Here is a 56417-nt window from a genome sequence, read left to right on the forward strand (position 1 = left end):
CGGCGCGGTATCGGCGCGCCATTGCAGGCTTTGTGGCAGCGCGGGGCAGTGGAAGAACAGGCTGCAATAACCGCAGCGCTCCCACATTGGGTGCAGTTGCTTGTCGTGGCTGGATTGCGCTTGAGGCTGGCAGTGAGCGCCGGGTGTATCCATGGTCATGTTCATGGAGTGAGGCGAAGCCATGCGGCCGTGATCCATCGGCATGGCCTGGGACACCAACGGGCCGATGAACATCATCAGCATCGCGAAGAGGCTGATCCAGGCACCGGCGGGGCTACCAGGGCGGATGCGCATCAGCCACCGTGCTCGTGCATGCCCGCGCCCTCGGGTGGCTGGGCGAACACCTGCACCTGTACTTGCAGGTCTCCGGCGTTCTGGAAGTGCAGGGTCAGCGGGAAGCTGGCGCCGTCCACCAACTGGCTGCGATCGCCCAGGCCCAAGAGCATCACGTGGCTGCCCATGGGGGCGAAGCGCACCTGGCCGGCAGCGGGGATGATCACGCCTTCGACCTGTTGCATTTTCATCATGCCGTCGGCGCCAATGTGCTCGTGCAGCTGCGCCTCGCTGGCCACCGGGCTGTCGACACCCAGCAGGTAGTCATCGGCCATGCCGGTGTTGCGCACGGTGAAATAGGCCGCGGCCGTCGGCGCACTGGGTGGAAGCTCCTGAGACCAGGGCGCGAGCACTTCGAGGTCGCCGATGCGGTAGTCCTGGGCACCGGCCAAGCCGGCCAGCAGCGCTAGGGCAAAGCCGCACAACCGAGGCAACGAACGCCTGAAGCGGATCATGGTACGGGTTCCAGGGCAGAACAGAAGTGCGCGGTATTTAGCCAGAACCCACGGCGGAAGTAAAAAGTCCAAATGTCACAGGGGCCGGCCCATGGTTCAGTTTTCGAACGCCGCCAGCGCGCAGGCCAATGCCTCCAGGCGGTGGAACTCCCGGTCCACCGGCGGCAGTTGTGGCCGGGCCAGCATCAGCACCGGCAGCCGGCGCTCGCGGGCCACTTGTAGCTTGGGCTCGGTGGCGTCGCTGCCGCTGTTTTTGCTCACCAGCACATCGAAGTTGCCTTGGGCGAACAGTGCCCGCTCTTGTTCGAGCTGGAACGGGCCGCGGGCGCCGATGACTTCGCAGCGGGCGTTGCCGGGGTAGGGGTCCAGGCAGCGCAGGGTCCAGTGCTGGTAGGCGGGAATGTTATCCAGGTGCGCCAGTGGCTCGCGGCCCAAGGTGAAGAAGGGCCGCCGGAAGGGCTGCAGGGCAAGGCTCAAGGCGTCCCAGCCCGCCACCTCGTGCCAGTCATCGCCCGCCTGGGGTTGCCAGCCGGGGCGGCGCAGTGCCCAGCAGGGAACGCCGGCCCGGCGCGCAGCGGCAGCCGCGTTATGGCTCATGCGCGCCGCATAGGGGTGAGTGGCATCTACCAGCAAGCTGATGCTCTCGGCTTGAAGGTAAGCCGCGAGCCCCTCCGGGCCACCATAGCCGCCGACCTTCACGGCGCAGTGCAGGTCCGTGGGCACCCGGCCGATACCGGCAAGGCTATAGACGTCCGCCGGCCCGAGCTGGCGAGCCAGGCGCAGGCTTTCGGTCACGCCGCCGAGCAGCAGGATGCGCCTCATGTATCACCTCCGGCGCGGCCTATCACATCGCCCTGGCGGTCGATGGCGATCACTTCCACTTGAACCTGGGTGGGCACGATCTGCCGCGCGAACGCCAGGGCGTGGCGACAGACTTCGCTCCCCAGGGATACTTGGCGGGCGTGTGCCAACGCGACCGCCTGCTGGCTAGTGTTGGCGCCATGGATCGCCGCCTGCAGGCTGTCGTCGGCGCCTATGGCTGCCGCCCAGCGCGCCAGTTGCGGCAGGTCGATGGCCGAGTGCCGGCTGTGCAGGTCCATGTGCCCGGCGGCTAGCTTGCTGATCTTGCCAAAGCCTCCGCACAGGCTCAGGCGGGCCACGGGCACCTTGCGCAGATGCTTGAGCACGGCGCCGACGAAGTCGCCCATTTCGATCAGGGCGATGTCCGGCAGGCCGTACAGGCGGCGGATGGTGTCTTCGCTCGCGTTGCCAGTACAGGCGGCGATGTGCTGGTAGCCGTTGGTATGGGCAACGTCGATGCCTTGCTGGATGGAAGCGATATAGGCCGCGCAGGAAAAGGGCCGGACGATGCCGCTGGTGCCGAGTATGGACAGCCCGCCAAGAATGCCCAGGCGTGGGTTCATGGTCTTGAGCGCCAGCTCGGCGCCATCGCGCACGCCCACCGTCACTTCGAAGCCGCCGCCATAGCCGTGGGCAGCGGCCAGCCGCGCCAGATGCTCGCTCATCATGCGCCGGGGCACTGGGTTGATCGCAGGTTCGCCCACGCCCAGCACCAGCCCCGGCCGGGTAACCGTGCCCACCCCTTCGCCGGCCACGAAAACCACGCCGGGCCCTGCGGTGAGGCGTACCTGGGCATGCACCAGCGCGCCATGGGTCACGTCCGGGTCGTCGCCGGCGTCCTTGAGGGTCCCGGCCCCGGCGCCGCCGGTTATCAACGCATGGCAATACTCCAGCCGCAGGGTGACCTCGCGGCCCTTGGGCAGCGTAACCGCCACCGCGTCGCTGGCGCTGCCGCCGAGCAGCAGGGTCGCGGCGGCCAGGCTGGTGGCCGTGGCGCAGGTGCCGGTGGTCAAGCCGCTGCGCAGTGGCGCCGGCTGTTCGGCGGTTTCTTCACGCATCGGCGGGCTTGGGCAAATCGAGCAGAGTGATGGGCAGGGCCTGGCCCCAGGTGTGGAAGTTGCCCAGCGGGCGGGCCTGAGCCACCTGAATGCGGACCAACTCGCCGCCATGCAGCGCTTGCCAGTTGAACAGCGCCATTTCGCTTTCAAGCGTCACCGCATTGGCCACCAACCTGCCGCCGGGCTTGAGGGCCTTCCAGCAACCGGCGAGCACGCCTTCGGCGGTCACGCCGCCGCCAATGAAGATCGCATCTGGCCGGGGTAAACCTTCCAGTGCCGCCGGGGCACGCCCTGGTATCAGTTGCAGGCCCGGCACGCCCAAAGCATCGCGGTTGCGCTCGATCAGCCCTTGGCGGCCGTCGTTGGCCTCGATGGCGATGGCCTGGCAACTGGGATGGGCGCGCATCCACTCGATGCCGATCGAACCGCAGCCGGCGCCCACATCCCACAACAGCTGCCCTGGGCGCGGCGCCAGGCGGCCCAGGGTGAGGGCGCGCACGTCTCGCTTGGTCAACTGGCCGTCGTGGCTGAAGGCGGCGTCTGGCAGCCCGGGTACGCAGGCCAGTGGCCGGGCATCGGGCCCGGCGACCAGCTCCAGGGCGATCAGGTTGAGGTCAGCGGTGGTGTGGTGCTGCCACTGCCCGGCGGTTGCCCGCAGGCAGCGTTCCTGCGGCCCACCAAGGTGCTCGAATACATGCAGGGTGCTGGCGTCGAAACCGGTGGCGCATAGCCGCTGCGCTACCTCCGCTGGGGTATGGCCGTCACTGGCGAGCACCAGCAGGCGGGTGCCGTCGTGCAGGTAGCGGTTGAGCAGCGCCGGTGAACGGCCTACCAGCGACAGCACCGGGGTATCGGCCAAGGCCCAGCCCAGCCGCGCGGCGGCCAGCGATGGTGAAGACGGCGCCGAAAACACCCGCAGCTCCGAAGGGGGCAACTGCCGCGCCAGGCTGGCACCTACGCCGTGGAACATCGGATCGCCGCTGGCGAGTACGCACACCGGTGTGCCGCGGCGTTGCAGCACCGGCTCCAGGGAAAAGGGCTTCGGCCAAGGCAGCCGTTCGGCGCTCAGGCAGGCAGGCAGCAGGGCGAGCTGGCGCGGCGCGCCCATGATCAGGTTGGCCTGCAGCAGCGCATGGCGGGCCTGCTTGCCGAGGCCCGGGTAGCCGTCTTCGCCGATCCCGATAATGGTCAGCCAGGGCAACATCAAGCATCCTCAGGGGTAATCCGACGGGCAGGATTTTCATGCCTTCGGTCAAAGCAGGCATAATACCGCGCACTTCTTCCCTAGAAGTGCCTTTATGACGATCGCCGGGTGATCTTTTGAACGAGCCATTGCCGGCGCAACTGCCTGCCACACCGCTTGCCTTGCCGGCCAGAGCCTCGGCTTGCCCGGGCTTGATGCGCATCGTGGAGGCGCGCGATGGCGGGTTGTGCCGGCTCAAGCTGCCCGGCGGCGCGCTCACCGCGGCCGGGGCCCAAGCCGTGGCGGAGGCCGCGCGGCGCTTCGGCAATGGCGCGGTGGAAATCACCAACCGAGCCAACCTTCAACTACGTGGCATCGCCAAGGCGCAGCAGGCCTCGCTGATCGACCATCTGCTGGCGGCCGGGTTAGGGCCTCCCTCGGCAGCCGCCGACGATGTTCGCAACCTGATGCTCAGCCCGATGGCCGGGTTGGACCCCACCGCCGCGCTGGACACCCGACCGCTGGCCGCCAGCTTGCTGCAAACGTTGGAGCAGCAGCCACGGTTCCACGCGCTGTCGCCCAAGTTCGCTATCCAGCTGGACGGCGGCGAAGCCCTGGCCGAGCTGCATCACCACCATGACCTGTGGTTGTCGCCGCTGTGGCTCGCGGGCGAACTGCATGTGGCGCTGGGTTGCGCCAGCGCGATCGCCGAGGCGCCACCCGTGGCGGCGGTTCCGGCCAGCGAAGGCATGGCGCTGCTGTTGGCGGTGCTGGATCGCTTCCTGGCGCTGGCCGGCCCAGCCCCGGGGCGCATGCGCGAGCTGCTGGCGAGCCTGCCCGCGGCGGCGTTGCTTGACGGTCTGCCAGTTGCCTCGCAACGAGGGCCCTTCACTGCGGTACCTGCGCGCATGAGCCCGCCCGCGCTGGGGTTGCACCCTCAACGCCAGGCCGGGGAGGTCGCCGTGGGCGTCGCTCCAGCGCTGGGGCGAATGCCTGCCGATAGCCTGAGCGCACTGGCACGGTTAGCCCTGGACCTGGGCGACGGGCAGCTTCGGCTCACCCCTTGGCAGGGGGTGTTGATTCCCCATGTGGCGCGGGGCAACGCCGGCCTGTTGCAGGCTGAGGCACAGGCGCTGGGCCTGCTGCTGGGCAGCCACGAACCGCTGGCGGCATTGGTGGCTTGCACAGGCTCGGCCGGCTGCGGCCGCGCCCTGGCCGACACCAAGGCAGACGCCCTGCACCTGGCGGGCCTGCTTGGCCAGGCCATACCGGTGCACCTCAGCGGCTGCCCGCGCGCCTGCGCCCAGCCCAGGGTCGCCCCGGCCACCTTGCTGGCCGTCTCCCCGGGCCGCTATGACCTGTTTCTCCGCGACGCTTCAGCGCCGGGCTTCGGCCGGCCGCTGGGGCGCGCCCTCACTTTGCAAGAAGCGGCGGCACAGCTCGCCGCCTGCTCATGGAGCACATTGAATGATTGATTACATCCGCGATGGCCAGGCGATTTATCGCAACTCCTTCGCCACCATTCGCGCGGAAGCGGACTTGAGCCAGATCCCCGCGGACCTGGAAAAGCTTGCGGTGCGGGTGATTCACGCCTGCGGCATGGTGGACGTGGTCCAGGACCTGCAATTTTCCGCCGGCGCGGGCTTCGCCGGGCGCCGTGCCCTGGCCGCTGGCGCGCCGATCCTGTGTGACGCGCACATGGTCGCCGAAGGGGTGACCCGGGCTCGCCTGCCCGCGAACAACCCGGTGATCTGCACCCTCAAGGACGCGCAGGTGCCAGCGCTCGCCCAGGCCCAAGGCAACACCCGCTCGGCGGTTGCCCTGGAGCTGTGGCGGCCTTGGCTCGAAGGCAGCGTGGTGGTGATCGGTAATGCTCCCACCGCGCTGTTCTACCTGCTGGAAATGCTCGACGCCGGCGCCCCTCGGCCAGCGCTGATCCTTGGTTTCCCGGTTGGCTTCGTGGGAGCGGCCGAGTCCAAGGCCATGCTGGCGGCGGACAGCCGTGGCGTGCCCTTCGTGGTAGTCAACGGCCGCCGCGGCGGCAGCGCCATGGCCGCCGCCGCAGTGAACGCGCTCGCCACGGAGGTGGAATGATGGCGGCAGGGCGCCTGTTCGGCCTCGGCGTGGGGCCTGGAGACCCGGAACTGATCACCGTGAAAGCGCTGCGCCTGCTGCGCGAGGCGCCGGTGGTGGCCTATTTCGTGGCCAAGGGTAAAAAGGGCAACGCGTTCGGCATCATCGAGGGGCACTTGCAACCCGCCCAGGTATTGCTGCCGTTGGTGTATCCGGTGACCACCGAGGTGTTGCCGGCGCCGCTTTCTTACGAGCAAGTGATCGCCGACTTTTACGACCAGGCCAGCCTGGACGTTGCCGCGCATCTGGGCGCCGGCCGCGATGTAGCGGTGATCTGTGAAGGCGACCCGATGTTCTACGGTTCCTATATGTACTTGCACGACCGCCTCGCCGAGCGCTATCAGGCCGAGGTGATCCCAGGCGTGTGCTCAATGCTTGGCGGTGCGGCGGTGCTTGGCGCGCCGCTGGTGTACCGCAATCAGAGCCTGTCCGTGCTCTCTGGCGTCTTGCCGGCCGAAGAGCTCAAGCGGCGCCTGGCCGATGCCGAGGCCGCGGTGATCATGAAGCTGGGACGCAACCTGCCCAAGGTCCGCCAGGTGCTGACCGAGCTCGGCCTGAGCGGGCGGGCGCTGTACGTGGAGCGAGCGACCATGGCCAACCAGAAGATCGTCCCGCTCGCCGAGGTGGACCCGATGTCTTCCCCCTACTTTTCGCTGGTGATCGTGCCCGGCGAGCGGTGGCAAGGGTGAGCGGCGCGCATGCCACGGTGATCGTGGTGCTGGGCGCTTCTGCACTGCCGGTGGCCCGGCGCATCCAGCAGGCGCTGCCGCAAGCCCAAGTGCTAGGGCTGGAAGGCCGTGCCGATGCCGCGGATGCAACCTACCGCGCCTTCGGTGAGACCTTGCGCGGCTTGTACCGTGCCGGCACGGGCATCATTGCGCTTTGCGCGGCAGGGATCGTCATTCGCGCCTTGGCCAGCGTGCTGGATGAAAAAGGCAGCGAGCCTCCCGTGCTCGCCGTGGCGGAAGATGGCAGCGCGGTGGTGCCGCTGTTGGGCGGCCTGGGCGGGGTCAATCGCCTGGCCCGGCGCATCGCCGCGGCGCTGGAGGTCGCTGCGGCGATCACCACCAGCGGCGAGTTGCGCTTCGGCACGTGCCTGCTCGATCCGCCCGAGGGCTATGTGCTGGCCGACCTGGAGCGGGGCAAGCATTTCGTGTCCGATGTGCTGGCAGGGGGCAGCGTGCGCATTGAGGGTGATGCGCCCTGGCTGGCGTCGGCGGGCTTGCCGCAGGCCGTGGACGCTGCCTTGGCGATACGCGTCAGCCCATGGCTGGCCGACGCGCCACATGAACTGCTGATCCATCCGCGTAGCGTGGCAGTAGCGGTAGAGGCCGACGACGGCGATGTGGCCAGCCAGGTGGCGGGCGCGTTGGCGCAAGCGGGCTTGGCGCGGGGCGCCTTGGCGTGCTTGCTGGCGCCGATGGAATTGATGGGCTCCCTGGCCTTGGCCGAGGCAGCCCAGGCCTTGGGCGCAGACCTTCGCTTCACCAAGGCCGCTACCGCCAGCGAGGCAATGCTCGCGCAACTCCCGCACGCGAAGCCGCTCCAGGAGGCGGGCTTGACGATAGCGGTAAACGCATCGCCCATTGAGGCCTGCGAACTTGGCCAGCGCCGCGGCCGGCTGGCCGTGGTTGGCCTGGGGCCGGGGGACCGGGCATTCATGGTCCCGGCGGTACAGGCGGAGTTGGCTCGCGCCGAAGACATCCTCGGCTACGAAACCTACGTCAACATGGCCGGCCCCTTCCTCCCCGAGCAGGTGCTGCACTGCACCGACAACCGCGAAGAGCTCCAGCGGGCGCGGCATGCTCTGGCGCTCGCCGCCAGTGGCCGCCGCGTCGTAGTAGTGTCCTCGGGCGACCCCGGCGTGTTCGCCATGGCTTCGGCGGTGCTCGAAGCCCTTGACGGGGCCAGCGACTTGGCGTGGCATGCGCTTGAGCTGGTCATGCTGCCGGGCGTTTCCGCCTCGCTGGCCACCGCCGCTTTGGCGGGGGCGCCATTGGGGCACGATTTCTGTGTGATTTCGCTGTCGGACAACCTCAAGCCTTGGTCGGTGATCGAGCACCGGCTGGATCTCGCCGGCAAGGCGGACCTGGCCATGGCCTTCTATAACCCGATCTCCAAGTCACGGCCGTGGCAGCTGGGGCAGGCGCTGGACGTAGTGCGCCGGCATCGTGGGCCAGAAACGCCCGTGGTGCTGGGGCGAGACGTGGCCCGGCCGGGGCAACGGTTGACGGTGGTGAACCTGGGGGCGCTGACGCCGGACATGGTCGACATGCGCACGATGGTGCTGGTGGGCTCGTCCACTACCCGGGTCATCCCCCGCGGCGATGGCACGCCCTGGGTCTATACCCCGCGCTGGTATCCCATGGCGCCCTGACGCGTTGGCGTTGGGCGTTGCGCCCAGGTGTTCAGGTCACGCCGGCAGCAAATAACCGCGCACCCCGGTAAAGATGATCTGCGCCGCCAGGGCGCAAACGAACAGTCCCATCAACCGGCTGACGATTTGCAAGCCCTGGTCGCCCAGCAACGCTTCGATTCGGTTAGACATGTACAACACCGCGCCCACGGTGAAAGCCGCCAGGGCAATGCCTGCGATGGCGAGCAGCTTGTCATCCCAATGCGGCTGGCTCACCCCCATCACCAGCAGGGCGCCGATGGTGCCGGGGCCGACCGTGAGCGGAATGGTCAGCGGAACGATGGTCACGTCCTGCTGCACGTTGTCGGTCTGTACCGCGGATTTGCCCTGGGCCATGCCCAGCGCCGAGATAAACAGCACGCTGCCGGCGCCGATGCGGAAGGCATCGGCGGTGATGCCGAAGACCGAAAAAATCACCCGGCCGAACAGGTAGAGCAGCACGCTGGCCACCAACACCCCCAGCGCCACACGCCAGGCCAGACGTTTGCGCTCCTTGCGCGAGTAGCCGCGCGACAGGCCGATAAAGCAGGACAGCACGAAGAAGGGGCTATAAAGCACGAGCATCTTCAGGTAGACGCTGAACAACTGATGCAGCATGAAAAGACCTCGGAAGAGACACCTGTGAGTGCGGCGACGCCGGAAAGACTATAGGGGTGCGCGGGGTTCAACTTGGCTCCACTTCATTGCGGCTGCTGTCACGGCGGGCTACCCAATGCTCGATCAGCTCGCGGAGCTGGGACATCTCCACGGGTTTGGCCATGTGGCCGTCCATGCCGGCCAGCCGCGCGCGCTCCTTGTGCTCACTCAAGATGTGCGCGGTCAGCGCCACCACTGGCGTGCGGTCGCGGCGGGCGCCGAGCTCCCACGCGCGCAACTGCTGGGTGGCGCTGAAGCCGTCGAGTATGGGCATTTCGCAGTCCATCAGCACCAGGTCGTAGCGGCGCGCCTTCATCGCTTGCAGGGCCTCCTGGCCATTGCTGGCGGTGTCTGGCTGGAGGTTGAGCTTGCCCAACATGCCGCGGATCACCTTGGTGGAAATGCTGTTGTCTTCAGCCACGAGGATCTTGAAGTCGGCGGGTACGCTCGGCCCATCGCCCGGCGCGGCGCCAGGGCGCAGTGGCGAGCTGGCTTCGGCCTGGGCCCGGTGCGCCAATTCGTCGGCCAGTGTAGTGCGCAGGGTATAGCCGGCCACGGGTTTGGCGAGAATGCGTTTGACGCCGGCATTGCGCGCGATCACCTTGCTCGGCGCGTTGCTGATGCCAGTAAGCATGATGAGCAGAATATCGTGGTTCAGGCTGGGATCTTCCTTGATCTTGGCCGCAAGCTGCATGCCGGTCATGCCTGGCATGTTCTGGTCCAGCAGCACCACGTCGAAGTAATCACGCAAGTGCGCCTTGGTGCGCAGCAAGGCAAGTGCTTCCTTGCCCGAGGATGCCGCGCTCACATTCAGGCCCCAGGCGCTGCATTGCTGCACCAGCACCTTGCGGCAGGTGTCGTTGTCATCCACCACCAGCACCCGCGCATCCTTAAGGCTGCCGTCCAGGTCTGGAAGCGTTTGTTCGATGCGCTGGGGATCGAGCGGCAGGGTAAGCCAGAAGGTGCTGCCTTCGTGCGCGCCGCTCTTGATGCCGAACTCGCCGTTCATCAGGCCGATCAGTTGCCGCGCGATGAGCAGGCCGAGGTGGCTGCTGCCCGGCTTGTTGGTGGTGAGCAGGTCCTGGCTGCGCAGCTCGGTACGTAGCAGGGCCTCTCGTTCTTCGGCCGGCAACGCTTCGCCGCTGTCCTGGACGGCAATACGCAGGCGCGGCGGCCCGCTGCGTTGGTCCAGTGCGGCGGCCACCAGTACCTCGCCGCCGTTGGTTTTCTTCAAGGCGTTGTCCAGCATCGCCAGCAGGGCCTGGCGCAAGCGCATTGGGTCTCCGCTGATCACTCGTGGCACTTGGGGCTGGGTAAAGCTGATCAGTTCGACGTTCTGCTGTTCTGCGCGGGCGCGGTAGATGCTCAGGCATTCTTCCATCAGCGCGTTGAGGTCGAACTGCACGTCGTCGAGCTCGATCTGCCCGGATTCGATCTTGGAGATATCGAGAATCTCGTTGATCAAGGTAAGCAACTCGTTGCCTGCGCTATGGATGGTCTGCACGTAGTCACGCTGTTTGACCGACAGCGGGGTGCCGAGCAACAACTCGGTCATGCCTAGCACCCCGTTCATGGGCGTGCGGATTTCATGACTGAGCTTGGCCAGGAACTCGGCCTTGGCGTTAGTTTCAGCGGTGGTGGCCGCCAGCTCTCGGCTGGCGCTGTAGCGATCCTCACTCATGCGCCGCAGCCGGGTGGTCAGGGCCAGGTTGAGCAGGGCGCCGCCGCCCACCGCGCAGGCGAGCATGCCGAAGATCAGCCATTGCACCGGCGTCCGGGTCAGCCCCAGCAGCGCCGGCAGCACCACCAGAAAGCCCAGGCTGCACAGCGCCATGGCGATGGTGAATAGCCGCGCCGGCGCATAGCCTGTGTACCAGTGGCGCGCCGAGACCACCAGCATGCACAGGCAGGTCAGCGCGACCGCTGCGTAGGTGGTGAAGTTGAGCGGGAGGGTATCGAGCAGCAGCAACAACACGCTGCACAGGGCGATCAACGCGATGAGCGCGACGATCATCCGCTGTAGCCGGGGCGCCGGGCGAGCAGCGAAGAAACGCAGGGTATACATCAGCGCGCATACCGCGCCGACCAGCATGGTGAAGTAGGCAGCCGGAGTGCGAGCGGGGCTCCAGGGGTTCATCCAGGGGTTGCCCAGGTTCACCAGGATCATCGCGCTGGCCAGCACCATGGCCTGGCAACCGGCGAGCCAGAGGCTGCTGGCGGAGCGGTTGAGGGCGTAGCGGGCCAGGTTGTGCAGGATCAGCATCACCATGCAGCCCAGCAGCAGGCCGAACAACAGCGTTTGGCTTTGGTTCGCCGCGACCTGGATCGCCGGCTCCAGGCTGATGCCCGGGCGAATCTGATGCTCGCTGACCAACCGAAGGTAAACGTCTACCGGTGCCTGGCTGATCGGAACCGGCAACAGCAGGTCACCGCTGCGCGGCAGGGGCGAGTCGGCGGCGCTGTCGTAGCCGCTGCGGAGGTGCTGGAGCTGTTGGTCGTCGGCGAAGGCGTAGAGGTCGAAGCGGGACAGGTCTGGGGCGAACAGGCGGATGACCTGCTCGTGCGCCGAGGGCATGAGCCGATAGTGCAACCAGAGAGCGCTCTGTGGAGGGGCAGCATCGAGCTGCCGCAGGTCGACCGGGGCGAACTGGCTCTGATAACGCTCGGAGCGGACGTCGCTAAGCTGTAACCCCGCTTGGTCGTCGACCAGCACGGACCAGCCGCTGCCTGGTTCGGCGTATGCCGGGGTCAGGCAGGCCAGTAACAGCCAAACGATGAGAAGCAAGGCAGTCCTGAGCCGGTGCACTGGGAAGTCCCTGTCCTGGATAAGCATGCGTTGAGTATAACCGTGCCTGAGCCAGACAGGTTGACGGCCCGCCCGAATGCCGAAAAAACACCCCGGGGCTTTCGCGCCGGGGTGGTTTAAGGGGCTATTGGGCGATCAGCCCTCACCGCGCTCACGCGCGATGGCGCGGTAGCCGATGTCCTTGCGGTAGAAGCAACCTTTCCAGTCGATACGCGCGGCCAGCTCATAAGCCTGTTTCTGCGCGGCGCCCACGGTATCGCCCAAGGCCGTTGCACACAGCACGCGGCCACCGGCGGTGGCCACTTGGCCGTTCACCAGTGATGTGCCGGCGTGGAAAACTTTGCCAGGCAAGGCGGCTGCAGCGTCCAGGCCACTGATCAGATCGCCCTTGGCGTAAGCGTCCGGATAACCCCCGGCAGCCAACACCACGCCCAGGCTCGGGCGTGGGTCCCACTGTGCTTCGATCTTGTTCAGCGCCTTGGCCAGCGCGGCTTCCACCAGCAGCACCAGACTCGACTGCAGGCGCAGCATCACCGGTTGGGTTTCTGGGTCACCAAAGCGGCAATTGAACTCGATCACCTTGGGGTTGCCCGCGGCGTCGATCATCAAACCGGCGTACAAGAAGCCCGTGTACGTGTTGCCTTCTTCGGCCATGCCGCGCACGGTGGGCCAGATCACCTGGTCCATGACCCGCTGGTGCACCTCATCGGTCACCACGGGGGCTGGCGAGTAAGCGCCCATGCCGCCGGTGTTGGGGCCGGTGTCGGCGTCACCCACGCGCTTATGGTCCTGGCTGGTAGCCATCGGCAGCACGTTGTGGCCGTCCACCATTACGATAAAGCTGGCTTCCTCGCCGTCGAGAAACTCTTCGATCACCACCCGCGAACCGGCATCGCCAAACGCATTGCCGGCGAGCATGTCGCGCACCGCGGCTTCTGCTTCCTCGAGCGTCATCGCCACGATCACGCCCTTGCCCGCTGCCAGGCCATCGGCCTTGATCACGATAGGCGCGCCCTGCTGGCGCAGATACGCCAGGGCGGGTTCGATCTCGGTGAAGTTCTGGTAGGCGGCGGTGGGGATGTTGTGGCGGGCGAGGAAGTCCTTGGTGAAAGCCTTGGAACCCTCCAGCTGAGCGGCGCCGGCGGTGGGACCGAAGCAGTCCAGGCCGCGCTCACGGAACAGGTTGACCACACCCGCGACGAGCGGCGCTTCAGGGCCCACGATGGTCAGCTGTACGTTTTGCTCGGCAAAATCTGCCAATTGTTCAAGCGCCAGCACATCGATCTCAACGTTTTCGCACTTTGCTTCAGTGGCAGTCCCGGCATTCCCCGGTGCGACGAATACCTTCTCGACACGCGGATCCTGCGCCACTTTCCAGGCCAGGGCATGCTCACGCCCGCCGCTGCCGATAATCAAAACCTTCATGTCAGAACCTCGAATTCGAAAGCCGATGCTAGTACGGTTCGCGGGCTTTGCTCGCTCCTACAGGCGACCCTGTGGAGGGGGCGATGCCGTGGATCGATGCAAAGCTATGCAAATACCCTGTAGGAGCGAGCGTCAGCTCGCGAATCAGGCTGGCCCGTTCACAGGCTGCGCCGCTCCCCAGTCAATCAGTGCCGGAAATGACGCATACCGGTGAACACCATCGCAATGTCCGCTTCGTCGGCCGCAGCGATCACTTCGGCATCGCGCATCGAGCCGCCCGGCTGGATCACCGCGCGGATGCCGACCTTGGCGGCGTTGTCGATGCCGTCGCGGAAGGGGAAGAACGCATCGGAAGCCATCACGGCGCCGGCTACCGGCAACCCTGCATGTTCAGCCTTGATCGCGGCAATTCGCGCGGAGTTGACCCGGCTCATCTGGCCGGCGCCTACGCCAATGGTCTGGCGGTTGCGGGCGTAGACGATGGCGTTGGACTTGACGAACTTGGCGACCTTCCAGGCGAAGATCAGGTCGTGCACTTCCTGTTCGGTTGGGGCGCGGCGGGTGACGATCTTCAGGTCGTCGGCGCCGATCATGCCGATGTCGCGGCTTTGTACCAGCAAGCCACCGTTCACCCGCTTGAAGTCCCAGGCAGCGGCGCGCTCGGTCGGCCATTCGCCGCAGGCCAGCAGGCGCACATTGGCCTTGGCCGCCACGACAGCGCGGGCCTCCTGGCTCACGCTAGGGGCGATGATGACTTCAACGAACTGGCGCTCGACGATGGCCTGGGCAGTAGCGGCGTCCAACTCGCGGTTGAAGGCGATGATGCCGCCAAAGGCGGATTCGCTGTCGGTAGCGTAGGCCAGTTCGTAGGCCTGGCGAATGCCGCCCTCGGCGTCAGGGCACACCGCCACACCGCAGGGGTTGGCGTGCTTGACGATGACGCAGGCCGGCTTGACGAAGCTCTTCACGCATTCAAGCGCGGCGTCGGTGTCGGCCACGTTGTTATACGACAGCTCCTTGCCCTGCAACTGAACGGCGGTGGCGATGCCAGCCTCGGCGGGCTTCGCCTCGACGTAGAAGGCCGCGCTCTGGTGCGGGTTTTCGCCATAGCGCATGCCCTGCGCCTTGATGAACTGACTGTTGAAGGTCCGCGGGAAAGGGTCGCGGCCTTCAGTGGAAAGCGTTTCGGCCTGCTGGTCGATGCTGCCCAGGTAGTTGGCGATCATGCCGTCATAGGCTGCGGTATGCTCGAAGGCCTTGAGCATCAGGTCGAAGCGCTGGGCGTAGGTCAGGCCACCGGCTTTCAGGCCCTCGATCACCGCCGCATAGTCGCTGGCATTGACCACGATGGCGACGTCCTTGTGGTTCTTGGCAGCGGAACGGACCATGGTCGGCCCGCCGATGTCGATGTTCTCGATCGCCGTGGGCAGGTCGCAACCAGGCTTGGCCACGGTCGCTTCGAAGGGGTAGAGGTTGACCGCCACCAGGTCGATCGGGCGGATGGCGTGTTCAGCCATCACAGCGTCGTCCATGCCGCGCCGTCCCAGGATCCCGCCGTGGATCTTCGGGTGCAGGGTTTTCACCCGGCCGTCCATCATTTCCGGGAAGCCGGTGTAGTCCGCTACCTCGATAGCGGCCACGCCGTTGTCGCGCAGCAGCTTGAAGGTGCCGCCGGTGGAGAGGATCTCCACCCCGAGGGCCTCCAGCTCACGGGCGAACTCCAGGATGCCGGTCTTGTCGGACACGCTGATCAGGGCGCGGCGGATCGGCAGGCGGGTGGTCTGGTCGGTCATTTCAGGTTCCATTCAGAGCGGTTAGCAAAAAAGGCGAGCTGCATGCAGTCGCCTTTTCGGAATGTCGTGGGCTCAGAGCAGGTCGTACTGCTTGAGCTTCTTGCGCAGGGTTCCCCGGTTCAGGCCAAGCATCTCGCTGGCCTTGGTCTGGTTGCCCTTGACGTAATTCATGACGGTTTCCAGCAGGGGGGCTTCCACTTCGGACAACACCAGGTTGTAGACGTCGGTGACCGAGGCGCCTTCAAGGTGAGCGAAATAATTGTGCAGCGCCTTTTCGACGCTCCCGCGTAGCGTCTGCCCTTCTTCGGAGGGCGTATTGAGGTGCTGCTTGAGGTTGACGTTGTCGCTCACGGGCGTTGTTCCACTCACTAAAGTCTCGGTCATCATCGTCATGCGGCCACCCCTTCTCCGTCCTCTGCAACAAGGCTCTCGTAGCGTTCGCGGAAGAATTCGCGAACGTTGGCGCACTGCGCTGCCGTCTCGTCCAAACAATTGAAGCTGGCGCGGAATTCCCTGGCGCCGGGCAGCGTCGCCAGATACCAGCCAACATGCTTGCGGGCGATGCGAACACCCATCACATCGCCGTAGAACGCGTGCAGCGCGGCCAGGTGGTCCAGCAGAATTCGTTCCACTTCTTCCAACTGCGGTGCCGGCAAGTGCTCGCCGGTGCGCAGGTAATGCTCGACCTCGCGGAAAATCCAAGGCCGCCCTTGAGCGGCCCGGCCAATCAGCAGGCCGTCGGCGCCGGTATGGCGCAGCACCTCGGCCGCCTTGGTTGGCGAGGTGATATCGCCGTTGGCGAACACCGGAATGGACACCGCCTGCTTGATAGCAGCGATGGTGTCGTACTCGGCGTCGCCCTTGTACAGGTCGGCGCGGGTGCGCCCATGCACCGCCAGGGCGCTGATGCCCGACTGCTCGGCAATCCTTGCCACTGTAAGGCCATTGCGGTTGTCGCGGTCCCAGCCTGTTCGAATCTTCAGGGTAACCGGCACCTCGACTGCCGCGACCACGGCCTCGAGAATCTCCGCCACCAGGGCTTCGTCGCGCAGCAGGGCGGACCCGGCCGCTTTGTTGCACACCTTTTTCGCCGGGCAGCCCATGTTGATGTCGATGATCTGCGCGCCCGCCTCGACGTTGGCCCGGGCCGCCGCCGCTAGCATCTGCGCATCGCCACCGGCGATCTGCACGGAACGCGGCTCCGGATCACCGGCATGGACCATCCGCAAGCGCGACTTGCGGCTGTTCCACAAGGACATGTCCGCGGTGACCATCTCGGATACCACGAGCCCGGCACCCAGGCGCCGGCAAAGCTGGCGAAATGGCTGGTCGGTGACACCCGCCATTGGGGCGAGGATCAGGCCATTGCTGAGTGTGTAGGGGCCGATGCGTACCGCCGACATAGGTGTGCTACCCGTGGTGAGGCCGGATTCGTACGAAGCCTGGAGTTCGAAAAAGGGATCGCATGATACCCGCTCTCGATGACCGGATAAAGGTCAAACTGGATAAAATCTGAACAGTGACAGGCTTGTACCGAAGCGATCGGATAACCGGCTTCACTCCGGCGAATGGAAGGACAAACTGTAGTTCACCGCGCGCTTGCCGGGGTCGAGAATATCCAGCGCGATGTGGATAGGGACCTGCGGTGGCATTTCGCTTTGCCCGGCGAGATCCCCGCTCAGGTACTCCGACGGCTTGAAGCGACGGCTGGCGATCAGTTTATTGTTGAGGTCGGCGAAGCGCAGCTCGAGCAAGGGGAAGGGCTGGCTGAACGAGGCGCGGTTATAGATGATCGCGTCCACCACCAGGGCGCCAGCGAATGTCGGGTGGCTGCGCACCACCAGGTTGCTGCTGCGAATGAGCTGGATATCCACTCGCGAGGGCACGCTGCACCCCAGGCTGGGGCATAGGCTGACAAACCATGGCCGGTAGCTGTCCTGGCGTGCCAGTTCATCGAAGTGGAACACCACGTACTGCGCCAGCAACGCCAATGCGGCGAGCAAGGTGAGCCCAGCCCATAGTAGGCGCTTGCCCGACGAGGCTTGCGGCTTTTGCCATTGCAGCTGGAGAGGATCGTCCTGCAGGTCCAGCAAGTGATCTTCGCGCAGCTCGGGTTCGCTGCGGCGAGTGCGGGCCGGCGCCGGGTCGGGCTCGTCATCGTCTTCAGCATGCTCGAGCGAAGCGTCATCTTCGCGCTCGGCGCTGAGCAGTTCCGGCGGCGCGGCAGGCGCGCGCTGAACCTTCAGCGGCTGGTGCAGATCTGCCAAGGGGTCTTCCTCGGCCAACGCTTCGCCTTCGGCCGCGCCCAAACGCGGCTCCTGGCGTGCATCCGCAGGCGCCTCGGGGGCTGCCGCATCCTCTGCATGTTGGTGATTGCCGAACAATTCGTCGAGCCAGTCTTCGGCTTGGTCGCGCTGGGCGCTCAAGATCGAGGGTGGCTCGCCACTGGTACGCGCCCCCCCTGGCCGGCGCTCGAGGCGGGCCAGTTCCTGATCGAGGTCCAGATGCTCCAGATGCTCGCCATGGGCAGGCCATTCGGGCGTGCTCGGCGGTTGCACAGCGACAGCCGTCGGGGCGACGGGTGCTTCATCACCAGGCTGAGCACTCACCGCAGTGCTTCGGCCGGCGCTTTGTTCGAGCAACTGGCGGGCGGCATTGAATACCTGCTTACAGGCGCCGCAGCGCACCGCGCCCCGGGCCACGCTCAGTTGGTTGTGGCTCACCTTGAAGCTGGTGCGACAGTGGGGGCACTGGGTAACGAAGCTTTCGGTCATGCGGGGGTCCGGTGTATTTCGTACCTAAAAGGTTGCCACGTTCGGGAGTAGGGCGGGTTATGCGCGGCGGCGGCCGCTGATCCGCACCCAGCCATCGCGCTCGGCGATGGGGTCCAGCTCGAACGCGTCGGCATAGGCTGCCGCGACTTCTTCACCCTGTTCGGCGAGGATGCCGGACAGCGCCAGCAACCCGCCGGGGCGCACATTCGAAGCCAGCTCTGGGGCGAGGCTGACCAACGGGCCCGCCAGAATATTTGCCACCAGCACGTCGGCTTGCATCGGTGGCAGGTCTTGGGGCAGGTACAGCGCCAGGCGTTGCTCGGCAATGCCATTGCGCCCGGCGTTGTCGCGCGAAGCCTCCAGTGCCTGTACGTCGATATCGGTGCCGACGGCCTCATCCGCGCCCAGCAAAAGCGCGGCGATCGCCAGGATGCCCGAGCCGCAGCCGAAGTCCAGCACGCGTGTACCAGCCAAGGCTTGGCCGTCAAGCCATTCCAGGCACAGCGCGGTGGTGGGATGCGTGCCCGTGCCGAAGGCAAGGCCTGGGTCGAGCAGCAGGTTCACTGCGCCTGGCTCCGGCGCTTCATGCCAGCTAGGAACGATCCACAGCCGCCGGCCGAAGCGCATCGGCTGGAAATTGTCCATCCAGCTGCGTTCCCAGTCTTGGTCCTCGATCACCTCGGCGTGATGCTCGGGCAGTTCGCTGCCGGTTAGCAGGCGCAGGTGCGCGAACACCGCGTCAGCTGCCGTGTCGGCTTCGAACAGGGCCAGCAGATGGGTGTGGCTCCACAGCGGGGTGGTGTTGAGGTCCGGCTCAAAGATCGGCTGGTCCTCGGCATCCATGAAGGTCACCGAAACCGCGCCGATTTCCAGCAGCGCGTCTTCATAGGTTTCGGCTTGTTCTGGGCCAATGGCCAGGCGGACTTGAAGCCAGGGCATGTTCTGTTCCTTTGCGCTTGCCGCGCGAAGGCGCGGCCGATAAAGCGCGCCAGTGTACTGCACCCGGCCGGCATTGGGGTATCGCCGGTGGGCGTGTGGTTTAGCTATCTATGACCTGGCTACCCATTGCCGGCGCCACTATCGCGACCTTTCAACCGAGGAGGGTGCATGGATGCAACCTTTAAAAGCCGCGATACAAAAAGCCGAAACCGCCACCCTGGGCCTTCTGGAAGGCACGGCCGATGCGGTGGGCCGTTATTACCAGTGGGCCCGCGTGTTGCACGAGCGCGGGAGCGGGCTGCCGACTTTCGAGGAGGTTATCCGCGCCACGTTGGTGCAAGCCCTGCGTGCGCACTATCCACAGGGCAGCCTACGCGACAGCTTCCTGGAGGAATTACTGCTGCTGCAGGTGCGGCGCGTGCTCAATGCCACGCCACTGGACGCCACGCTTCTGAGAGAAGGACCTTCCGGGCTGAGAGAAAGCCCAGGCCGGCAGGTGATGGATGAGCGGGCAGAGGTGCTGCTGGAGGTTACCGAGGCGGTCGCCCCACGCATGGTCGCCCTTTACCTGGCCGCAGTGCGTCGTCACTTGCTGGCCCCTTTGGCCGACGTAACTCAGGGCGAAGCGTTATTGGCATACATGACCGAGGCCCTTGAAGCCTGGGAGCCAACCTTGCATGCGCTGCTGTCTCCGCAGGCCACCACGCCTGCCCATGAAGCGCTGGATCAGATCGACCAGGCACGGCTGGCGCTGCAGGGCTCGCTCACGCTGAGTGCGTTGTTACACCCAGAGGAAGGCTCGAGGCTGGGGAAAGTGCTCTGCAATAACCTGCCTTACTGGCTCCGGCTGGCCTCAGAGCAGGACAAGGAACAGCTGGAACGGTTGGCGGATCGGCTGCTGGAGCTTGAACGGGTGTTCGCCCAGGCAGGCGAGGGCCTAGAGAGCCTGCTGCGCTACGTGGAAGGGCGCGTGGCTGACCATGTGGAGCACCGCTATGGGCTATTCGTGGACCCTAGTCAGGTTCGGATCGAGACCGCTCACCAGATCGAAGGCACCGAGGAGGTGGAGGTGTCGACCCTGGCAGAGCTGCTGGTCGCGGGCCCTTACGCCTCGGACCCCGGCGTGCGCCGTAGCCTGGTGCAGGTGCCCGAGAACTTAGAGGCGCAAGCGGTCGATTGGCCCGGCCTGCTTGAAAGTTTCGATGCGCGTGCCGGTTATGCTCGGGCCTTGAGGGAGTTCTATCAGCGTGAGGACATCCGTGCACTGCTCTTCGACCGCCTGGATGCGGCGCTGATGCACAGCGTTTTCGCTGCCCGTTTGCAGGGGCACCTCAGCGTGGCGGGTTACGAGGTGGTGATGCGCGCGCGAACCAGCACCGACAATGCCGCGCAGGCTCCATCGGCAGTGGGGCTGGGGCTGCCTGGCATCGGTGCACTGGCTTTGTTGCTGTTTGAAGATCGGGAGCCAAGTGCGGTGAGGCCGTTCGTGCTGTATGCGCCGGGTAAGTATGACGGCCAAGAGTGGATCGAATTGCCTAGCCTGCGCGCCCTGGCCCAGGAAATCGGTGGCTGGGTAAAGGACCCGCAAGGGCGCCTCTATCTGCTCGAGCAATTGCCGCTGGCCATGCGGGAGCGTGCCGAGCGTTATCTGGAAGCCGTGTTCCTCAAGCCCGTGCAGTGGATGGCCAACGTGGACTACCGCAGCGGCCCGGCCGGTTATCCACACGCGTTGTATGGCTTGGCCGAGCACCATACGGCTAACCAGCTCGAAGCCGCCGCGCGCACTGCTGCGCCTGGGTGGTATGTCAGGCAGCCGCTGGCAATACGGCAACAGCTCAACAGCCGCAACGCTCGGCTCAATGCGCTTCAATGCTACCTGCGGCGGGTGGGAATGAACCCAGAACCTTTCGCCGAGTTTGCCAAGCGCACCGTGAGCGCGGCGATCGCCCCCTACCTGGCAAGCCGCGGGGTCACCGAGCCGGTCGACCCAGACACCATCGTGTTCGAGTTTCGGCCCAGCATTTTCTTGAACCTCCCTTTCTCGGGGCCGGCTGCAAAGCAGACGGCAACGCTGATGGACCTGGCTGTCACGGGGTATAACGACAACGCCGGGTTGGACCATCCTGATATGCGGGTGCGTTCATCCATAGGCCAAGACCTGGGCCAGGTGAGGGCGGCCGATCTGGCCAGGTATATTCGCAGCGCTTACCTGGGCGACAAGTATGCGGCCTACATCAACGATGACTATCTCAATGCCGCTGCTGGGGGGGCCGGCTGGCGCGGCAAACTGTTCGCTCAGCTCACCGCGCTCACGATACAGCGCGATGCCCTCGCCGCCAGGCTCAAGGGCCAGCTCGATGAGCGGGCGCATAGCCAACTCGACTACGCCATCGAGCGCCTGAAGCAACGCGATGAAGCAGGCCCCGTTGTACTGTTCCGGGCGGTGGTGCGCGGCCAACCTATAGCCCAGGTATATGTGGTGCGCTTGCCCGGCGTGGCTCCTCAGGACGCACTGCTTTATACGCCCCAGGCCCCCGATGGCGTGGTTTTCAGGCCATACCGGAGCGCATTCGCCAGGGGGCTGCCGGTGGCGATGCAGCTCTACTACCTCAAGCGCGCGCGTCTTGCCGCCCAGGACGGCGTTCGTGAGCGCCTCGCCGCGATTGGCTTCGGTGAGGCGTCGGCAGACTCCGCTGGTGCCGGGGCAGCGGTGGGCAGCCTGTATGGTGAATTCTCGGTGATGGTGGCGAACGTGCTGGCGGATGTGGACCGGATCACCAAAAGCCGCCGCGAAGTCATCACCGAGCAAGTGCTCAAGGGAGTAGGGTTCGCGTCTATTCCTCTAGGGGTACTGTTTCCGCCCATAGGCTTTGTGCTGGATGCCGTGTTCATTGGCGTCGAGGCTGTGCGAGGCGTACAGGCCTATCGGGATGGGGACGTGTCCGCCGCGGTGGGGTTCTTCGTCAATGCCTATGTCGCCGGGCTGTTCCTGCTTGTGCCAGTCGGTATTCACCACGCACGGACTCTGAACGCATCGCGAGAGATGATTACGCGTTATGCCGGGATTTACCGTAGCGCCGGGGCGCGGCAGCCGATCGGGCGAGGCCGCGCCTTACGTGGCGGCGCCGACTCGCTGGACGTGCGGCAAGCGCTGACCTATCAGCCATCCGAGCTACAGGAGGTCTTCGAAGAAGGCTTGACGCAGGGGCTCTATCGCCAGCAGGCCAGCGCAACCCAGCCGCAGGCCCGATATTTCATCAAACAGGGAAAGCGGTACTTCGAAGTGGCGGTAGATCGGGATGCAGGCACGGTGCGGTTGATCGACCCGCGCCATCCACAGGCACAGTACAAGATGCCCGTGCGTCGAACGTCTGAGGGAGGCTGGAGCTTCAACCGCGAGGTCGGTTTGCGCGGTGGCGAGGCGCCAATCTATGTAGGTGCGGTTGCCGACATCGCCGAAGTGTTTCCAGCGGAGCTGGCACCCAAGGCGGAACGCATTGCGCTGGCGGGAGAGGCGCTCAGCGCAGGCTACAACCCTGCCCAGGCGGGCAACTACTTGATAGGCGTGGAGACGCAAGGCTCCGTTGTCGCCACGCTGTACAACCCGTCTACCCGGCGGGGCGCCGTCATCAATGTGGATCACGACATCTCGACGCCCATCCAGCGCAGCGTGGCCGAGGCCGTCAGATCACTGGGGCCGGTCGATTCAGCACTGCCTGTACAAGGCGGCCTCATCGGCGGCGACTGGCTGCAAGTGCCGGGCGACATTCTTACCAAGGTGAACCATGCCCTCGGCATAGAAGGGGTGCTGACCAGGCCGGCCCATTGGCTTGTAGGCGGTGGCTTGGGTGGCGTTATGGGGGTATTGCTCGACCTGAAGACCGGCGGCACGCTGGTTTGGCGGTTCACCAGCCAGGGGCTGCAGGCATTTTATGATCCACTGCGGGAGTACCCAGCATTTGGCGACGCTAACCTGCGCTCGCGCGCGCAGCGCTTCTGGCAGCGAATAAAGGAGGGGCGCTGGCGGAACACAGGAAAGGGGCGCTACGCCAATAACCTGCGCCAGATAGAGGCGCAGGCCAGCCACGAAGCGCTGGCCCTTCCTTTGCACATTCTCGACAGCTGATGACAGCGCAGTGCCGCGTGCCCAAGTTGCCGTGGGCATGCGGCGCAAAGCGTCAGCGGTTTTTCTCTTCCGCCAGCTTGTGCTCGAGGTAGTGGATGTTCACCCCACCCTTGCAGAAGCCTTCGTCACGGGTGAGGTCCCGGTGCAGCGGGATGTTGGTCTTGATGCCATCCACCACGATCTCGTCGAGCGCATTACGCATGCGCGCCATGGCCTCGTCGCGGTCCTTGCCATAGGTGATCAGCTTGCCGATCAGCGAGTCGTAGTTCGGCGGAACGGCATAACCGCTATACAGGTGCGAATCCACTCGCACACCGTTGCCGCCAGGCGCGTGGAAGTGTTTCACGGTCCCGGGGCTGGGGATGAAGGTGCGTGGATCTTCGGCATTGATCCGGCATTCCAGCGAATGGCCGCGGATGACCACGTCATCCTGGGTGAACGACAACTTGTTGCCAGCGGCAATGCTGAGCATTTCCTTGACGATGTCGATACCGGTGACCATCTCCGAAACCGGGTGCTCCACCTGCACGCGGGTGTTCATTTCGATGAAGTAGAAGCGGCCGTTCTCGTAGAGGAACTCGAAAGTGCCTGCCCCGCGGTAGCCGATCTCGATGCACGCCTTGACGCAGCGATCCAGCACTTCGGCGCGGGCGGCTTCGTCAATGCCAGGCGCTGGTGCTTCTTCCAAAACCTTCTGGTGGCGGCGTTGCAATGAGCAGTCCCGGTCGCCCAGGTGAATCGCATGGCCCTGGCCATCGGAGAGCACCTGAACTTCCACGTGACGTGGGTTGGTCAGGAATTTCTCCAGGTACACCATCGGGTTGCCGAACGCCGTACCTGCTTCGGTACGGGTCAGCTTGGCCGAAGCGATCAGGTCTTCTTCCTTGTGCACCACGCGCATCCCGCGACCACCGCCGCCGCCGGCAGCCTTGATGATCACTGGGTAACCCACCTCCCGGCCGATACGCAGCGCTTCGGCTTCGTCTTCCGGCAGCGGGCCGTCAGACCCCGGTACGGTTGGCACACCGGCGCGCTTCATGGCGTCCTTGGCCGATACCTTGTCGCCCATCAGGCGGATGGTGTCGGCCTTGGGGCCAATGAAAGCGAAGCCGGATTTTTCGACCTGCTCGGCGAAGTCGGCGTTTTCCGCCAGGAAGCCATAGCCGGGGTGAATGGCAGTGGCACCGGTCACCTCGGCCGCGGCGATGATGGCCGGAATATGCAGGTAGGACTTGGCGGCCGGCGCGGGGCCGATGCACACCGATTCATCGGCAAGGCCCAGGTGCATCAGCTCACGGTCGGCGGTGGAGTACACCGCAACGGTCTTGATGCCCAGTTCCTTGCAGGCGCGCAGGATACGCAGGGCGATCTCGCCGCGGTTGGCGATCAGAACTTTTTCCAGCATCGCAGGCTCTCCGCGGTTCAAACGATGGTGAACAGCGGCTGATCGAACTCAACCGGCTGCCCGTCTTCCACCAAGATGGACTCGATGACGCCACTGGTTTCGGCTTCGATGTGATTCATCATTTTCATGGCTTCGACGATGCAAAGGGTGTCACCCTTTTTCACGGTCTGCCCGACTTCGGCGAAGTTCGGCGAGGTCGGCGATGGCTTGCGATAGAAGGTGCCGACCATCGGCGAGCGAGCGACCGTGCCATTGAGCTTGGGCGCGGCGGCTTCGGCAACTGGAGCAGCGGCTGGGGCGGCTGCGGCCGCTGGGGCTGGAGCCGGTGCAACAGGAGGGGCCGCATAGAACTGTTGAGCTGGCTGCTTGCTGTGACGGCTGATCCGTACGGATTCTTCGCCTTCTTTGATTTCCAGCTCGTCGATACCGGATTCTTCCAGCAGCTCGATCAGTTTCTTGACTTTACGAATATCCATGAACTTCAACTCCCGCATGGGTCAGGGGTTTAAGGCAAAAGGGTTCAGGGGTTCCTGAATGGCCTGGCAGCCCGGTCGGCGACATCGGCACTGTTGGCCGCAAGCCCGCCAGCACGCCTGAAGCGTGCCGGGGCGAATACGTATGTCCTTGATCGCGCATCGATAAATGGCGCGTCAGAGTGTGGGATGCTCACTCGCGGCGCCGCGTCACTTCTGAATGTGACGCCATCCATATCGCCGCAGGGTGGGACGTTGCAGGTAGCACAGGCAAAACCGCCATCGGTAGACCCTTTCGAAGGTTCTTGTAATTACGTGCGGGGCCGACTATGCCCAAATGAAATCAGCCTGTCCAGTTTGGCGAAGCTGCCGGCACGATTGACGAGAATGCCGGCATTTATTTGACCGATGATCAGCATTTGGTCATGCACCACATCAGCCTGTGATTGTTTAGCGCGGCAACTTGGCGAGAAAACCTGCCTGGTCGATCTCGCCAACCACTCGCGAAGTGACCACTTCGCTGCCGTCTGCCGCAAAGAACTGGATCACCGGAGGCCCGAAAAGCCCATAGTGGTCCAGCAGGGCCCGCTGGGCTGCCGTGCTGGCGGTGATGTCGAAGCGCAACTTGCGGTAGCCGGCGAGCTTGCCGACGACAGCAGGTTGATTGAGCACCTCGCTTTCGATGACCTTGCAGCTGATGCACCAGTCGGCGTACCAGTCCAGCACAACGGGGTTGCCAGCCGCGGCGGCGTCGGCCAATGCGCGTTGCAGCTCGGGCACCTGGCTTACGGTTTGCCACTCGTCTTGCCGTGTGGCAGCTATCGATGCATCCGGAGCTCCTGCGCGCAGTGGCTGCAGGGGGCTGTCGGCGCCGCTGAAGGCGCCCACCCAGCAGGCGAGGCCATAGCACAAGCAGAGCAGGCCGATCAGTTGCCGCAGGCGAGCGGCCACGCCGAGGGATACCGAGAGGTTCAGTGCGCCCAGGAACAACCCCGTGCCTGCGCTCAGCAAGCCAACCAGCACGAGCGTGGCGGGCCCTGGCAATACGCGGCTTAGCAGGGCGATCGCCAACCCAAGCAGCAATACTCCGATGGCATTCTTTACGCTGACCAGCCAAGCGCCGCTCTTCGGTAGCCAAGCCGCGCCGCCTGCGCCGACCAGCACCAACGGCGCGCCCATGCCCAGCCCCAACGCCAGCAACTTCAGGCCTCCACCCACGGCATCACCGCTGGCGCTGATATACAGCAGCGCGCCGGCCAGGGGTGCGGAAACGCAAGGTGATACCAGCAGGCTGGACAGCACGCCCAGGGCGGCGGCGCCGAGCAGTGAGCCGCCTTGGGTGCGCCCGGCAAGGCGGTCCAGCCAGTCGTTCAGGCGGCGCGGCAGCTTGAGCTCGAACGCGCCGAACATGGCCAGGGCGAACAAACCGAAGAACAGCGAGAAGGGCACCAGCACCCACGCCGATTGCAGCCGCGCCTGCAGGTTGAGGCTTGCACCGAACAGGCCCATCAGCGCCCCCAGCAGCGCGAAGCAGGCCGCCATCGGCAACACGTAGGCCAGCGACAGGCTTAAACCGCGCAGGCCGCCGACCTGGCCACGCAAAACCACGCCGGAGAGAATGGGCAGCATCGGCAGCACGCACGGGGTAAAGGTCAGGCCGAGGCCAGCGAGGAAGAACAGGGCCAGCTCGCGCCAGGCCCAGCCAGCCGGGTGTTGGGGGGCAACAGTGACGGCTGGCTCGGCCCCGGCGGCGGAGGGTATGGCCAGGCGTTCGGTTTCAGGCGGGTAGCACAGGCCCTTGTCCGCGCAGCCTTGATAGGTCACCACCAGGGTAAACGGCTGGCTCGCCTGGGCCGGACGAGGGATCTCGACGTCCAGGATGTTGTGGTACACCTCGACGTCACCGAAGTATTCATCGTGCTTGCGCTCGCCGGTCGGCAACAGGGGCTGCCCCAGCGTCACGCCTTGGGGCTCGCTGCTGAAATGCAATCGATCTCGATAGAGGTAATACCCTTCGGCGGCAACGAAGCGTAAACGAATGGTATCGGGAGGGCTTTCGATCAGGCTCAGGCGGAAGGCTTCGCGCACCGGCAAGAAACGCTCGCCACCCACAGAGGCGGCCCCGATCACGGCATTCGGGCGCTCACCGAGCAGGTCGGCGGCAGCGGGCAAGGTGATCAATAACAGCAGGGCAAACAGCAGGCGGCGCATGGGAGGCTCGTAGAGGTAGGTCGGCCGGCATCATAACCAAGCAAGCCCTGAAGGCCGAAACGCTTGTGTTGCTAAATCAGAAAATACCTCAGTTATCGTCCCGCGCAATGCGATTGCGGCCTTCCTGCTTAGCCCGGTACAACGCGGCATCGGCGCGGGACGCCAAGGTATGCCCGCGCAGCCCCGGGGCCATCGCTACCACTCCGGCGCTGAACGTGCAGCTCACCCCGGTAGGGCGTGCCGGGTATTCGATCGCAGCGAAGCGCTGGCGGATGTCTTCAAGCACGGCGACGGCGGCGTCCACTGTGGTACCGGGCATTACGATCGCAAATTCCTCGCCGCCGTAACGCCCGATCAGGTCGGTACCGCGCAGCCGTTGCTTGAGAAACAGCGACAGGCTTTTGATTACCCGGTCGCCCATGGAGTGGCCGTGGCAGTCGTTGATCCGTTTGAAGTGGTCGATGTCCAGCATGGCAAACGCCAGTGGGCGGCCCTCGCGTTGGGCGCGGGCGCAGCTGTCTTCAAGCTCACGCAGGATGTGCGTGTGGTTATACAGCCCGGTGAGGCTGTCGCGGACCATCCGCGCGCGCAGGCCGCGGGCACGGGCGGCACGGTTGCGCACCACGGTCACCAGTTGGCGCGAGCGGATCGGCTTGGTGAGGAAGTCGTCACCGGCCTCGCTCATGGCGTCGAGCTGCTTGTTGGTGTCGCCCTCGGCGGACAAGTAAATGATCGGCACGCTGACGTAGCGGTCGTTCTGGTGGATGGCCCGGGCCAGCTCCGTACCGGTGCAGCCGGGCATGTACATGTCGAGAATGATCAGCTCTGGCTGGAAGTCAGCCAGTTCGGCCATGGCTTGCAGCGGGTCGTTAAGGCAGCGAGTGATCATGCCCACATCGTTGAGCATCCGTTCGGTATGCATGGCCTGGGCAGGTGAATCGTCGATGATCATCACGCGGAAGGGTTGCCAAGGCCCATCGCCCAATAGCGGCTCGAGGGTTTCCAGCACATTCCAGGCTTCCAGCGGGCCACTGACGAATGCCCGCGCGCCGGCCTGAACCGCTGCCAGCCGAGTGGTGGTATCTGCTTCGGCGGGGCTGTGAAAAACCAGCGGGATCGACTCGCCTACCGATTGCCGGATACTCGCCGCCAGGGTCAGGCCCTGGCCCTCGCCCGCGAAATTGACATCGATGACGATCGCCGCTGGCGGGTATTCGCGCAGGCAGGAATGCAAGGCCGCCGGGCTATCCAGCGGCTGCGCCGTGCAGCCGAAGAACTCCAGCTGGCGGGCCAGGTGCCGGCTAGCCTCCAGGTCCCCCAGCAGCAAGCCGACGGGGCGTCGCGGCGGCGGCAGTTGCGCAGGGTTGGCGGGGTCGTCCCAGGTGCGAAGGCCGCTGGCGGCGAGGCGTTGCATGATCTCGTTGACACGCCGCAGGGATGGGCTGTCAAGCCGGCCCCCTTCCAGCGTCATCGCGCTGATAGCCGTGCGTGCTTCCAGCGCCAATGCCAGGTGCACGCTATCCTCATAACGCTCGGCGAAGCGCTGCCAACGAAGCAGGGCATCGTCGATCTGATGCTGAGTCAGGGTGGTCCATAGCTGATACTGCAAGCGCTGCCAGAGCTGCAGCACATCGCGCGCCTGATGCACGACCCGTTGCGCGAAGTGCTGGCGCATTTGCTGTTCGCTGGCCGGTTCGAAAGGGCTCATGGGCGATGATCGAAAAAATAGTGGCGCTATGCTAGCAGTGATTGGCAACGCAAACTGTGTCGTACGTCGTAAATTTGTCGCCATCGGTCTGGCGCTTTTGCGTGCCCCCGTTGCACGGCGCATTAATTTATAGTGCGTGCTCGTGAACGCCTGGCGCTAGCCACAGGTTGGATGCTCGCCGGCACCATAGCGAGCCGGCGCGGTCGAACCGATGACTCGAAAGCATGAAAGGACAACCCGATGCTCGACTGGAAGAAACGCACAGACACCCCTGAGTCGCCCACCGCGGCGCCATCTGGCCAGCGTGCCGAGCCGGCCCCGCGGGGGCGGTGGAAGAGTCTGCTGCTCAGCCGGGCATTGATCAGCGTGGTTGCCATTTACCTGATCGTCACGGTAGTGCTGGGCATTTATTGGAGCCGCGAGCCCGACCTGTTCTCGGTCCAGCAGAACGCCCAGGCGGCAATCCAGCGGGACGGCCGCCAGATGGTCGTAGGCTTCACCACGGTCGAAACCCTTAAGCAAGTGGCCAGCACTTTGATGGACAAGCCTGGCGGGTATCTGTCCAACGACCGGCTGCTGCCCGGCGTGTGGCTGGACAACATGCCTAGCTGGGAATATGGCGTGCTGGTGCAGGTACGGGACCTCAGCCGCGCCCTGCGCAAGGATTTCGCCCGCTCACAGTCGCAGTCCACCGAAGATGGCGACCTGGCACGTGCCGAACCACGCTTCAACTTCGATAATAAAAGCTGGGTGCTGCCCTCGAGCGAATCGGAGTTCCAGGAAGGCCTGAAATCGCTGACCAATTATCAGCGGCGCCTGACCGATCCAAACCCCAACGCCTTCTTCTATGCCCGCGCCGATAACCTCAACAACTGGCTGGGCGACGTGTCCACTCGCTTGGGCTCGCTGTCGCAACGGCTTTCGGCCAGCGTTGGGCGGGTCAAGCTCGACACTACGGTCAAGGTCCAGACCTTCGCCCCGGGCAGTGCGCCGCAGCTCGAAGAACAGTTTGTGGAAACCCCGTGGCTGCAGATCGACAATGTGTTCTATGAGGCCCGCGGCGAGGCTTGGGCGCTGTCGCACTTGCTACGCGCCATCGAGGTGGACTTCGCCGACGTGTTGGCCAAGAAAAACGCCACGGTAAGCGTGCGCCAGATCATCCGTGAGCTGGAGGCCTCGCAAGAGCCGCTATGGAGCCCGGTGATTCTCAATGGCAGCGGGTTCGGCATTTTCGCCAACCATTCGCTGGTGATGGCCAACTACATCTCCCGTGCCAACGCCGCGGTGCTGGACCTGCGCCAGCTGCTGTCGCAGGGGTGAATAACGGGGCGATCTCGGCGGCTGAGGCGGCGCATCGCGCGGCCTCGGACCGCGAAGCCATCGCTTGGGTCGACGAGCAGGACTGCCTGCTCGGCGCCCTGCCACGGGCGCAACTGCGTGCGCGGGGGTTGATCGGGCGCGGCACCTTCATTCTCTTGTTCGATAGCCAAGGCCGCTTGTGCGCCCAGCGCCGCACGCTGAGCAAGGCGGTATACCCGGGATACTGGGATGCAGCCGCTGGAGGCATGGTGCAGGCCGATGAAAGCTATGCCCTCTCGGCAGAGCGGGAGCTGGCAGAAGAACTTGGCGTCAGCGGAGTTGAATTGCACGAGCATGGCAGATTTCTCTTCGACAGCCCGGGCAACCGGTTGTGGTGCGCGGTGTTTTCCGCGGTATGGGACGGCCCGCTACGTTTACAGCCCGAAGAGATCGCCGAGGTATGCTTCCTGCAGCCGCATGAGCTTGCCCAACGTTGCGTTACCGAGCCCTGGTGCCCGGATTCGCTTGAGGCATTGCGGCGGTACTTTCCGCATTTCCTAGCCGCATAAACTTGCCTGGCAGAGGCCGTGGGGCCTGCTTTGCCGCAGTCATCGCAGGGGCTGGCGATCGCCCGCGAGCCCGCGGCGCCAGGCCCGTTTGTCGAGCCCGTGCATTTTCTGCAAATTGCCTGCCCGCAGCCCTTAGCATGGGGTGTTTTTGCCGTTAAACTGCGCGACCTTTTCGGTCCTGCGCAGAGGAATTGCCAATGGCCAAGAAAGCTTCCTCGTTCGCCTCGTTGGGCGGCCTCGTTTATTCCACCGACAGCGGCCGGCATTGCCCAGGCTGCGGCAAGCCGGTGGACGAATGCGTGTGTGCCAACACAGTGCTACCGCAAGGCGACGGGATTGCCCGGGTGCGCCGCGAGAGCAAGGGGCGGGGCGGCAAGACGGTCACTACAGTGGCCGGCGTACCACTGCCGCTGGAGGAGCTCAAGGCGTTGGCCGGTACCCTCAAGCGCCGCTGCGGCACCGGCGGCGCCTTGAAGGAGGGGGTTATCGAAATCCAGGGCGATCACGTTGAGCTGCTGCTGGCTGAGCTGATTCGCCTGGGCTTCAAAGCGAAGAAGTCCGGCGGCTGAGCCGCTTCTTTCTAAACTCGGCGAACTGGCTGGGGTCTATCCGGCAGGCGCCGCTACTACCTTTTCTCCATTTTTCCGGCTGGTGGCGCACCCGCTGGGTTGGACCTATCACAGGGGACCTCGATGTCCGTACGACGCACTCGCAAAGACGATGGCAGCCAATGGACCGTTGCGGACAGCCGCGGTGTTTACGGGATCAGGCATTGGGGCGCGGGCTATTTCGCGATCAATGAAGCTGGGCGCGTGGAAGTACGCCCCAACGGGCCGGACAGCCCGGCCATCGACTTGTACGAGCAGGTGCAGCAGCTGCGCAAGAGCGGCCTTTCGTTGCCGCTGCTGGTGCGCTTCCCGGACATCCTCCAGCACCGCGTGCGCCAGCTTACCGGCGCGTTCGATGCCAACATCGAGCGCCTGGAGTACCAGGCCAGCTACACCGCGCTGTACCCGATCAAGGTCAACCAGCAGGAAGCGGTGGTCGAAAACATCATCGCTACCAAGGACGTGTCCATCGGCCTGGAGGCGGGGTCCAAGCCCGAGCTGATGGCGGTGCTGGCACTCGCCCCCAAGGGCGGAACCATCGTCTGCAACGGCTACAAGGATCGCGAATTCATTCGCCTGGCGCTGATCGGCCAGAAGCTCGGCCACAACGTGTTCATCGTGATCGAGAAAGAATCCGAGGTTCAACTGGTGATCGAGGAGGCGGCGGAGGTCAAGGTCAAGCCGCAGATCGGCTTGCGCGTGCGCCTGTCTTCGTTGGCGTCGAGCAAATGGGCGGACACCGGCGGCGAGAAATCCAAGTTCGGGCTCTCGGCGGCGCAGCTGATTTCCGTGGTGGAACGCTTCCGCGAGGCGGGCCTGGAGCAGGGCATTCGCCTGCTGCATTTCCATATGGGGTCGCAGATCGCCAACTTGGCCGACTACCAGCATGGCTTCAAGGAAGCGATCCGTTACTACGGCGAACTGCGCAACCTGGGCTTGCCGGTGGACCATATCGACGTGGGCGGTGGCCTGGGCGTGGACTACGACGGCACCCATTCGCGCAACGCCAGCTCGATCAACTACGACATGGATGACTACGCCGGCGTGGTGGTGGGCATGCTCAAGGAATTCTGCAACGCGCAGAACCTGCCGCACCCGCACATTTTCTCCGAGAGCGGCCGCTCGCTGACGGCTCACCACGCCATGCTGGTGGTGCAGGTGACCGACGTGGAGCGGCACAACGATGAAACCCCCGAGCTGCCAGACCGCGAGAGCCTGCCGGAGACCGTGCAGTGGCTGGCCGACCTGCTCGGCCCCACCGACCCGGAAATGGTTACCGAGATCTACTGGCGCGCGACTCACTACATCGGCGACATCGCCAACCAGTACGCCGACGGCAAGGTGACCCTGGCCCAGAAGGCCCTCGCCGAGCAGTGCTACTTCGCGGTATGCCGCAAGCTGCACAACCTGCTCAAGGCACGTCAGCGTAGCCACCGCGCCATTCTCGACGAGCTCAACGACAAGCTGGCCGACAAGTACATCTGCAACTTCTCGGTATTCCAGAGCCTGCCCGATACCTGGGCCATCGGCCAGGTATTGCCGATCCTGCCGCTGCAGCGCCTGGACGAAGAGCCCGTGCGCCGCGCCGTGTTGCAAGACCTGACCTGCGACTCCGACGGCAAGATCAAGCAGTACGTGGACGAACAGAGCATCGAGACCAGCCTGCCGGTGCACCCGGTGGCCAAGGGCGAGGACTACATGCTGGGCGTGTTCCTGGTGGGCGCTTACCAGGAAATTCTCGGCGACATGCACAACCTGTTCGGCGACACGGACTCGGTGAACATTTACCAGACCGCCAGCGGCAGCGTGTACCACGCCGGGATCGAGACCCACGACACCATCGAGGACATGCTGCGCTATGTGCACCTGTCACCCGAAGAGCTGATGACCCACTACCGGGACAAGGTCGCCAGCGCCAAGATCAGCGTGCGCGAGCGCACCACGTTCCTGGATGCGTTGCGGCTCGGCCTGACCCGTTCGTCCTACCTCTCCTCCTGACCTACCCAACGGTCACGGTGCGCTAGCCATAGGGCGATCCCTCCCAGGGTCATCGCCCTTATGGCCATGAACAGTAAAAAGCTCAACCACAGCCCCTGGTTGCCCCACCCGCGGGTCAACCAGGCGACCGGCAGGGCCAGCAGCAGGCTGGCAAGCATGCCGTCGCGCATCTCCCGCGCCCGAGTAGCGCCGATAAACAGCCCGTCCAGCAAGTAACTCCAGACCGCAATCAACGGCAGCACCGCCAGGTACGGCAAATAGGTGGCGGCCGTGGCCTGAACGCTGGGGATGTTTGTTTGCAGGCGGATGAACAGATCGCCGAAAGTGCCGAAAAAGCCCGCGAAGGCCAGGCTCGCCAGCAATGACCAGCCGGCGGCGACCACCAGTGCCCGGCGCAAGGCTTGCCTGTTTCGGGCGCCGATGGCATGCCCGCATAGGGCCTCCACCGCATGGGCCAAGCCATCGAGCGCATGGGCAGTGAGCAACAGGCCGTTGAGCAGCAGGGCATTGGCAGCGACGGTGGCGTCACCCAGCCGCGCGCCCTGCACGGTAATCATGAAAAACACTGCCTGCAGGGCGAGGCTGCGAATAAAAATATCTCGGTTCACACTCAACAACGGCCGCCAGCTCGCCCACTCCCGCAGCTTTTGCCACGGTACCTGCCCCGCATGCGCCCGCAACGCCGGCCGGGCCAGCGCCAGGCCCAGCGCCAAGGCGACCCATTCGGCGATCACCGAGGCGCCCGCGGAACCCAGCACACCCCAGCCCAGGCCGAGCACGAACCATAGGTTCAAGGCGATGTTCAAGGCATTGGTCAACAGCAGCATGGCGAAGGGCGCACGGGCGTTCTGCGTACCCAGGAACCAGCCGACCAGGGCAAATCCGCCCAGGGTGGCGGGCAAGGCGAACAGGCGTACATGGAAGAATGCGAGGGTGCTGTCTTCAAGTTCGGCGGAGGGTTGCATCCAACTCAGGGCCAAGTGACTGAACGGTGCTGCCAGCAGCCACAGCAACACCGAAAACCCCGCTGCCAGCAGCAACCCTTGGGCCAGTACCTGCCGCAGGCCATCTCCATCGCCGCGCCCAGCCGCCTGTGCGGCGAAGCCAGTGGCGCCCATACGCAAGAAACCCAGTGCCCAGGCCAGCAGGCTGAACAGGCTGGCGCCCACTGCAACGGCGCCCAACTGGTGGGCGTGTGGCAGATGGCCGATGACCGCGCTGTCGACCAGCGCCACCAAGGGAACAGAGATGTTGGACAGAATCATCGGCGCCGCCAGCGCCCACACCCGGCGATGGGTAGGGCGGTGGCGCCAATCTTTCAGGAAAGCGGTCATTGATAAGCCTACGCTGTGCGCTCCAGGCAAAGAGGCGTCACCTTAGCCCAAGCGGCACGAGGGCGCTGCTTAATGGATGATCCAGCTCAACAACCAAAGGCCTAGCAAGGCCCAGATAATGCCCAGCACGATGGACGCGCGCATAAACGCCCGCACGGCTGAATAAAGCAGGATCAGCCCCACGACCAGGGCGATGATGCTGATCAGCGAGGTGTCCATGCCCAGGGTGCGCGACAGGCCTTCGATGAAATTGCCGCCGGCGTGGGCCAGGCCGCCGAAGATCCAGTCCAGCCCGTCCACGATGAAACGAATGACCGCGCCGAGCGCTTGGCCCAGCCATTCGAAAAAGCCTTGTACCTGCATGGTGTGATTCCAGTGGCCGGCGTGCGCCGGGGTTCGAGCGTTGGTCAGCAAGCGTCGACGGTGGTTCCCGAACGGCCGAGCGCAGCGGCGTTTAGCGCACCCAGGTCAGCGCGGCGAGGAACCCCATGAGCAGAAAAGGCGCCAGCGGCGGCGCACTGGAAGGGTCTGGTGCAAGGTTGGCCAGGCGCGCGCGCAGCTTGCGGTCCAGTTGAATCCACACTCGATGGCCCAGCGTGAGCCACAGCAGCCCCACTATCAACGCGGCGCCCAGCGTGCCCAGCCAATGCACACGGTCCGTGGCCAGCGCCAGTGTTCCCAGTAGCTTGACCTCCGCCTCGGTAAGCCGGCCGAGCCAATAGGCAGGAAGGGTAAGCAGCATGCTCAAGGCCAGGGCGAAGGCGCCTTCGCTGGCAGCCGCGCCGAGCCAGGTGTGGCCCGTGGCAAACAGGTACCACAGGGCAAAGCAGCCACCGCCGAGGGTGAGGGTATCGGCAATGTGCCGCTGCCGCAGATGCTGCTCGGCGCACAAGGCGAACCAGATCAGTAATATCAAACCATGCATCCGGAGCATTCTTCCTTTCAGCGCCACTACCACGCCGGAGAACCCTTCCGGCAACCCGCGAATCGCTTACTTCTATTTATAGGTGGCGTGTGGGGGCTATGCCAGGCGAGGCGTGGCCATAGTTATGCGCAGCCGGTCAGCCTCGCCCGTGGGAGCCATGCGAACATGGCCAGCGCCTGGCTCACTGCGTCGCCTGCTCCTGATGCCCATCGCGTACCCCGTCCTTTCCGACGAAGCACCGCCTGCGCGCCCCTGCCGGGCTATTCTCCACAGTACCGTCAGCCCTAAGCCCGGAGCGCGCCATGTCTGCTATCTCGTCCGTTACCACACCGCACGGCGGTGCCACTCTCATAGGGGCAGGCGCCCCTCCAATAGTGGGCCAAGCCACTAACGACTTGTTGGTGGGCACGGTGGACGGCGAAACAATCTCCGGCCTTGGCGGCAAGGACTTGCTGGACGGTGGAGGGGGCCGTGACGTGCTGGTGGGTGGCGCACAGAACGACGTGTTTCGGTTTACCTCCCGAGAGGACAGCTACCGTACCGCCACCGAAAGCTTCAGTGATCATATTCGTGATCTCGACCCGCTTCGCGAGTCCCTGGACCTGACCGCCCTGGGTTTCACCGGCCTGGGTGATGGCTACGACAATACGCTGACGTTACGCGTGGACGCCGCTGCCAACCGGACCTACCTCAAGAGCCTAGAGCCCGACGCTGATGGCCATCGCTTCGAGGTGGTGCTCGAAGGGGTGGCGACTGAGCGGATAAGCCTTTTTTTCACGCGCCCCATCCTTAACGACGGCAATTACAGTGACACGCTCATTGCCGGCAACGTGGCGGGTGAATTACTGGGCAATGGAGGTGATGATCGGATCTACGGCGGCCTGGGTAACGATATTCTGGATGGCGGCACCGGCCGAGACAGGCTGTTTGGTTCCCTCGGAACGGATACCTACCGCTTCACCACTGTGCAAGACAGCTACCGCGATGCAAGCGAGGCCCACAGCGACCGCATCGTGCGCTTCGATGTATCCAACGACCGCATCGACGTTTCCGCTCTCGGCTTTACCGGGCTAGGCAATGGCCACGACGGCACACTGGCGTTGTCTGTCAACGAGGCGGGAACTGTTACTTATCTGAAGAACTACGATGCCAATGGCCGAGGTGAACGCTTCGAGTTGACCCTGTCGGGCGACCTGAGCCACACCCTGACCGCGGAGGCGTTTGTATTCGCGGATGCCATTAACGCCGCTGCGGTAGTGGAGCTGTTGGGCGTACCTAACGGGCATGATGGGAGTGTGCAGGTTTAGCCTGGCTGAGTAGCCTGCCGCCCGTTTGACTTTGCCACTTTTGGGGGCTGTGTCAGATCTCCCAAAGCCGGTTTTTGTTACGAAATGAGGTGCGCTGAACCGAGAATTTCCTACGGCCAGGAAGCCGACGGGCGACTGGAAATTGAATGGCTTGAAGCAAAACATTAAATAAAACTCAGCTACCGTTATGGATCCCAATAAGCCATTAACGGACTAAATCATGGCGACCCACAACGCTTCTACTGCCTCCCATATCGTTCGCAGCAGCCCCGGCACTGTCAGTGTCGATCTCACAGGGTTGCTGGATGACAACCAAAGCATCACCCTGCAGCTGGATGGCAAGATCCTTCTCGGGGGATATAGCCAGCACCTTGAATATGGCTATCAGGGCGCTCCGGGCGAAGAGAGCTACGCCTACGACCTCGACCATTCTGTGGTACGCCTGAATGCCGACGGCAGCCTGGACACAAGCTTTGCCCAAGGTGGGGTAGATATCGTGCCCGCAGGATTGCTGCCGGACTGGATGGACGAAACCATGACCGTTCAGGCCAATGGCAAGGTGCTTGCCGCCACCGCCGTGGATGACGGCTTGAGAGTCCAACGCTTCAACAGCGACGGCACCCTGGACACCACCTTCGGTACCGGTGGCGCCATCATCGTCAACGTTACCCATGACTATCGGGGCGTCGAAGTCACCGCCAATACCGATGGCACGCTGTACATCAGCGCGCGCGGGACAAGCCAAGCCACGGTCACCAAAGTCGACAGCAACGGCGCGCTGATCGGCGGCTTTGGCGACAACGGAGCGTTGATCCTCGACGTAGTGGACAGTGCACACGCCATCGGAGACATTTCTACTCACGTACAGGCCGACGGCAGCGTGCTGTTGGGCTCGATTTACGAGGTGCAGACCCCCACCGTGCCGCCCTCGGGTAACGTGCAGGTGACGCAGGTGTACACCTTGCAGCACTTCACCCCGGACGGCGAGCTGGATACCCGTTTCGGCGACAACGGTATCCTGTACTTCGATCCAGCTCTGGGCCTGAGATCGGACTCGGCAGTGACCATGCAAGCCGACGGCAAGATCATCGTGGTAGGCCATAGCCTCAGCGACCCATTCGGTGTGGTCATTCGGCTCAATGCCGACGGTTCCTACGACAGTTCCTTCGGCACTGGTGGCAAGGTCACCTTCGATTCCGATACCGCGGCGTCGGTCGCCGTGCTGCCCGATGGCAAGATCCTGGTGGCCGGCCTGCGCGACGGTGACTTCGGCATCACCCGCTTCAACGCCGATGGCAGCGTCGATACCAGCTTCGGTAGCCCAGACGGCAAGCATCACGTGGACGGCTACAACGGCGAGGACATTCTGCGCGGAACAGGTGCTGCGGAAATCATCCATGGGCTGGCCGGCGACGACGTATTGCAAGGCAATGGCGGCCGCGACGTGTTGCTGGGTGGCGATGGCGCAGACATCTTCCGCTTCACCCACGTGAGCGACAGTTACCGCACCGCCACGCAGAACGGCAGCGACCGCATCCAGGACTTCGACGCCAGCCATGACCGGATCGACCTCATTGGCCTGGGCTTCACCGGTATCGGCGATGGCCACCACGGCACCCTTGCCGTGCAAACCAGCGCAGACGGTACCCGCACCTACCTTAAAAGTTTCGATGCCGACGCCTCCGGTCAGCGGTTTGAGCTGGTGTTTGACGGCAACCTGGCGGGGCAGCTCAACAGCACCAATGTGGTATTCACCGCGCCTACTGTCGAAGGAACCGCCGGCCGGGATGTGATCGCCGGCTCTGCGCTGTCGGAGATCATCTTCGGGGGCGCGGGCAACGATCGCATCAATGGCGGCGCCGGGGCTGATGTACTGATAGGCGGCGCTGGTGCCGATGTATTGAACGGCGGTGACCGAGCGGACATCTCCCTGCGGACCGACCACGAGAACGGGGACATTTTCCGTTACACCTCTACCGACGATAGCTACCGGACCGATAGCCAGAGCTTCGTTGACCTGATCGTTAACTTCGCCACCCACAGCGATAAGCTCGATATTTCCGCCTTGGGCTACACGGGCTTCGGCGACGGTACAGGCACCACCCTCAAGGTGGCGTACAACAGGGAACTGGACCGTACCTACCTCAAGGACCTGGACGCGGATGCCCAGGGCCATCGGTTCGAAATCGCATTAACGGGGAACTGGGTCGGTGAGTTTGCTGACAATGACGTGGTATTCGCGCCCGCAGTGGACGTCAGCCTGGTAGGGGTAGCGACCGCCGACCCGGACCATCCAGTGGTGTGAGGTTTCGGCTACCTGTTTGTTGCATCTGGCAACGCCTGCGAACCGTGCCACCCCGGTTCGCGGGCGTTGCCCGTTCCCGTAGCCTTCAACGCGGTGGGTATTGCTGCAGCAGGCGGGCGACGGCCTGGCGCAGCTTTTGCGCGCGCTGTTCGGGGTCCGCGTTGTCATCGGTGACTACCTGCTCCTGGCTGGCCCGCCACACCAGTTTGCCATCGCGGCCATCGAGCAGGTCCAGCTGCAGTGTGGCGACCCGGTAATCCACGCTGCGGGTTTCATTCCAGCCCTGGCCGATCCAGGGCCCTCCCCAGGCCGGGCCCCAAGGGCCGCCATAGCTGGTGGTGATCTGCTGCTGGCGGTTGTCCACGATCAGCCAGGCTTGCACTTTCAGGTCTGGCTTGCCGCCCTGCGCCTGGCGCAGGCCGCGTTGGTCGAGCTGTTCGGCCACCGCCTGGCGCAGCCGCTGCTCGGTCAGGTCACTGCGCACGCGGGGATCATCCGGGCGGTACTGCAAGGCGGGCTCCTGCCAGCTCCAGCTGCGATAGGCAGCAAAATCCCGAGTGGTGTCGTAGTCGCGGTTGGGGCGTTCGGTCTGGCAACCGCCTAAGGCCACGGTCAGGGTGCAGATGAGCAGTAGCGGGGCACGCATGAAAACCTCCACTGAAGTCAGCTTGGGGGATAGGTGGCGAGCGCGCGGCCCACCGCGGCCCGTAGGGCGTCGACCTGTTGGCTTTGGCTGCCTTGGGCCGCGGTGTCTGCCGCGGCAGCCCAGACCTCCTGGCCGGTCACGCCGTCGAACAGGTGCAGCCGCACCACCATGACCTGGATCTCGTAGGTCCGCACCGTTGGCGGCCCGCCGTAATAGCCATAGGGGCCGTAAGGTCGGTAACCGGGCCCGTAATAAGGGTCGTAGTTATCTTGCACCTGCTGCAGGCGGCGCTCCTGGCGCAGCTCCACCGCCACTCGCAGGTCGGCCGGGGCGTTGCGGGCAGGGCGCAAGCCACGTTGATCAAGGGCGGTGCTTACGGCTTCGGCGATCTGTTCGGGGGCAGCCCAGGTAGTGCCGCTGGGTAGCTGATTGTTGACCCAGCTCCAGCTGCGATAACGGCCGTAGTCCCGCGGTGCGGCGGGGTAGGCGCTGATATCCAGCGTTTGCGCCGCGGCTGCTGGAGCCGGCGGCAGAGGCAGTGAGCTGGCCACGTAGGGGTTGGGCCCCTGGCAGGCGGCTAAAAGGAGGCAACTGAGCAAAGCGGCAAGGCGGCAGTGCATGAGGGGTTCTCCGGGCGTCGAGGCCCTTTCAGCAGGGCCTGCATATCCAGTGCAGGTAGCGCCCCAGCCCGGCAAAGGCCGGATGGCGCCGGTATTCGAGCTCCATGGACACCAGATCGGTACTGCTGGCCTTGGCCTGGAATTCGGCCGGCATGTAGTCATGAAATACCCGCACCCCACTACGGCATTCGACCCGCCAGGCATCGGCGAGTTGCGCTTCCAGTTCGCGCGGGTCAAGGGGCATCTGTGGGGTGAGGCTCTGCTTCTCGCCAGCCAGGTTGTTCTCTCTCAGCTTGCGAAAGTGGCCCTTGAGCAGGTTGCGGTACACCAGCGCATCGCGGTTATAGAACGCCAACGACAGCCAGCCTTCCGGCGCCACCCAACGGGCCAGGGCGGGGAAGATCGCGGTGGGGTCGGCCAGCCACTCCAGCACGGCGTGGCACAGCACCAGGTCATAGGGCTCACCGGGTTGTTCGGCAAGCTCTTGCCACGACGCTTGAATAAAGGTGCCTTCCAGGCCCGCTTCAAGGAAGCGCTCGCGGGCAGCGGCCAACATCGGCGCGGCCGGCTCGGCGAGGGTAACCCGATGCCCCTGGGCCGCCAGCCAGGCGCCCATGTGGCCCAGGCCGGCACCCACGTCCAGCACCCGCAGTGGCCGCGCGGGCAGGGCCTCGAGTAGGTCCGCTTGCAGCACGGCCAGGCGGATGGCTCCCTTGGCCCCGCCGTAGATCTTCTCGGCGAAGCGTACGGCCAGCTCGTCGAAATGGCGGTCTTTCATCGGGCGAACCGCCGTTCACTGTCGGCGAGCTTGGCGCTTACCACCTGGTTCATGTCCAACCCCAACTCGCTGCATAGCAGCAACAGGTAGAGCACCACGTCACCGATTTCTTGGCCGGCATGCGCCAACTGTTCAGCAGGCAGCTCGCGGGACTGCGCTTCGTTGAGCCATTGGAAGATCTCTACCAGTTCGGCCATCTCTACACTGGCGGCCATTACAAGGTTCTTGGGGCTGTGGAAGGGTTGCCATTGGTTGGCGTCGCGAATGCGGTGCAGGCGCGTGGTCAGTTCTTGCAGGTTCATAGGCCTCTCCTGGAGGCCCATAGCTTCAGCGGGTCGCGGCCTGGAATCAAGCACGCAGCAGTGCGGCGACGGATGAAATCGCCAGCAGCAGGGCCAGGCCACGGTTCAGCCAGCGCATTTGTGCTGGGCTGTCGAGCCAGCGCGAGGTACCCACGCCCAGCAGCGCCCAGGCGCTCATGCAGGGTAGCGACACCAGGAAAAACGCCAGGCAGAGCGCGTTCAACGGTTGCCCCTGCGCGGTGAACACGCCCACGACCGCCAGAGCCATCAGCCAGGTTTTCGGATTCACCCATTGCAGCAGGGCCGCGCCGAGCAGCCCGAGCTCTCGAGCGTTGTCCTGTTGCGCCGCCCTTGGCGTGACCGGGGCAGTGAAGATTTGCCAGGCGAGCCAGAGTATCCATGCCAGCCCCAGGGCACTCATTACCGGCCTCACCCCTGGCAGCACCAGCAAAGCGCTGCCGGCACCGGTCCCTGCCAGCCAGACGACCAATGCGGCGCCGGCACAGGCACCGAGGATGATCGGCACGCAGGCGCGCCAGCCGCGTCTCGCGCTGGTGCTCAGCACGATCAGGTTGGTTGGCCCGGGGGTGATCGAGGCCACGAAGGCAAAGAGGATAAAGGCAAGCATGGGACGGCCCTGAAGAAGAATCAGCAGCCAGTGTGAGGAGGCGCTAGTGCTGCGTCTCGAAGGCTTGTGCAGCCCTTGAAGCAGGGGGGTTAGGCGCCGAGCAGGTAGCGTTGATACGCGCCAGGGCTGATCCCGTAAGCCCGGCGGAACCAGCGGCCCAGGTGGCTCTGATCGGCAAAGCCCAAGCGGATGGCCACCTCCGAAGGCTGGGCCCCGGCGGCCAACAACCGCCGCCCGCGGCTCAGGCGTAGTTGGATCAGCCAGGCATGGGGCGCCAGGCCGTAAGCCGCCTTGAATGCCCGGGTCAGGCGAAAGCGGTCGGTGCCGCAGGCACTGGCCAGCGCCTGCAGGCTGATGTCTTGCTCATGGTGGTCAACCAGGTAATCCCGTGCCCGCCTGGCCACGACAGGGGCGCGCGCATCTACAGGCAGCCGTTGCGGCCAGCGTAAATGGCCGGCTAGGCGTTCGAGCAGGCCATCGAGGGCGATATCTCGCACCATGCGTACTTCTTTTTGATGCAGGGCATTGAACGCGAACAGCAGCGCTTGGGCCAGGCCGGGGTCGTCGTGGAGCACGCTGCCGATGCCAGGCAGCACCCCTCCTGGGCGGTCACCGAACAGCCCGCCCAGGGATTGCTCCAGCCAGGCGGGTTGCAGGTGCAGCATCCGGTAGGTGAAGCCGTCGGCGCTAGGGGCGTCGCCGTCATGAATGTCCCCCGGTTCCAGCATGAAGATCCTGCCGGGGGTGCTGTCGTGGCGAACCTTACGGCTGTTGAAGCGTTGCACGCCCTGCTCGGTGATCCCGATCAAGTAAGTGTCGTGCCAGTGCGGGTCATAGGCGTGCACATGCCCGGGGAAATGGGCATGCAGGGTTTCGATGCCGGTTTCCCGGTCGTGGGCGAGGTTGATCCAGTTGTTCATGATCGGCAAAGACAGCGGCGGCGTTGGCGCAGTTACCCACAGCCCGCCGCCGTTGGCTAGAAGGTTTGTGCAGTGCCTGGCGGCGACCATTCCCCAGACAGGTAGGTAGAACCGTCACGCCCCGCCAAGCGGAACTGCCCACTGGAGCCTGCCACGCTGGCGCTCAACACGGCTTCGGCAGGCAGTGGCAGGGGCTTGTCGAACGCCACGCGGATGTCCAGCGGCGCCGCCGGGAGATGCCCCTCGAGCCCCGCCAGTGCCCTGGCTTTCGTCCACATGCCCGGGGCAATGGCCTGATCGAAGCCAAACAGCCGAGCGGCCATGGCGCCCAGATGGATAGGGTTAAGGTCACCAGCGACCCGGGCATAGCGCCGGCCCACGTCGGCAGGCACCGGCCAGTGGCTCACCTCTTCTAGCGGCAGCAGGGTGTTTGGCACCAGCTCTGGCTCCGGCACGCCGTCCAGGTGCAAGTCGCGGCATAGCAGCAGGCTTCGCTCTTCCCATAGCGGGCCCAAGGCATCGTCCATTCGGGTGACGAGGGTGAAGGTCGCGCCCTGCGCATGAGGCTGCAACTGCTCGACGTGCACGCTAGCGCATACCCGGGCGATGCCGCCCAAGGGGCGCCACGTACGGATGTCGTTGCGCAGCTGCACCAGGCCCAGCAGGGGCAATGGGAAATCAGCGTCAGTCAGCAGCGCCAGCTGTAGCCCAAAGGCCATGACGTGTGGGTACGTCGGCGGCAGCAGGGGGCTATCGGCATAACCACAGAGCGCTCGGTAGGCTTTGACCTTTTGCGGGTTGGGCGACAGCCAGGCGCGTAGCCCTTGGCTGGGCAACAGGCGCCCTAATACTTTGTTGCGGCGCAGTGCGGCGCGGCTGTACAGGGCCGCCACCGGTGGTGGGGTATCAAGCAGTTGCCAGGCGAGGGTCATATCAAGCTCCCATAAAACTTTGGCCGCACACACGCAGCACTTGCCCGTTGAGCGCTGCCGCGCCGGGTTGGGCCAGCCAGGCCACGGCTTCGGCCACATCTTGGGGTTGGCCGCCTTGGCCGAGCGCACTCATGCGCCGGCCCGCTTCGCGCAAAGCGAACGGCATGCGGTCAGTCATGTTGGTTTCAATGAACCCCGGCGCCACCGTCACGATGCTGCCGCCCTGGGCAGCCAAGGGCTCGGCCATGGCCTCGGCGAATCCGATCAGCCCGGCCTTGGCGGCTGCATAGTTCGCTTGCCCGCGGTTGCCCGCGATGCCGGTGACCGAGCTCAATAGAACGATGCGGGGCGCCGGGCCAAGGGCCTTGTGCTCGATCAGAGCCTGAGTGAGGCGGAGTGGGGCCTCCAGGTTGACCGCGATGACCGGGTCCCAGAATTCAGGCGTCATATTGGCCAGGGTTTTATCCCGGGTGATGCCGGCGTTGTGCACCACGATGTCCACGCCTTCAGGCAGCGCGGCCAACAACTCGCTCGCCGCCTCGCTTGAGGTGATGTCGAGGTTGAGCGCGCTTGCGCCCAGCCGTGCCGCCAGCGCGGCCAACTCTGCGTGGGCCTGGGGCACATCGAGCAGCACAACCTTAGCGCCATCGCGGGCCAGGGTTTCGGCGATGGCGGCGCCAATACCCCGTGCTGCGCCAGTCACCAAGGCACGTTGCCCTTCGAGTGGGCGGGGCCATTGGGTGGTGTGGACAGCAGCAGGCCGTAGGGTCAGCACTTGGCCGCTTACATAGGCGCTTTTAGGCGACAACAAAAAGCGCAGCGCACCTTCGACCTGGTCCTTGGCTCCTTCGGCCACATACAACAACTGCGCGGTGCCGCCGTCGCGCAGCTCCTTGGCCAGGGAACGGCTGAACCCTTCGAGTGCCCGCTGAGTGACCCGGGCGATGGGGTCGCTCAGCGCTTCTTCTGCCGTGCCGAGGATGACCACCCGTGCGCAGGGCTCCAGCGCACGTAGCAAAGGCTGGAAGAACGCCATCAATTGCTGCAGCTCTGCAGGGGTGCGCAACGCGCTGGCATCGTAGACCACGGCCTTGGGCCGTTGCCCTTGGTCTTGCGACCAGGCCGGCGTGGCGGGGTCCAATGGCGGCACGCTATAAACCGCTTCGGCAAAGCCTGCGGCCCAGCCTGCGACGTCAATGGCCAACGGCCCGCCGCCTACCAGCAATGCCCCTTCGACTTCGCGTTGCCGCTGGCTATGCCATCGCTCCAGCCGGGCAGGGCTCGGCAGCCCCACCGCGCCGACGATGCGCCGGCCGAGTTCGGAGTTGGCGAAGCGGACATAGGGGTCGGCCATGGTGGTTCTCCATGCTGAGGTACAGCATCGGACACGATGCCCCGTTAGCCGTTCGATCCACCAAGCGAACCGCCGCACCCGTTGGTCGCGCGCTTCAGCCCGTGGTCGCGGTACCGGCAGCCTTGGCTTGCGCCGCTGCGTTGGCCCGCTGGCTATAGGCTTCGGCCATGACCGAGCACACAACTAGCTGCATCGGGTGATAGATCATGATCGGCAGCAAAATCAGCCCCAGGGCCGGATGCTGGCCGAAAATCAGCGCCGCCATGGGCGCACCGGCGGCCAAGGACTTCTTGCTGGCACAAAATACGCCAGCAACCTGATCACCGTGATCGAAGCCCAGCCAGCGGGTCACTTGGGTCGTGAGCAGCAGCACCACAGCCAACAACAGGGCGCTGCCGGCGAACGCTGCCAGGATCACAGCGCCGCTTTGCCGCTCCCACAAGCCCGACAGCATGGAATTACAGAACGCCGAGTACACCAGCAGCAGGATGACGGACTTGTCCAGGATGTTGGTGTACCGCTTGTGTCGGGCAAAGAAGCCCCCCAGCCATGGGCGTACCGCCTGCCCCAGCAGCAGGGGCGCCAGCAGCATCAGGCTCAGGTCCAGCAGCGTCGGCCCCAGGTCGATACCGCCTTGGCCGCTGCCCACCACCAGGCTGACCAGCCAGGGCGTGATGAAAATGCCCAGCACGCTGGACAGGCTGGCGTTAAGGATGGCGCCCGGCACGTTACCCCGGGCGCTGCCGGTGAGCGCCACGGAAGAGGAAATCGTCGACGGCAACGCGCAGAGGTATAAGAAGCCCAGCATCAACATGGGCGGCAATGCCTGAGCGCCTAGGTGGTCAGCCGCCAGCCAGAGCAACGGGAACACCACGAAGGTAAAGCCTTGCACCATCGCATGCAGGCGCCAGTTGCGCAGGCCTCGGCCGATCTGCTCGCTGGAAAGGTTGGCGCCGTGCAGGAAAAACACCAAAAACACCCCCGCGTTGATCACCTTGTCCAGATGCAACACCCCACCGCTACCACCGAAACTGGGAAAAACCCAGGCGAGCACGGTCGCGAGCACCATGCCGCAGAGGAACCAGTCGGTGAGCAGTTTTTTAAGATGTCGGAACAAAGCCATGGGGACCATCGGAGAGTGACGTAGCAGGCGTAGGAAGGTAACGTGTGTGGCTTTAGCCGTCTTGCGACAAAAAGCCAGCCTATGACGCCAAACGGACAGCTTCCACCTGCGCGGCAGATTCCCACCTTTACTCAACTTCCCAGGCCGTTGTTCGCCCGGGCGGAGCGGCTGGGCGCGGGCTCGTGGACGCCTCGGCACCGGCACCCCTGGGTACAGTTTTCTTATGCGATCAGCGGGGTGCTGGCGGTGCATACCGAACACGGCAGCTACTTCGCCCCACCCCAATGGGGCGTGTGGATACCCGCGGGCGTGGAGCACTGGGTCAATACGTCCGCCCAGGCGGAAATGCGCAGTTTGTACGTAGATGAAACCGTGGCGGGGCCGCCTTTTCCGCGCTGCCGCGTGCTGGAAGTGACGCCGCTGACACGGGAGCTGATCAAGGCGTTTTCCGCCTTTGCAGCGGATTACCCGCTCGGCGACAGCGCGCAGGCACGCCTGGCCACGGTGCTGGTGGACCAACTGCATGGGCTGGCAGAGGTGTCTTTTTCGGTGCCGCTGCCTCGGCATGCAGGGTTGCTCGGCCTGTGCGAGGCCTTGGTCGCGCGGCCCGACGATGCCAACTCGCTGACCGCCTGGGCGACGGAGCTAAATGTGTCGGAGAAAACCTTGGCCCGGCTGTTCCAACGGGAAACCGGCCTGACCTTCCGCACCTGGCGGCAGCGGGTAAGGCTGCTGGCGTCGCTTGGCGCCCTGCAAGGTGGCAGCAGCGTGACCCAAGCGGCGCTTGCGTGTGGCTATGAATCCACTTCGGCATTCATTGCGGCGTTCAAAACATTGTTTGGGACCACGCCGGGCGAGGTATTTCGCGGGAATTAGCCTGCTGCCGAGTGGGTCACTGGTTTTACGCACGCTGCAAAACTGGCGAGGCGTTTGCATTCGTAACGCCGCTGGGAGAGCATTCCGGCGCTGCGGCGCGACTTTCGCCTCACACCCTTTGCTGTTCGGTTAAAAAGGACCCATAAGCAACCGATGAAGACGCCAAAACGCCTTGAACCCTTGATCGAAGACGGCCTCATTGACGAGGTACTGCGCCCGCTGATGAGCGGCAAGGAAGCAGCGGTGTACGTGGTGCGCTGTGGCAATGCCTTACGCTGCGCCAAGGTATACAAGGAAGCGAACAAGCGCAGCTTCCGCCAGGCAGCGGAATACCAAGAGGGCCGCAAGACCCGCAACAGCCGGCAGGCCCGAGCAATGGCGAAGGGCACGCGCTACGGCCGCAAGGAGGCCGAGGACGCCTGGCAAAACGCCGAGGTCAGTGCGTTGTTTCGCCTGGCCGGGGCGGGGGTGCGAGTACCCAAGCCCTATGACTTCCTCGATGGCGTGTTGCTGATGGAAATGGTCACCGACGCCCATGGCGATGCCGCGCCCCGCCTCAATGACGTTGAGCTGGACGCCGACCAGGCTCGCGAATACCACGCCTTCGTGATTCGGCAGATCGTGCTGATGCTGTGCACCGGGCTGGTCCATGGCGACCTCTCCGAGTTCAACGTACTCCTTGGCCCGGACGGCCCGGTGATCATCGACCTGCCCCAGGCCGTGGATGCCGCCGCCAACAACCACGCGTTCAGCATGCTGGAACGCGATGTGAACAACATGGCCCAGTATTTCGGCCGCTTTGCACCGGAACTGAAGGCCACCCGCTACGCCAAGGAGATGTGGGCGCTATACAAGGCCGGCACCCTGGTCCCGGAAACGCCTCTCAGCGGTGTGTACCAAGAAGCCGAGGTCAGCGCGGACGTGCGTGCTGTGATGCGCGAAATCGAAGCGGTCAAGCGAGACGAGGCGCGCCGCCAGGCTGCCCGCGCCGAGCTGGACGCCCCCCCGGGCACCGGTGAGGAGCCGACCCCGCCCTGGATGCGTTAACGGCCAGCGGCCGCCGGCACGCTGCCAGCGGCCAACTCGTCGAGGATCGCGCACTGCGGTGAGTCGTTGCCTTGGCACTGGCTGACGAGCGTCCGCAGGCCGTCGCGCAGCGCCGTCAGCTCATAGATACGTTCGTCCAGCGCAGTGATATGACGCCTGGCGAGCGCTTGCACATCGGCGCTGGCCCGGCCCGGGTCACGCTTGAGCGCGAGCAGTTGACCCACGGCCTCCAGGCTAAAGCCCAGCGCCCGGGCGCTTTTGATGAACACCAGCGTATCCAGTGCCTCGGGCCCATAAAGGCGATAGCCGCTGGCGCTGCGCGAGGCTGGTGCAAGCAGGCCGATCTGCTCGTAGTGGCGGATCATTTTTGCGCTCAAGCCACTGCGTGCCGCGGCCTGGCCGATGTTTAGAGCTTGCATGGGCAAGTTATCCTCGCTGGTCAGTGGAAGGCGCCCACGTGTTGAGCATCAGGGCATTGCAGACCACGCTCACGCTCGACAGCGCCATGGCCGCCCCAGCGAACATCGGGCTGAGCACGCCGAACGCGGCCAAAGGAATGCCCACTAGGTTATAGGCGAAGGCCCAGAACAGATTCTGGTGGATCTTGCGTTGAATCCGCGCGGCGATTTCGAGCGTTGCCGGCACCAGGGCCAGGTCTGACCGGGCCAGCAGCACCGCGCCGGCCTGGGCCGCCACGTCGGTCGAACCGCCCATGGCAATGCCGATGTTGGCCGCGGCCAGTGCCGGGGCGTCGTTGATGCCATCGCCAACCATCACTACCGGCCCGCTCGCCCCCAGCTCAACGACCCTGGCTGCCTTTTGCCCTGGCAGCATGCGAGCCTCCACCTGGTCGATACCGACCGCTTGCGCGATTTGCCGTGCGCTGCCGGAGTTGTCGCCGGTGAGCAAATGGCAAGCGATGCCTTGGTGCTGTAGGCGCGCAATGGTGGCCGCTGCCTCGGGGCGCACCACATCGGCAAACGCCATGGCGCCGAGCACATGCACGCCTGGCGCCTGCTGCAGCAGCCAGGAAACGCTCATGCCTTCGGCCTCCCAGGCTGCGGCCTGCGCTTGCAGCGCTGGCGCCTCGGCCTGAAGCTCCTCCAACAGGCGGCTGCTGCCCAGGGTGAGTTGGCGGCCATCGACGTGCCCGGCGATGCCGCGGCCGGGAAGCGCGTTCACATCCCTGGCCACCGCCAAAGTGAGCCCCCGCGCCCCGCAGGCGCGTTGCAGCGCACGGGCCAACGGGTGTTCGCTGCCCTGGGAGAGCGCGCCAGCAAGCGCCAGCAAGGTATCCTCGCTGCCGCATTCGGCACTGGCAGCGGCGAGCTCTGGCGAACCTTGGGTGAGGGTGCCGGTTTTGTCGAAGGCCACAGCGCGAACACGGCTGGCTGTTTCTATGATGCCGATGTCCTTGATCAAGATCCCATGCCTGGCCGCAACGCCTGTTCCGGCGAGAATCGCTGCCGGGGTGGCCAGGCCGAGTGCACACGGGCAAGCGATCACCAGCACGCTGACGGCGGTTACCATCGCCTGTTCGAGGTGCCCGGTGGTCAGGTACCACCCAAGGAAAGTGGCGACTGCCAGCAGCAGAATCACCGGTACGAACACCCCACTGATGCGGTCGACGGTGCGTTGCACCGGCGCTTTCGCCGCCTGGGCACTTTCTACCAAGGCGATGATGCCCTCGAGCAGGGTTTGCGCGCCGGTAGCGGTGACCTCTAGCACCAGCACGCCTTCACCATTGAGCGCGCCGCCGCTGACGGCATCTCCAGGGTGTTTGGGCACCGGCAGCGACTCGCCGGTGAGCAGGGCCTCATCGACGTGGCTCTGGCCCTCGAGCACGCGGCCATCGGCGGCAAAGCGTTCACCGGGCCTTACTAGCAGGCGGTCCCCCTGGCGCAGGCTGGCCAGTGGAACCACCTGCGGTTGGCCCGCTTCGAGACGGGTAGCCGTTGCTGGCCGTAATGCTTGCAGCGCCCGGATGGCACCTGTGGCGCGGCGTTTGGCCTGGGATTCGAGGGTTTTGCCCAACAGCACCAAGGCAATCACCACCGCGGCGGTTTCGAAGTACAGGTGGGGCGCATGCCCGGGTTGAGCGCGGGCCCAGAGAAACAGGCTCAGGCCATACGCGGCGCTGGTACCCAAGGCAACCAGCAGGTCCATGTTCGCGGCTTTGGCGCGTAGGGCCCGCCATGCTGCCCGGTAAAAGCGCGCGCCGGCGAGGAACTGCACGGGTGTGGCCAGCGCGAATTGTACCCAAGCGGGAAACACCAACTGGATACCCAGGGGCATCAATACCATGGGTAGCACCAATGGCACCGCCAGGCACAGCGCCACCGCGAGCCACGCATGCTCGCGGGCGATATCCAGGCGTCTGGCGCGTTCATCCGCGGCCTGGTCTGCCGCCACGCGGGCGTGATAACCAGCCTGTTCCACCGCTTCGATCAAGCTTTCGGCTTCCAGGCCTCGATCCAGGCTGACCTGGGCTCGCTCGCTGGCGAGGTTCACGCTGGCGCTACGCACCCCGGCCACCTTAGCGAGCGCACGTTCCACGCGCCCGGCGCAGCTGGCGCAGGACATACCGTTGATGAGTAATTCTAGGGTTGCGGGCTCCGCCATGCTTCATGCCTCCTTCTGGACGCATCAAGCCTCAACCTTACCCCGCTGGCAAGGTCAAGGGGCGTAGTCGAGCGGCGCTGCCTTTAGGTACAGACCGTCCGGGCCGGTGGCGATGCGGTATTTCTGGATGTCCCCCGCGTGCAGCGTCAGGGTCATCGAGCGTTGCTCGCCGACGATGCCTGGGCTGCAGCCGACGGCGTTGCCAGGCAGGATCTGCAGGCGTACCACCAAAGGGCCAGGGGGAAGGTTGTAGGAAACCGTCTGTTCGGGGAACAGCCTGCCCACCAGTTGGTCTTGCATATACAGGCCGATTTCGCAGGGCGTGCCGACTTCGAGGCGCTCCCTCGAGATGATGAGCACCCCATACCCTTGCGGACCTTCGGCTAGCGCCGGGGCCAGGGGCAAAAAGCCAAGCAAAGCGAAAAGAAAGAGGACAGGCCGGCGCATCATGGTGGCTCCTGAGGAGAACGACCCTTCAAGCTTGGCGGAGCCCGTCATGGATTACCAGCCCGGCAGTTTGGCGAAAAACTTGACCTTGCCATGGCGGTAAGCTCGATCCTCGGGGCTTTACCCAGGAGACGACGATGCAATATTTCAGCGTACAAGGCATGACCTGCCAACACTGTGTGAAGGCCGTGGGCGAGGCGATCCGCAGCCAGGATGCCACCGCCCAGGTGGAAGTCGATCTCGCCGCCGGGCGCGTTGGCATCAATAGCGCATTGCCGGTGGAGCGGCTGCTGCTGGCCATACAGGACAGTGGCTACACGGCGCAGCCAGCGGGCGAGGTTCGCTAGGCCGTTGCTTCGGGGCGCGATGCCCAGGGTTTTTCGGAATCTTCCATCGCGCTCGCGCTACACTAAGTGGCTACGTTTGCCATCGATTTTCTCATGAACCTTCGAATCATCCTGATCCTCGGCGCGCTCAGCGCCTTTGGCCCGCTGGCCATCGACTTTTACCTTCCCGGTTTCCCTGCCATGGCAGCGGCGTTCGGCACCGACGAAACGCGCATCCAGAGCACCCTGGCGTCCTACTTTCTGGGCTTGTCTTTCGGCCAGTTGATCTACGGCCCGGTGGCTGATCGGTTCGGCCGGCGCGTGCCTTTGCTGGTGGGCGTTGCAGTGTTCACGCTGGCTTCGCTGGGGTGTGCGTTCGCGCCGAGCCTTGAGTCGCTAGTGATCCTGCGCTTCGTGCAGGCGCTGGGCGGTTGTGCTGGCATGGTGCTGGCGCGGGCGATCGTTACCGATAAATGCGACACCATCGGCGCGGCGAAGGTGTTCTCGCAGCTGATGCTGGTGATGGGCCTGGCGCCGATCCTTGCCCCGGTGCTGGGTGGCTTTCTGGTCAATACCAGCGGTTGGCAGTCGATTTTCCTGGCATTGACGCTCTTCAGCGGCTGCTGCGCGGCCGCGGTTTTCCTCGGCCTGCCAGAGAGCATGCCGGAGGATCGCCCCCGCTTGCCACTGAGCGGCGCCATGGGGCAGTACGCGCGGCTGCTGGGAGACTTGCCCTTCCTGGGGCATGCCCTGACCGGAGGGATCGCCATCGCTGGCATGTTTGCCTATATCGCCGGTTCCCCGTTCGTGGTGATCAAGCTCTACGGTATTCCCACCGAGCACTTTGGCTGGGTGTTCGGCGCTAACGCGGCGGGCTTCATTCTGGTGGCGCAGATCAACGCTCGATTATTAAGCCGCTTCGGCCCGCAAACGCTGTTGCGGCGAACGGTGTGGGTTTACCTCGGCGCAGGGGCGCTCCTGCTGGCAGTCACCGCCCTGCGGCCTGTTCACCTATGGCCGCTGCTCATACCTCTGTTTGCCTGTATCGCCAGCCTGGGCGCGATTCTTCCCAACGCCTCGGCTTGCGCCATGGCAGGGCAGGGCCCACGGGCTGGCAGCGCTTCAGCCATGCTCGGCTTCCTGCAGTTTGTGATCGCGGCGGTTTCGTCCAGCCTGGTGGGTGCGCTGGCTGACGGAACAGCGGTGCCCATGGCCATGGTTATCGCCGGCTGCGGCGTGTTCACCGTGCTGGCGGCGCTGCTGACAAAAAGAATCGCCGATGCCCGACCGCAACACTGAAATAGTCGCTGCGTAGGCTTTGGTTACCGGCGACCGCCCGACTGGCGGCGTAGGTATTCTTACCTCCTGCTGTCGGGCATTTCTGCCCTTTGATTGTCTTGTACCAAGGCAACCCCCCGTTATCGTTCAGCCGCTTCGGCCAGCGCCGGTCTACCCATGTGCTTGCCGGCAGCGCTGTTTTAGCCGAGCGCTGCAAGGGCACCCCGGCCCGCCTTCCCTCGGCCAATTTTCCCCCTGAAAGGCGTGCTTATAATGCGCTGGACCCGCTGGCGCCCGCGTGGTTGCCGGCCTTCATACAGGGAGTGAATGAACATGGAATACGTACCTCGCATCAGCCGGATCGCTACCCTGCTTGCCGATCCGAAGCGAAGCGCGATGCTGTGGGCCTTGATCGACGGCGCTACCCGAGGGGCCGATGAACTGGCCATCCTGGCGGGCCTGACGCCCTCGTCGGCCAGCGCTCACCTGTCGAAGCTCTCTGCCGCCGGTTTGCTCAAGCGCGAGGCACGGGGGCGGAAGCGGTTTTTCCGCCTGGCCGCGCCGGAAGTCGGGATGGCCGTGGAGGCGCTGGCGTCGGTCCCCGCCTTGAATCGTGGCCCCGAGCAAGCCTCACCATCCGCGGGTGTCTTGCCGGGCGCGGCTGGCGCGCTGCGCAAGGCGAGAATCTGCAAGGATCATCTAGGCGGTGAAGTGGCCAACCAACTCTATCAGCGCTTCGTTGAAGCTGGCTGGGTCGACGTCACCGAAGCCGGAGCGAGCCTTACCCCGCGTGGCGTGCTCGAGCTGGCGGCCAGCGGGATTTATGTGCAGGCATTCGCCCAGCGCCGCTGCCTGAGCGTCACGACCTGTTGTGACTGGTGCGATGGCCAGCCGCATCTGGGCGGAGCACTAGGCGCCAGCCTGTTGCAACTGTTCCTGCAAAAAGGGTGGGTCCAGCGTCAGGACGACAGCCGAGCGCTGCGGATGACCCGCGCCGGCCAGCGTGAACTGGGCCAGTTGGCCCGGCCGGTGGTAAACGCCGGAAACCGCCTTCTGCTCCCCGCCTGAGGCGAGGTGCAGAGTGCCTGGAACCGAGGGTTACTTGATCAGCCGCGCGTCCAGGCTGTTCTGGGCCAAGCGGCGGGCCTGATCTTCGGTCATCCCCAGGTGGGTATGCAGCGCATGGAAGTTTTCGGTGACGTAGCCGCCAAAATAGGCCGGATCGTCGGAGTTGACGGTCACCTTCACCCCCCGCTCCAGCATGTCGAGGATGTTGTGCTGCCCCATGTCGTTGAACACACAGAGCTTGATGTTCGACAACGGGCAAACGGTCAGCGGAATCTGCTCGTCGATGATCCGCTGCATCAGCCGCTCGTCTTCGATTGCCCTCACGCCGTGGTCGATGCGCTGGATGTGCAGCAGGTCGAGCGCCTCCCAGATGTATTCCGGCGGGCCTTCTTCCCCGGCGTGGGCCACAGTGAAGAAGCCTTCCGCGCGGGCCCTGTCGAAAACACGCTGGAATTTACGAGGCGGGTGGCCCTGCTCCGAGCTATCGAGCCCGACTGCCACGAAGGCGTCGCGGAATGGCAAGGCTTGATCCAGGGTGCGCTGCGCTTCGTCTTCGCTCAAGTGACGCAGGAAGCTCAGAATCAGCCCGCTGGTAACGCCGAGTTTTTCCCGGCCGTCCTTGAGCGCGGCGGTGATGCCGTTGAGTACCACCTCGAAGGCAACGCCCCGGTCGGTGTGCGTCTGCGGGTCGAAGAACGGCTCGGTGTGCACCACGTTCTGCGCCTTGCAGCGTTCCAGGTAGGCCCAAGTCAGGTCGTAGAAGTCCTGCTCGGTGCGCAGCACATCCGCGCCTCGGTAATAGAGGTCGAGAAATTCCTGCAGGTTGTTGAATGCATAAGCCGAGCGCAGGGCGTCCACATCTGCCCACGGCAACGCGATGCGGTTGCGCTCAGCCAGGGCGAACAGCAACTCAGGCTCCAGAGAGCCTTCCAGGTGCATATGCAATTCTGCCTTGGGAAGGGTGTTGAGCCAGTTGTACATAGGGAATTCTCTGAAAGTCATTGGCGCGTATTTTACTCTGCCCACGAGGTGTTCGCACGGGCGCCAATGTCGCGGCGAAACCATCGTTGCGCTGCGATAGTCAGTACTACTTCGATGCCGTTAATAAAGGATTGCCATGTTCAGGCAGATCGCCGAGGAAAAGTTCCTGTTGCTTGCGCTGGTAGCGGCCGTGGTGGCCTATCCGCTGGAGCCGACGATGGTCCATGGCGGGCATGGCGTGGCCCTGCTGAGTGCAGGGCTTTTGGTTGTAGCGATCATCTTTGCCTCGCTGCGCGTTGCGCACCATGCCGAGCTGCTCGCCGAAAAAGTGGGAGACCCGTATGGCACGATGATCCTCACCCTCGCCGCGGTGCTGGTGGAAGTGGTCATCCTGGCCATCATGATGAACAACTCACCGTCGCCGACCTTGGTGCGGGATACCATCTACTCAGCGGTGATGCTCGATATCAACGGCATACTCGGCTTGGCGGCGCTGATGGGTGGGATCAAGCATGGCGAGCAAAGCTATAACGATGACTCCGCGCGTACCTACAGCGTGATGATCCTTACGGCCATGGGCGTATCGATGGTGGTGCCGGAGTTCATTCCGCAGGGGCGCTGGGAGGTCTATTCCGCATTCACCATCGGTGCGATGGTCGTGCTGTATAGCGTTTTCCTACGCATGCAGGTGGGGCCGCACAGTTATTTCTTCAGCTACCACTACCCGGAAAAAAAGCGTAAGCACCCTACCAATGACGCCCATGAGGCTTCTGTGCCCAGCGGTGTATCGATCGCAGTGCTGGTGTTTGGTGTGGCGGTGATCGGTGCTTTGGCAGAGGTGATGTCCAAGGCCATGGACGTGGGCCTGGAGGGCAGCGGGGCGCCGCCGGTGGTGTCGGCGATTCTCGTCGCGGCAATCTCTGCCTCGCCAGAGATCCTCACGGCCCTGCGGGCGGCCCTGGCCAACCGTATGCAGTCCGTGGTCAACATTGCCCTTGGCGCCTCGCTGTCCACGGTGATCCTCACCGTCCCGGTAATGGAGGCCATGGCGCTCTACAGCGGTCAGCCCTTCCAGATGGCGATGACGCCAGTGCAATCGGTGATGGTTTTCATCACGCTGCTTATCTGTGCGATCAACCTCAACGATGGTGAAACCAATGCCATCGAGGGCATGACGCATTTCGTATTGTTCGGCACCTTCGTCATGCTCTCGTTGCTAGGGCTATAGGCCTACCAAGGCATGGTTTCCCCTTTGTAATTGATGAAGTGCAGGCCTGCCCGTCCGGCATAAGCCTGCAGCTGGCGGACCATACCCTCGGCGCTGGTAGCGACGTCGATGTCCGCCTGCGGCCCACCCATGTCGGTCTTCACCCAGCCCGGGTGCATGCA

The 56417-nt window shown here is 64.6% G+C and carries 51 protein-coding genes (1 of these 51 running past the window's edge); 17 read left to right on the forward strand and 34 right to left on the reverse strand.

Annotation, left to right across the window (positions count from 1 at the left end; all coding sequences use genetic code 11):
- The 5 genes from OGL93_RS21255 to cbiE all read right to left on the reverse strand — a co-directional run.
- A partial coding sequence (locus tag OGL93_RS21255; protein WP_263264973.1) for a DUF2946 domain-containing protein occupies positions 1–294 on the reverse strand: 294 nt, incomplete at its 3' end.
- Positions 294–788 carry a copper chaperone PCu(A)C gene (locus tag OGL93_RS21260; protein ID WP_263264974.1) on the reverse strand — a complete coding sequence of 165 codons (495 nt, stop codon included), beginning with the start codon at positions 786–788 and terminating at the stop codon, positions 294–296. The genes OGL93_RS21260 and OGL93_RS21255, both read right to left, overlap by 1 nt.
- Positions 789–884: 96 nt before the next feature.
- Complete coding sequence (locus OGL93_RS21265) at positions 885–1610, reverse strand: cobalt-precorrin-6A reductase (RefSeq protein WP_263264975.1); 726 nt, start codon at positions 1608–1610, stop codon at positions 885–887.
- On the reverse strand, positions 1607–2707 hold the full coding sequence (locus OGL93_RS21270; RefSeq protein WP_263264976.1) for a cobalt-precorrin-5B (C(1))-methyltransferase: 1101 nt from the start codon (positions 2705–2707) through the stop codon (positions 1607–1609). Before OGL93_RS21270 ends, OGL93_RS21265 begins: the two co-directional genes overlap by 4 nt.
- Positions 2700–3911 carry a precorrin-6y C5,15-methyltransferase (decarboxylating) subunit CbiE gene (gene cbiE / locus OGL93_RS21275; RefSeq protein WP_263264977.1) on the reverse strand — a complete coding sequence of 404 codons (1212 nt, stop codon included), beginning with the start codon at positions 3909–3911 and terminating at the stop codon, positions 2700–2702. Before cbiE ends, OGL93_RS21270 begins: the two co-directional genes overlap by 8 nt.
- A gap of 116 nt (positions 3912–4027) precedes the next feature.
- Here cbiE and cobG point away from each other — a divergent pair, with 116 nt between their 5' ends.
- Genes cobG through cobJ form a run of 4 tightly spaced genes read left to right on the forward strand, consistent with a single transcriptional unit; the run spans position 4028 to position 8400 of the window.
- Positions 4028–5365, forward strand: a complete 1338-nt coding sequence (cobG, locus tag OGL93_RS21280) for a precorrin-3B synthase (RefSeq protein WP_263264978.1) — start codon at positions 4028–4030, stop codon at positions 5363–5365.
- Positions 5358–5984 carry a precorrin-8X methylmutase gene (locus tag OGL93_RS21285; protein ID WP_263264979.1) on the forward strand — a complete coding sequence of 209 codons (627 nt, stop codon included), beginning with the start codon at positions 5358–5360 and terminating at the stop codon, positions 5982–5984. The genes cobG and OGL93_RS21285 overlap by 8 nt, the downstream gene beginning before the upstream one ends.
- A complete protein-coding gene (locus tag OGL93_RS21290) occupies positions 5981–6712 on the forward strand; it encodes a precorrin-2 C(20)-methyltransferase (RefSeq protein WP_263264980.1) in 732 nt (243 codons plus the stop codon). The genes OGL93_RS21285 and OGL93_RS21290 overlap by 4 nt, the downstream gene beginning before the upstream one ends.
- Positions 6709–8400, forward strand: a complete 1692-nt coding sequence (gene cobJ / locus OGL93_RS21295) for a precorrin-3B C(17)-methyltransferase (protein ID WP_263264981.1) — start codon at positions 6709–6711, stop codon at positions 8398–8400. Before OGL93_RS21290 ends, cobJ begins: the two co-directional genes overlap by 4 nt.
- A 36-nt stretch (positions 8401–8436) precedes the next feature.
- On the opposite strand, the gene OGL93_RS21300 is transcribed toward cobJ, so the two are convergent.
- The 8 genes from OGL93_RS21300 to prmA form a co-directional block, all read right to left on the reverse strand.
- Positions 8437–9033 carry a MarC family protein gene (locus OGL93_RS21300; protein WP_263265042.1) on the reverse strand — a complete coding sequence of 199 codons (597 nt, stop codon included), beginning with the start codon at positions 9031–9033 and terminating at the stop codon, positions 8437–8439.
- A 70-nt stretch (positions 9034–9103) separates the two neighbouring features.
- Entirely contained in the window at positions 9104–11881 is a 2778-nt protein-coding gene (locus OGL93_RS21305) for a hybrid sensor histidine kinase/response regulator (protein WP_263265044.1), read from the reverse strand.
- 135 nt (positions 11882–12016) lie between these two features.
- Positions 12017–13306: a phosphoribosylamine--glycine ligase gene (purD, locus tag OGL93_RS21310; protein WP_263264982.1), complete on the reverse strand. Its 1290-nt coding sequence runs from the start codon at positions 13304–13306 to the stop codon at positions 12017–12019.
- A 185-nt stretch (positions 13307–13491) separates the two neighbouring features.
- Positions 13492–15099, reverse strand: coding sequence for a bifunctional phosphoribosylaminoimidazolecarboxamide formyltransferase/IMP cyclohydrolase (gene purH / locus OGL93_RS21315; RefSeq protein ID WP_263264984.1), 1608 nt, complete (start codon positions 15097–15099; stop codon positions 13492–13494).
- Positions 15100–15171: 72 nt separating this feature from the next.
- Entirely contained in the window at positions 15172–15492 is a 321-nt protein-coding gene (gene fis / locus OGL93_RS21320; RefSeq protein WP_181118032.1) for a DNA-binding transcriptional regulator Fis, read from the reverse strand.
- Positions 15489–16502 (reverse strand): tRNA dihydrouridine synthase DusB, encoded by a 1014-nt coding sequence (dusB, locus tag OGL93_RS21325; protein WP_263264985.1) that lies wholly within the window; start codon positions 16500–16502, stop codon positions 15489–15491. Before dusB ends, fis begins: the two co-directional genes overlap by 4 nt.
- Before the next feature lie 153 nt (positions 16503–16655).
- Complete coding sequence (locus tag OGL93_RS21330; RefSeq protein ID WP_263264986.1) at positions 16656–17873, reverse strand: DUF3426 domain-containing protein; 1218 nt, start codon at positions 17871–17873, stop codon at positions 16656–16658.
- Positions 17874–17930: 57 nt separating this feature from the next.
- Positions 17931–18812, reverse strand: coding sequence for a 50S ribosomal protein L11 methyltransferase (prmA, locus tag OGL93_RS21335; RefSeq protein ID WP_263264988.1), 882 nt, complete (start codon positions 18810–18812; stop codon positions 17931–17933).
- Between the two features lie 172 nt (positions 18813–18984).
- Here prmA and OGL93_RS21340 point away from each other — a divergent pair, with 172 nt between their 5' ends.
- Positions 18985–22938, forward strand: a complete 3954-nt coding sequence (locus tag OGL93_RS21340; RefSeq protein ID WP_263264989.1) for a DUF6543 domain-containing protein — start codon at positions 18985–18987, stop codon at positions 22936–22938.
- 52 nt (positions 22939–22990) lie between these two features.
- Here OGL93_RS21340 and accC read toward each other — a convergent pair whose 3' ends face one another.
- The 4 genes from accC to OGL93_RS21360 all read right to left on the reverse strand — a co-directional run bounded on the left by accC (position 22991) and on the right by OGL93_RS21360 (position 28735).
- Positions 22991–24343 (reverse strand): acetyl-CoA carboxylase biotin carboxylase subunit, encoded by a 1353-nt coding sequence (gene accC, locus OGL93_RS21345; protein ID WP_263264990.1) that lies wholly within the window; start codon positions 24341–24343, stop codon positions 22991–22993.
- Between the two features lie 17 nt (positions 24344–24360).
- On the reverse strand, positions 24361–24819 hold the full coding sequence (accB, locus tag OGL93_RS21350; protein ID WP_263264991.1) for an acetyl-CoA carboxylase biotin carboxyl carrier protein: 459 nt from the start codon (positions 24817–24819) through the stop codon (positions 24361–24363).
- A 447-nt stretch (positions 24820–25266) separates the two neighbouring features.
- Positions 25267–27027 (reverse strand): protein-disulfide reductase DsbD, encoded by a 1761-nt coding sequence (dsbD, locus tag OGL93_RS21355; RefSeq protein ID WP_263264992.1) that lies wholly within the window; start codon positions 27025–27027, stop codon positions 25267–25269.
- An 88-nt stretch (positions 27028–27115) separates the two neighbouring features.
- On the reverse strand, positions 27116–28735 hold the full coding sequence (locus OGL93_RS21360; protein ID WP_263264994.1) for a diguanylate cyclase: 1620 nt from the start codon (positions 28733–28735) through the stop codon (positions 27116–27118).
- Between the two features lie 240 nt (positions 28736–28975).
- Between OGL93_RS21360 and OGL93_RS21365 the strand changes: the two genes are divergently transcribed.
- From OGL93_RS21365 to speA, 4 genes are all read left to right on the forward strand, one after another.
- Positions 28976–30055 (forward strand): DUF2333 family protein, encoded by a 1080-nt coding sequence (locus OGL93_RS21365; RefSeq protein WP_263264995.1) that lies wholly within the window; start codon positions 28976–28978, stop codon positions 30053–30055.
- Entirely contained in the window at positions 30052–30603 is a 552-nt protein-coding gene (gene yfcD, locus OGL93_RS21370) for an NUDIX hydrolase YfcD (RefSeq protein ID WP_263264997.1), read from the forward strand. Before OGL93_RS21365 ends, yfcD begins: the two co-directional genes overlap by 4 nt.
- A gap of 197 nt (positions 30604–30800) precedes the next feature.
- Positions 30801–31172 carry a translation initiation factor Sui1 gene (locus OGL93_RS21375; protein WP_263264999.1) on the forward strand — a complete coding sequence of 124 codons (372 nt, stop codon included), beginning with the start codon at positions 30801–30803 and terminating at the stop codon, positions 31170–31172.
- 123 nt (positions 31173–31295) lie between these two features.
- Complete coding sequence (gene speA, locus OGL93_RS21380) at positions 31296–33209, forward strand: arginine decarboxylase (protein ID WP_263265000.1); 1914 nt, start codon at positions 31296–31298, stop codon at positions 33207–33209.
- On the opposite strand, the gene OGL93_RS21385 is transcribed toward speA, so the two are convergent.
- The 3 genes from OGL93_RS21385 to OGL93_RS21395 all read right to left on the reverse strand — a co-directional run bounded on the left by OGL93_RS21385 (position 33194) and on the right by OGL93_RS21395 (position 35468).
- A complete protein-coding gene (locus tag OGL93_RS21385) occupies positions 33194–34543 on the reverse strand; it encodes an MATE family efflux transporter (RefSeq protein ID WP_263265001.1) in 1350 nt (449 codons plus the stop codon). The genes speA and OGL93_RS21385 overlap by 16 nt on opposite strands.
- Before the next feature lie 69 nt (positions 34544–34612).
- Positions 34613–34906 carry a hypothetical protein gene (locus OGL93_RS21390; protein WP_263265002.1) on the reverse strand — a complete coding sequence of 98 codons (294 nt, stop codon included), beginning with the start codon at positions 34904–34906 and terminating at the stop codon, positions 34613–34615.
- A gap of 91 nt (positions 34907–34997) precedes the next feature.
- Entirely contained in the window at positions 34998–35468 is a 471-nt protein-coding gene (locus OGL93_RS21395) for a prepilin peptidase (protein ID WP_263265004.1), read from the reverse strand.
- Positions 35469–35842: 374 nt separating this feature from the next.
- On the opposite strand from OGL93_RS21395, the gene OGL93_RS21400 reads away from it, so the two are divergent.
- Together OGL93_RS21400 and OGL93_RS21405 are read left to right on the forward strand one after the other, a co-directional pair.
- Entirely contained in the window at positions 35843–36775 is a 933-nt protein-coding gene (locus OGL93_RS21400) for a hypothetical protein (protein ID WP_263265005.1), read from the forward strand.
- Positions 36776–36995: 220 nt separating this feature from the next.
- A complete protein-coding gene (locus OGL93_RS21405; RefSeq protein ID WP_263265007.1) occupies positions 36996–39080 on the forward strand; it encodes a calcium-binding protein in 2085 nt (694 codons plus the stop codon).
- An 85-nt stretch (positions 39081–39165) separates the two neighbouring features.
- Here the strand turns inward: OGL93_RS21405 and OGL93_RS21410 are convergent, their stop codons facing one another.
- The 9 genes from OGL93_RS21410 to OGL93_RS21450 all read right to left on the reverse strand — a co-directional run bounded on the left by OGL93_RS21410 (position 39166) and on the right by OGL93_RS21450 (position 46383).
- Positions 39166–39726, reverse strand: a complete 561-nt coding sequence (locus OGL93_RS21410; RefSeq protein ID WP_263265008.1) for a DUF4136 domain-containing protein — start codon at positions 39724–39726, stop codon at positions 39166–39168.
- A 17-nt stretch (positions 39727–39743) separates the two neighbouring features.
- Positions 39744–40346, reverse strand: coding sequence for a DUF4136 domain-containing protein (locus OGL93_RS21415; RefSeq protein WP_263265010.1), 603 nt, complete (start codon positions 40344–40346; stop codon positions 39744–39746).
- A 28-nt stretch (positions 40347–40374) separates the two neighbouring features.
- Positions 40375–41124: a methyltransferase domain-containing protein gene (locus tag OGL93_RS21420; RefSeq protein ID WP_263265011.1), complete on the reverse strand. Its 750-nt coding sequence runs from the start codon at positions 41122–41124 to the stop codon at positions 40375–40377.
- Entirely contained in the window at positions 41121–41426 is a 306-nt protein-coding gene (locus OGL93_RS21425; RefSeq protein WP_263265012.1) for a MazG-like family protein, read from the reverse strand. Before OGL93_RS21425 ends, OGL93_RS21420 begins: the two co-directional genes overlap by 4 nt.
- Positions 41427–41472: 46 nt before the next feature.
- The gene (locus tag OGL93_RS21430) at positions 41473–42054 is read right to left on the reverse strand and encodes a LysE family translocator (RefSeq protein WP_263265014.1); all 582 of its coding nucleotides are present in this window, start codon (positions 42052–42054) and stop codon (positions 41473–41475) included.
- Positions 42055–42143: 89 nt separating this feature from the next.
- The gene (locus OGL93_RS21435) at positions 42144–42974 is read right to left on the reverse strand and encodes an AraC family transcriptional regulator (protein ID WP_263265015.1); all 831 of its coding nucleotides are present in this window, start codon (positions 42972–42974) and stop codon (positions 42144–42146) included.
- 56 nt (positions 42975–43030) lie between these two features.
- Entirely contained in the window at positions 43031–43906 is an 876-nt protein-coding gene (locus tag OGL93_RS21440) for a MaoC/PaaZ C-terminal domain-containing protein (protein ID WP_263265016.1), read from the reverse strand.
- Between the two features lies 1 nt (position 43907).
- Positions 43908–45260 carry a 3-oxoacyl-ACP reductase gene (locus tag OGL93_RS21445; RefSeq protein ID WP_263265017.1) on the reverse strand — a complete coding sequence of 451 codons (1353 nt, stop codon included), beginning with the start codon at positions 45258–45260 and terminating at the stop codon, positions 43908–43910.
- Positions 45261–45354: 94 nt separating this feature from the next.
- The gene (locus OGL93_RS21450; RefSeq protein WP_263265018.1) at positions 45355–46383 is read right to left on the reverse strand and encodes a bile acid:sodium symporter family protein; all 1029 of its coding nucleotides are present in this window, start codon (positions 46381–46383) and stop codon (positions 45355–45357) included.
- A gap of 81 nt (positions 46384–46464) precedes the next feature.
- Between OGL93_RS21450 and OGL93_RS21455 the strand changes: the two genes are divergently transcribed.
- Positions 46465–47259 (forward strand): helix-turn-helix transcriptional regulator, encoded by a 795-nt coding sequence (locus OGL93_RS21455; RefSeq protein WP_263265019.1) that lies wholly within the window; start codon positions 46465–46467, stop codon positions 47257–47259.
- Positions 47260–47412: 153 nt separating this feature from the next.
- On the forward strand, positions 47413–48306 hold the full coding sequence (locus OGL93_RS21460) for a PA4780 family RIO1-like protein kinase (protein WP_263265020.1): 894 nt from the start codon (positions 47413–47415) through the stop codon (positions 48304–48306).
- Here OGL93_RS21460 and cueR read toward each other — a convergent pair.
- From cueR to OGL93_RS21475, 3 genes are read right to left on the reverse strand one after another with little or no spacing between them, the layout of a single operon-like run.
- Entirely contained in the window at positions 48303–48725 is a 423-nt protein-coding gene (cueR, locus tag OGL93_RS21465; protein ID WP_263265021.1) for a Cu(I)-responsive transcriptional regulator, read from the reverse strand. The two genes, OGL93_RS21460 and cueR, sit on opposite strands and share 4 nt — an antisense overlap.
- 7 nt (positions 48726–48732) lie before the next feature.
- A complete protein-coding gene (locus OGL93_RS21470) occupies positions 48733–50928 on the reverse strand; it encodes a heavy metal translocating P-type ATPase (protein ID WP_263265022.1) in 2196 nt (731 codons plus the stop codon).
- A 54-nt stretch (positions 50929–50982) separates the two neighbouring features.
- The gene (locus OGL93_RS21475) at positions 50983–51375 is read right to left on the reverse strand and encodes a hypothetical protein (protein ID WP_263265046.1); all 393 of its coding nucleotides are present in this window, start codon (positions 51373–51375) and stop codon (positions 50983–50985) included.
- Between the two features lie 137 nt (positions 51376–51512).
- Between OGL93_RS21475 and OGL93_RS21480 the strand changes: the two genes are divergently transcribed.
- The 3 genes from OGL93_RS21480 (at position 51513) to OGL93_RS21490 (ending at position 54047) form a co-directional block, all read left to right on the forward strand.
- A complete protein-coding gene (locus tag OGL93_RS21480; RefSeq protein WP_263265024.1) occupies positions 51513–51722 on the forward strand; it encodes a heavy-metal-associated domain-containing protein in 210 nt (69 codons plus the stop codon).
- 93 nt (positions 51723–51815) lie between these two features.
- Complete coding sequence (locus tag OGL93_RS21485) at positions 51816–53000, forward strand: multidrug effflux MFS transporter (protein ID WP_263265025.1); 1185 nt, start codon at positions 51816–51818, stop codon at positions 52998–53000.
- A 312-nt stretch (positions 53001–53312) separates the two neighbouring features.
- A complete protein-coding gene (locus OGL93_RS21490; protein WP_263265027.1) occupies positions 53313–54047 on the forward strand; it encodes a helix-turn-helix transcriptional regulator in 735 nt (244 codons plus the stop codon).
- A 30-nt stretch (positions 54048–54077) separates the two neighbouring features.
- On the opposite strand, the gene OGL93_RS21495 is transcribed toward OGL93_RS21490, so the two are convergent.
- Positions 54078–55028 (reverse strand): adenosine deaminase, encoded by a 951-nt coding sequence (locus OGL93_RS21495; RefSeq protein ID WP_263265029.1) that lies wholly within the window; start codon positions 55026–55028, stop codon positions 54078–54080.
- Positions 55029–55164: 136 nt separating this feature from the next.
- On the opposite strand from OGL93_RS21495, the gene OGL93_RS21500 reads away from it, so the two are divergent.
- On the forward strand, positions 55165–56256 hold the full coding sequence (locus tag OGL93_RS21500) for a calcium:proton antiporter (RefSeq protein WP_263265031.1): 1092 nt from the start codon (positions 55165–55167) through the stop codon (positions 56254–56256).
- A gap of 2 nt (positions 56257–56258) precedes the next feature.
- Here OGL93_RS21500 and OGL93_RS21505 read toward each other — a convergent pair whose 3' ends face one another.
- Positions 56259–56417 carry the 3' portion of an SDR family oxidoreductase gene (locus tag OGL93_RS21505; protein WP_263265033.1) on the reverse strand. Its footprint extends 519 nt past the window's final position, so the window shows 159 of its 678 coding nt (coding positions 520–678); its start codon lies beyond the right edge, outside the window; it ends in the stop codon at positions 56259–56261.

It is taken from the genome of Pseudomonas sp. RIT-PI-S (genome assembly GCF_025642975.1).
Classification (GTDB): domain Bacteria; phylum Pseudomonadota; class Gammaproteobacteria; order Pseudomonadales; family Pseudomonadaceae; genus Aquipseudomonas.

What these genes read in the sequence shown, in the direction of transcription:
- OGL93_RS21395 (WP_263265004.1), bottom strand. Translation starts at nt 35,468, where the DNA reads ATGCATGGTTTGATATTACTGATCTGGTTCGCCTTGTGCGCCGAGCAG.
- OGL93_RS21340 (WP_263264989.1), top strand. Translation starts at nt 18,985, where the DNA reads ATGCAACCTTTAAAAGCCGCGATACAAAAAGCCGAAACCGCCACCCTG.
- OGL93_RS21425 (WP_263265012.1), bottom strand. Translation starts at nt 41,426, where the DNA reads ATGAACCTGCAAGAACTGACCACGCGCCTGCACCGCATTCGCGACGCC.
- OGL93_RS21260 (WP_263264974.1), bottom strand. Translation starts at nt 788, where the DNA reads ATGATCCGCTTCAGGCGTTCGTTGCCTCGGTTGTGCGGCTTTGCCCTA.
- OGL93_RS21430 (WP_263265014.1), bottom strand. Translation starts at nt 42,054, where the DNA reads ATGCTTGCCTTTATCCTCTTTGCCTTCGTGGCCTCGATCACCCCCGGG.
- OGL93_RS21270 (WP_263264976.1), bottom strand. Translation starts at nt 2,707, where the DNA reads ATGCGTGAAGAAACCGCCGAACAGCCGGCGCCACTGCGCAGCGGCTTG.
- OGL93_RS21445 (WP_263265017.1), bottom strand. Translation starts at nt 45,260, where the DNA reads ATGGCCGACCCCTATGTCCGCTTCGCCAACTCCGAACTCGGCCGGCGC.
- OGL93_RS21415 (WP_263265010.1), bottom strand. Translation starts at nt 40,346, where the DNA reads ATGCACTGCCGCCTTGCCGCTTTGCTCAGTTGCCTCCTTTTAGCCGCC.
- OGL93_RS21385 (WP_263265001.1), bottom strand. Translation starts at nt 34,543, where the DNA reads ATGACCGCTTTCCTGAAAGATTGGCGCCACCGCCCTACCCATCGCCGG.
- OGL93_RS21460 (WP_263265020.1), top strand. Translation starts at nt 47,413, where the DNA reads ATGAAGACGCCAAAACGCCTTGAACCCTTGATCGAAGACGGCCTCATT.
- OGL93_RS21290 (WP_263264980.1), top strand. Translation starts at nt 5,981, where the DNA reads ATGATGGCGGCAGGGCGCCTGTTCGGCCTCGGCGTGGGGCCTGGAGAC.
- accC (WP_263264990.1), bottom strand. Translation starts at nt 24,343, where the DNA reads ATGCTGGAAAAAGTTCTGATCGCCAACCGCGGCGAGATCGCCCTGCGT.
- OGL93_RS21330 (WP_263264986.1), bottom strand. Translation starts at nt 17,873, where the DNA reads ATGACCGAAAGCTTCGTTACCCAGTGCCCCCACTGTCGCACCAGCTTC.
- dusB (WP_263264985.1), bottom strand. Translation starts at nt 16,502, where the DNA reads ATGTCGGCGGTACGCATCGGCCCCTACACACTCAGCAATGGCCTGATC.
- OGL93_RS21470 (WP_263265022.1), bottom strand. Translation starts at nt 50,928, where the DNA reads ATGGCGGAGCCCGCAACCCTAGAATTACTCATCAACGGTATGTCCTGC.
- cueR (WP_263265021.1), bottom strand. Translation starts at nt 48,725, where the DNA reads ATGCAAGCTCTAAACATCGGCCAGGCCGCGGCACGCAGTGGCTTGAGC.
- OGL93_RS21265 (WP_263264975.1), bottom strand. Translation starts at nt 1,610, where the DNA reads ATGAGGCGCATCCTGCTGCTCGGCGGCGTGACCGAAAGCCTGCGCCTG.
- OGL93_RS21435 (WP_263265015.1), bottom strand. Translation starts at nt 42,974, where the DNA reads ATGAACAACTGGATCAACCTCGCCCACGACCGGGAAACCGGCATCGAA.
- OGL93_RS21410 (WP_263265008.1), bottom strand. Translation starts at nt 39,726, where the DNA reads ATGCGTGCCCCGCTACTGCTCATCTGCACCCTGACCGTGGCCTTAGGC.
- OGL93_RS21455 (WP_263265019.1), top strand. Translation starts at nt 46,465, where the DNA reads ATGACGCCAAACGGACAGCTTCCACCTGCGCGGCAGATTCCCACCTTT.
- OGL93_RS21485 (WP_263265025.1), top strand. Translation starts at nt 51,816, where the DNA reads ATGAACCTTCGAATCATCCTGATCCTCGGCGCGCTCAGCGCCTTTGGC.
- accB (WP_263264991.1), bottom strand. Translation starts at nt 24,819, where the DNA reads ATGGATATTCGTAAAGTCAAGAAACTGATCGAGCTGCTGGAAGAATCC.
- speA (WP_263265000.1), top strand. Translation starts at nt 31,296, where the DNA reads ATGTCCGTACGACGCACTCGCAAAGACGATGGCAGCCAATGGACCGTT.
- OGL93_RS21360 (WP_263264994.1), bottom strand. Translation starts at nt 28,735, where the DNA reads ATGAGCCCTTTCGAACCGGCCAGCGAACAGCAAATGCGCCAGCACTTC.
- OGL93_RS21375 (WP_263264999.1), top strand. Translation starts at nt 30,801, where the DNA reads ATGGCCAAGAAAGCTTCCTCGTTCGCCTCGTTGGGCGGCCTCGTTTAT.
- fis (WP_181118032.1), bottom strand. Translation starts at nt 15,492, where the DNA reads ATGACGATGATGACCGAGACTTTAGTGAGTGGAACAACGCCCGTGAGC.
- OGL93_RS21285 (WP_263264979.1), top strand. Translation starts at nt 5,358, where the DNA reads ATGATTGATTACATCCGCGATGGCCAGGCGATTTATCGCAACTCCTTC.
- purH (WP_263264984.1), bottom strand. Translation starts at nt 15,099, where the DNA reads ATGACCGACCAGACCACCCGCCTGCCGATCCGCCGCGCCCTGATCAGC.
- OGL93_RS21440 (WP_263265016.1), bottom strand. Translation starts at nt 43,906, where the DNA reads ATGACCCTCGCCTGGCAACTGCTTGATACCCCACCACCGGTGGCGGCC.
- OGL93_RS21490 (WP_263265027.1), top strand. Translation starts at nt 53,313, where the DNA reads ATGGAATACGTACCTCGCATCAGCCGGATCGCTACCCTGCTTGCCGAT.
- OGL93_RS21420 (WP_263265011.1), bottom strand. Translation starts at nt 41,124, where the DNA reads ATGAAAGACCGCCATTTCGACGAGCTGGCCGTACGCTTCGCCGAGAAG.
- OGL93_RS21450 (WP_263265018.1), bottom strand. Translation starts at nt 46,383, where the DNA reads ATGGCTTTGTTCCGACATCTTAAAAAACTGCTCACCGACTGGTTCCTC.
- OGL93_RS21495 (WP_263265029.1), bottom strand. Translation starts at nt 55,028, where the DNA reads ATGTACAACTGGCTCAACACCCTTCCCAAGGCAGAATTGCATATGCAC.
- cbiE (WP_263264977.1), bottom strand. Translation starts at nt 3,911, where the DNA reads ATGTTGCCCTGGCTGACCATTATCGGGATCGGCGAAGACGGCTACCCG.
- prmA (WP_263264988.1), bottom strand. Translation starts at nt 18,812, where the DNA reads ATGCCCTGGCTTCAAGTCCGCCTGGCCATTGGCCCAGAACAAGCCGAA.
- dsbD (WP_263264992.1), bottom strand. Translation starts at nt 27,027, where the DNA reads ATGCGCCGCCTGCTGTTTGCCCTGCTGTTATTGATCACCTTGCCCGCT.
- OGL93_RS21405 (WP_263265007.1), top strand. Translation starts at nt 36,996, where the DNA reads ATGGCGACCCACAACGCTTCTACTGCCTCCCATATCGTTCGCAGCAGC.
- OGL93_RS21480 (WP_263265024.1), top strand. Translation starts at nt 51,513, where the DNA reads ATGCAATATTTCAGCGTACAAGGCATGACCTGCCAACACTGTGTGAAG.
- OGL93_RS21500 (WP_263265031.1), top strand. Translation starts at nt 55,165, where the DNA reads ATGTTCAGGCAGATCGCCGAGGAAAAGTTCCTGTTGCTTGCGCTGGTA.
- purD (WP_263264982.1), bottom strand. Translation starts at nt 13,306, where the DNA reads ATGAAGGTTTTGATTATCGGCAGCGGCGGGCGTGAGCATGCCCTGGCC.
- OGL93_RS21475 (WP_263265046.1), bottom strand. Translation starts at nt 51,375, where the DNA reads ATGCGCCGGCCTGTCCTCTTTCTTTTCGCTTTGCTTGGCTTTTTGCCC.
- OGL93_RS21390 (WP_263265002.1), bottom strand. Translation starts at nt 34,906, where the DNA reads ATGCAGGTACAAGGCTTTTTCGAATGGCTGGGCCAAGCGCTCGGCGCG.
- OGL93_RS21365 (WP_263264995.1), top strand. Translation starts at nt 28,976, where the DNA reads ATGCTCGACTGGAAGAAACGCACAGACACCCCTGAGTCGCCCACCGCG.